This window comes from Terasakiella pusilla DSM 6293 (assembly GCF_000688235.1).
GTDB lineage: Bacteria > Pseudomonadota > Alphaproteobacteria > Rhodospirillales > Terasakiellaceae > Terasakiella > Terasakiella pusilla.
Map to the genome: position 1 here is coordinate 1 of NZ_JHYO01000006.1, position 55,334 is coordinate 55,334.

The window sequence follows — 55,334 nt, forward strand, 5'->3', positions numbered from 1 at the left end:
CCGGGTTCTATCAACCCGCACAAAAAGTTCAAAGGCGAAGCTTACATTCTTACTAAAGAAGAAGGTGGCCGTCACACGCCGTTCTTTGCGAACTATCGTCCGCAGTTCTACTTCCGTACAACTGACGTAACTGGTTCTATCACTCTGCCGGAAGGCACAGAGATGGTTATGCCTGGCGATAACGTAGAGTTCGAAATCGAATTGCTGACACCGATCGCGATGGACGAAGGTCTTCGTTTCGCGATCCGTGAAGGTGGTCGTACAGTTGGTGCGGGCGTTGTGTCCAAGATCCTCGACTAATCGACCTTTTCGGTTAAACGAGAAAGCCTCCTACCTAAGGGTAGGGGGCTTTTTTGTTGGTCAAAGGTGACGCAGGATTCTTGTAAAGGCGACGGGGAAGGTGTTTTGGGTCGTCAATCTGCTTAAATGCTCTCGGACGGTGAAGCGAGAAACGGCAGAACTAAGCGGTCTTTAACGGAGCGTTAAAAAAGAGTCATTTTTCCCTTGCATCACATCGGCTGATCCCATATAAACCCGTCATTCGCTCTTTCACCCCATTTAAGGGGATGAGTACTTCGGCGTTCCATGTTCCCTTAAAAGAATAGGAAATTGTCGAGGTTTTTTTGTTGTCTGGTTTAGGTAATACACTCCTATGGAACACCAAAATATCCGCATTCGTCTGAAGGCATTCGATCATCGCGTACTGGATCAGTCCGCGAAAGAGATCGTAAACACTGCTAAACGGACTGGTGCACAGGTAAAGGGTCCAATCCCGTTACCTACTCGTATTGAGCGTTTCACAATTCTGCGTTCTCCTCACGTAAACAAGAAATCTCGTGAGCAGTTCGAAACGCGGACTCACAAACGTCTTTTAGACATCGTGGATCCGACGCCGCAGACTGTGGATGCGCTTATGAAGCTGGACCTCGCGTCCGGCGTTGATGTTGAAATTAAGCTTTAAAGGATTAGGGCAGATGCGATCTGGTCTCATCGCGCAAAAGTTGGGTATGACCCGTCTTTTTGCTGAAAACGGCAACCATGTTGGCGTCACAGTATTGAAGGTAGATACTCAAGTAGTAGCGCAGCGTACCGAAGACAAGGATGGCTACACGGCTGTGCAGCTCGGATTTGGTAGCGCCAAGGTCAAGAGCGTGAGCAAGCCCATGCGCGGGCACTTCGCCGCTAACAAGGTGGAGCCAAAAGCCAAATTGGCAGAATTCCGCGTGGAACCTGAAGGCCTTATTGAAGTCGGTGCAGAAATTTCTGCTGAGCACTTCGTGGTTGGTCAATTCGTCGACGTGACGGGTACATCAATCGGTAAAGGTTTTGCAGGGGCTATGAAGCGCCACAACTTTGGTGGTCTTCGTGCTTCTCACGGTGTGTCAATCTCACACCGTTCACATGGTTCCACCGGTCAATGTCAGGACCCAGGCCGAGTCTTCAAAGGTAAGAAGATGGCGGGCCATATGGGTGCTGCGCGTGTGACTGTTCAGAACCTCGAAATCGTCGCCACAGATGGCGAGCGTGGTCTTATCATGGTTAAGGGCGGTTTGCCCGGCTCCAAGGGTGGATACGTTTTGGTGAAAGATGCTGTAAAGCGTCCGGCACCTGAAGGTCTTCCATTCCCGGCTGCTGTGAAAGCTACGTCTGCTGCGGAAGCTCCGGCTGAAGCACCAGAGACGACTGAGGAATAAGTGGCATGAAGTGCGACGTAATTAGTCTTGAAAACAAGAAAGTCGGCGATATCGAGCTGGACGATGCCATTTTTGGTGTCGAGCCGCGCGCTGACATTCTTCATCGTGTGGTAAACTGGCAGTTGGCACGCCGCCAAGCTGGTACACACAAAGTTAAAACACGTGGTGAACTCGCCATCGTTAAAACAAAACCGTTCAAGCAAAAGGGTACCGGTAACGCTCGTCAGGGCTTTAAAGGTGTTACTCAGATGCGCGGCGGTGCGACTGTTCATGGTCCTGTTGTTCGTTCTTACGCACACAGCCTGAACAAAAAAGTTCGCAAACTCGGTCTGAAATGTGCTTTGTCTGCAAAAGTTGCTGACGGTGCGTTGATCGTTGTTGACGATGCGAAATTCGATACTGCGAAAACCAAAGATGCTGCACTGAAGCTTAAAGCTTTGGGTTGGACATCTGCCCTGGTGATCGACGGTACCGATGTTGACGCTAACTTCCAGAACGCAATTGCCAACATTCCTGGCATTGACGCTCTGCCGAGCCAAGGCGCCAACGTTTACGATATCCTTCGCGCTGACAAATTGGTTCTGACCAAGGGTGCAGTCGAAAAATTGGTGGAGCGCTTGTCATGACAAAATATCTAGCAAGCAAAATTACCGTTTCTAAAGAACGTGAGTTTGAATTGCTGCGTTCTCCGGTAATCACCGAGAAAGCGACGCTCTTGTCTGAGCACAACCAAGTTACGTTCCGCGTACCGATGGATGCCAATAAGGTTGAAGTCCGTAAAGCGGTAGAAAGCGTATTTGGTGTAAAGGTTACTGCGGTTAATACCATTATCACTAAAGGTAAAACCAAACGTTTCCGTGGCCGCGTTGGTCGTCGTGCCGATGTCAAAAAAGCAATCGTTACACTCGCTGAAGGCGAGTCTATCGACGTGACGACGGGGGTATAAACCATGGCTTTGAAAAAATTCAAACCAACGACTCCGGGCCAACGTAACTTGGTTCTGGTTGATCGTTCCGATCTCTACAAAGGTAAGCCAGTTAAGTCTTTGACTGAAGGCCTGCGTAAGACCGGTGGTCGTAACAACACAGGTCGTATTACATCCCGCCGTATTGGTGGGGGTCATAAGCGTCGTTATCGCTTTATCGACTTCAAACGTAATGCGAAATTTGATGTTCCAGCGACTGTTGAGCGTCTCGAGTACGATCCGAACCGTACAGCCTTTATCGCTCTTATTCGCTACGAAGACGGGGAACTGTCTTACATCCTAGCTCCGCAACGCCTGCAAGCTGGTGACACTGTTGTGTCTGGTCAGCGCGTTGACGTAAAACCTGGTAATGCTATGCCGTTGGCTAACATTCCAGTTGGTACCATTGTTCACAACGTCGAAATGAAGCCTGGTAAAGGTGGTCAGATCGCTCGTTCTGCTGGTACTTACGTTCAACTCGTTGGTAAAGACCAAGGGTACGCTCAGCTTCGTCTCGGCTCAGGTGAAGTTCGCCTGGTTCGTGGTGAGTGCATGGCAACTATCGGCGCTGTATCTAACGCGGATCAGCAAAACGTTAAGCTCGGCAAAGCCGGTCGTAAACGTTGGTTGGGCAAGCGCCCGTCTGTCCGTGGTGTGGCTATGAACCCTGTCGATCACCCGCATGGTGGTGGTGAGGGTCGTACTTCTGGTGGTCGTCATCCGGTGACGCCATGGGGTAAGCCGACCAAAGGTAAGCGCACTCGTAGCAACAAGAAGACGGACGCGTTGATTATGCGCAGCCGTCATAAGAAATAGGAGGCCGGCTCGTGGCTCGTTCCGTATGGAAAGGACCGTTTGTTGACGGCTATCTTCTCTCTAAAGCAGAGAAGGCACGTGAGTCCGGTCGCAATGATGTCATTAAGACATGGTCGCGTCGTTCCACTATTCTGCCGCAATTCGTAGGCCTCACATTTGGCGTCTACAACGGTAATAAATTTATCCCGGTATTGGTGACCGAAGATATGATTGGACACAAGTTTGGTGAATTCTCACCGACTCGTACCTATTATGGTCATGCTGCCGACAAAAAAGCCAAGAGGAAGTAAGTTATGGGTAAGAAAAAGGCAGATCGTCGCCTTGCCGATAACGAGGCAATGGCTCGCGCCAAAATGATCCGTGTCAGCCCACAAAAGCTGAACCTGGTCGCAGCCTCCATCCGTGGCAAAAGCGCTTCTGCAGCGGTTGCTGAATTGACATTTTCCAAGCGTCGCGTCGCTAAAGACGTGAAAGCGATTTTGGAATCTGCAATTGCCAACGCAGAAAACAATCACCAGCTTGACGTTGACAACTTGTTTGTCGCTGAAGCTTCAGTAGGTCGCGCTATGGTTATGAAACGCTGGCGTCCACGTGCTCGTGGTCGTGTTGGCAAGATCATGAAACCATGGAGCAACATGCGCATCATTCTTCGTGAACGTGAGGAGACAGCATAATGGGTCAGAAAGTAAACCCGATTGGGCTTCGCCTCGGGATCAACCGTACATGGGAATCCCGTTGGTACGCTGACAAAGGCGATTATGCTACGAAGCTTCACCAAGATTTGGAACTGCGCGAGTACATCAAAAAAGAACTCGCTCAGGCCGGTGTTGCTAAAGTCGTCATCGAACGTCCTGCTAAACGTGCGCGTATTACCATTCACACGGCTCGTCCGGGCGTGATCATTGGTAAAAAAGGTGCAGACATTGAGAAGCTTCGCCTGAAGCTTTCTAAAATGACTGGCAACGACGTTCGCTTGAATATCGTCGAAATCCGCAAGCCGGAACTGGACGCACAACTCGTAGCTGACGGCATTGCCCAGCAGCTTGAGCGTCGTGTTTCTTTCCGTCGTGCAATGAAGCGCTCTGTTCAATCAGCTATGCGTCTTGGCGCACTCGGTATTCGTATCAACTGCTCCGGCCGTTTGGGTGGTGCTGAGATCGCGCGTACTGAATGGTATCGTGAAGGTCGTGTTCCGCTGCACACACTTCGTGCACACGTGGATTACGGGACTTCTACAGGTCACACGACTTATGGTGCGTGTGGCGTGAAGGTCTGGATCTTCAAAGGCGAGATCATGGCACACGATCCGATGGCTGTTGAAAACCTTGCGTCTGATGCGCAAGCAACACGCTAAGGAGTAGATAGTCATGTTATTGCCAAAACGTACCAAGTTCCGCAAAATGCATAAAGGCCGTATCAAGGGCAATGCAAAAGGCGGTTCTTCATTGAACTTTGGAGCTTACGGCTTGAAGGCGTTGTCTCCAGAGCGCGTAACGTCTCGTCAAATCGAAGCGGCCCGTCGAGCCATGACCCGTCACATGAAACGTGCTGGTCGTGTCTGGATCCGCATCTTCCCTGACGTTCCTGTTTCCAAAAAACCTGCTGAAGTCCGTATGGGTAAAGGTAAAGGTTCTGTGGAATTCTGGGCGTGTAAAGTGAAGCCGGGTCGTATCATGTTTGAGATCGACGGTGTTCCGCAAGATGTTGCTCGTCGTGCCATGGAATTGGCCGCAGCAAAATTGCCGGTTCGCACACGCTTCGTAACCCGTCTGGGTGAAGGAGAATAAGAATGAACGCTGCAGAAATCCGTTCCAAAAGCTCTGACGAGCTGAAGGATGAGCTGCTGAAATTGCGTAAGGAAGCGTTTAACTTGCGCTTCCAGCAAGCCAGCGGTCAATTGGAAAACACAGCACGTGTCCGTCAAGTGCGTCGCGATATCGCGCGTATCAAGACGGTCATCGCAGAAAAAGCCTAAGGAGATTTTTTAATGCCTAAGCGTATACTCCAAGGCGTTGTTGTTAGCGACAAACAGGAAAAGACCGTTGTAGTGAAAGTTGAGCGCCGCTTTATGCACCCGCTCTACAAGAAATTCATTAAACGTTCTAAAAAGTATGCCGCGCACGACGAGAACAATCAGTTCAAAATTGGTGACCTGGTGAAAATTCAGGAAACTAAGCCGATTTCCAAGAATAAATCTTGGGAAGTACTGACAGAGGAAGCCTAAGCGGGCTTCCTCGCTGTCGTGACAGTGAGAAAATTTTTGATAAGTCTTGACTGTGGATGCTTAAACCATTAGGTATCCACACCTTGACTTCAAAAGTTTAACTTGAATGTCTTAAATGGGGGAGCATAAGTTTTTATGCTTCCTCGCTTTCGTGACCAGAATCTAGATTAAAGGATGATTCTATGATTCAGATGCAAACCAACCTGGAAGTGGCAGATAACTCTGGCGCACGCCGGGTGCAGTGCATCAAGGTTCTCGGTGGTTCAAAACGCCGGTGGGCTTCTGTAGGCGACGTTATCGTTGTCTCCGTTAAAGAAGCTATACCGCGCGGTCGTGTGAAAAAAGGTGACGTGCATCGCGCCGTTATCGTTCGCACTTCCAAGGACATCCGTCGCCCTGATGGCTCTGTAATCCGTTTCGATAAGAACGCTGCTGTTTTGATTAACAAAAACGGCGAACCTATCGGCACACGTATCTTCGGCCCGGTTACACGTGAACTTCGCGCTCGTAACTACATGAAGATTGTCTCCCTCGCTCCGGAGGTTCTCTAACATGGCTGCCAAGATTAAAAAGGGCGATAGCGTTATCGTTCTGACCGGTAAAGACAAGGGCAAGACTGGTGAAGTCCTCAGCGTTAAACCTGCTGAAGCCAAAGCTGTTGTTCAAGGCATCAATTTGGTTAAACGCCATACGAAGCCGACCCAATTCCAAGCCGGCGGTATCGTCGAAAAAGAAGCCGCAATTGCGATCTCTAACATCGCGGTTGTCGATCCTAAAGAAGGCAAAGCGACTCGCGTTGGCTTCAAAACTCTCGAAGACGGCAAGAAGGTTCGCTACGCGAAACTTTCTGGCGAAGTCATCGACAGCTAAGGGATAGGATCAAATGGCTCGTCTTAAAGAAGTATATAACTCTACCATCCGTCCTGCGATGCAAGAAGAATTCAGCTACGAGAATGAAATGCAAATTCCGAAGCTGGAAAAAATTGTGATCAACATGGGTGTTGGTGAAGCTGCGGCCGATAAGAAAAAAATCGATGCAGCGGTTTCTGAACTGGAAGCAATTACAGGTCAGAAAGCAGTTAAAACTAAAGCGAAAAAATCTATCGCGGGCTTCAAGCTTCGTGAAGAACAGATTGTCGGCTGTAAGGTTACGCTTCGTCGTACCCAAATGTTCGAATTTCTGGATCGCTTGGTGAACATTGCACTGCCGCGCGTTCGTGATTTTCGCGGTCTGAACGGCAAATCTTTCGATGGTCGTGGCAACTACGCCATGGGTATCAAAGAGCAAATCGTATTCCCGGAGATCGACTACGACCAAGTAGACGCGATCCGTGGTATGGACATCGTAATCTGCACAACGGCTAAAACGGATGAAGAAGCAAAATCTTTGCTTGCTAAGTTCGACCTGCCGTTCGCGAAGTAATCGATAGAAGGAAATTTAGTTATGGCTAAAGCAAGTGCTGTCGAAAAAAACAAACGTCGCGAGCGTAAGGTAGCCCAATACGCTAAAAAACGCGCAGAACTCAAAGCAATCATCAAGAACCGTGACCTGCCAGGCGAAGATCGTATGGCTGCACAGTTCAAGCTGAACGCTATGCCGCGCGATGCGTCTAAGAGCCGCATTCGTTTGCGTTGTGAAGTCACTGGTCGTCCCCGTGGTAACTACCGTAAGTTCAAGATGTGCCGGATTAAATTCCGCGACTTGGCTTCCATCGGTAGCCTGCCTGGCGTCGTCAAGTCGAGCTGGTAAGGAGATACGATAATGTCTATGTCAGATCCCTTAGGGGATATGCTGACCCGTATCCGTAACGGTCAACAAGCTAACAAAAGCGCAGTAAATGCGCCTGCGTCCAAGCTGCGTGCGAACGTTCTGGAAGTATTGAAACGGGAAGGTTACATTCGTGGTTTCGAAAAAGTTACTGGTGATTCAGGCTTTGACGAACTGCGTATTGAGCTGAAATACTTTGATGGCAAACCTGTCATCTCTAAAATCAAGCGTGTGTCTACACCGGGTCGCCGTGTGTATTCTGGCGTGAACGATTTGCCGAAGGTCTTTAACGGCCTGGGTATTTCTATTTTGACCACACCTCGCGGTGTCATGTCTGATGCAGAAGCTCGCGACGCCAATGTTGGCGGCGAAGTCCTCTGCACGGTATTCTAAGGGAGCATACAATGTCACGTATTGGTAAGCACCCTGTTGAAGTTCCTTCAGGCGTTACTGTTACCGTTAACGGTCAAGAAGTTATTGCCAAAGGTAAACTTGGCGAGTTGACATTCGTTGTAATGGATGAAGTTGTCGTCACTCTTGACGATGGTAAAGTCACAGTTGCACCGAAGAACGATACTCGTCGTGCCCGTCAAATGTGGGCGACAGCCCGCACACGTATCAACAATCTGGTCGTTGGTGTGAGCGAAGGTTACAAAAAAGAATTGGAAATCACAGGCGTTGGTTATCGTGCCGCCGTCAAGGGGTCCAATCTTGAATTGCAACTTGGTTTCTCCCATGACGTAATCGTGCCGATTCCGTCTGACCTGCAGATTGCTTGTCCTTCACAGACAGAGATCACGATCTCTGGCGCGGATAAACAGAAGGTCGGTCAGATCGCTGCTGAAATCCGTGATTTTCGTCCGCCTGAGCCTTATAAAGGTAAAGGTGTACGTTACAAGGGTGAGTACATCCTTCGTAAGGAAGGGAAGAAGAAGTAATGTTAAGTTCAAAACAACTTCAGGACCGTCGCGCTCGTCGTGTACGTTTCCAAATCCGCAAACGCGCTACTGGTCGTCCGCGTTTGTCGGTTTTCCGTTCCAGCAAGCACATTTATGCACAAGTCATCGATGACGCTAACGGTGTTACTTTGGTTGCTGCATCTTCCATCGAGAAGGATCTCAAAGGAAGCTTGAAAACTGGTGCTGACGTAGACGCCGCTGCCAAAGTAGGTGCTTTGGTTGCTGAGCGTGCTGTGAAAGCCGGTATCAAGGATGTCGTCTTCGATCGTGGTGGCTACCGCTATCATGGGCGTGTGAAAGCTTTGGCTGACGCAGCTCGTGAAGCTGGTCTGTCGTTCTAAAGGAAGAGTGAGATATGGCACGTAATCCAAAAGAAAACACTCGCGGTAAAGGCCGTGGCAAAGAGAAGGTACAGGAAGCTGATTCCGACCTGATCGATAAGCTCGTCGGCATTAACCGCGTCGCCAAGGTGGTCAAAGGTGGCCGTCGGTTCTCGTTTGCCGCTATGGTCGTTGTAGGTGACGGTCGTGGTCGTGTCGGTTTCGGCACGGGTAAGGCACGTGAAGTTCCGGAAGCCATCCGTAAGGCTACTGATCAAGCTAAACGTAACATGATCCGCGTTCCGCTTCGCGAAGGTCGTACGCTTCACCATGATGTGAAGGGTCACTACGGCGCAGGTAAAGTTATCCTGCGTGCTGCACCAGCAGGTACCGGCGTTATCGCTGGTGGCCCGATGCGTGCAGTCTTCGACGCAATGGGCGTACAAGACGTTGTTGCGAAGTCTCAGGGCACACAAAACCCGAACAACATGATTAAAGCGACTTTCGATGCGCTGCAGAATTCGTTCTCTCCGCGTTCCATCGCCTCCAAGCGTGGGAAGAAAGTTGGTGAAATCGTTGCACGTCGGGACTCAGGTGCGGCTGCTCAAGCTGCTGCAAAGGAGTAATGTGACATGGCTACGAAAAAAACCGTTAAAGTGCAACAGATCGGAAGCCCGATCGGTCGCAAAAAAGATCAGCGCGCAACTTTGGTTGGCCTGGGTTTGAACAAAATTAACCGTGTTTCTGAACTGGAAGATACTCCTTCTGTTCGTGGCATGATTAGTAAAGTTCAGCATCTCGTGCAGATCGTGGAGTAGGGTGTGGGTTTCCACACCTTCCTCTCTTTCGATTTTGTTCGAGAAACTTTAAAGGATTTGAAACATGAAACTCAATGAGCTTCGTGACAATGATGGCGCTAGAAAGTCTCGCATGCGCGTGGGCCGTGGTATGGCTTCAGGCAAAGGCAAGACTTCCGGTCGCGGTCAAAAAGGTCAAAAGGCCCGTAACACAGTTGCGGTTGGCTTTGAAGGCGGTCAAATGCCTTTGTATCGACGCCTGCCGAAGCGTGGCTTCACCAACAACTTCCGTCAGGAATTTGCTGTTGTGAACGTCGGACGCATTCAAAAAGCGATCGATGCTGGTAAAATCAATGCTGGTGAAACACTGAACGTTGATGCACTTAAGGCCGCTGGTCTGGTGAACGATGTTAAAGATGGCGTTCGTCTTCTTAATAAAGGTGAAATCACTACTAAGGTTACGGTTGAAGTCAATAGTGCTTCTTCTGCTGCTGTTGCGGCTGTCGAAAAGGCAGGCGGTTCAGTGACAGTTGACGCTGCTGAGTAAAACCTAAACTTCGATTTCGGACCAAAGTAAGTCCAGGGGACCGTTATGGCATCTGCCGCAGAACAATTAGCTTCTAACATGAACTTCGGTGCTCTCGCGAAAGCGGAAGAACTGAAAAAGCGTATCTGGTTCACGTTAGGGGCGTTGATCGTATATCGCATTGGCGCTTACATTCCTATTCCGGGTATTGACCCTGTTATTCTGCGTGATCTTTTCGCGCAGAATACCGGGGGCATCCTGGGGATGTTCGATATGTTTGCCGGTGGCGCATTGGGTCGTATGACCATTTTTGCGCTTAACATTATGCCCTACATTTCGGCTTCCATTATCATGCAGCTGGGGACGGCGATTTCGCCTTCACTGGAAGCGATGAAAAAGGAAGGTGAACAAGGGCGCAAGAAGATCACGCAATATACCCGTTATCTGACGGTTCTTATTGCAACCTTACAAGCTTACGGTATTGCCGTTGGTTTGGAGGGGATGTCCTCCAGTGCCGGAAGCGCTGTTATTGATCCGGGATACTTCTTCCGGGCCGCTACGGTGATTACGCTGGTCGGTGGTACGATCTTCCTGATGTGGCTGGGTGAGCAAATCACGGCTCGTGGTATCGGAAACGGAATTTCCCTCATCATCTTTGCAGGTATTGTGGCCAACTTGCCATCAGCACTTGCAGGGACACTGGAACTCGGTCGTACAGGCGCTTTGTCTGTTCTGTTGATCGTCTTCTTGCTGGTGATGAGTGTGGCTGTTATCATGTTCATCGTTTACGTTGAGCGTGCGCAGCGCAAAGTGGTTATTCAGTATCCGAAACGTCAGCGCGGTAACAAGGTATACGGGGGCGAAGCTTCCCATATGCCTCTGAAAATTAACACGTCCGGTGTTATTCCGCCGATCTTTGCCAGCTCTCTCTTGCTGTTGCCAACAACTGTGATCTCCATGACCGCAGGGCAGGGGCCAGAGTGGTTGCAAACCGTTGCAGCGTGGTTGGGTCGTGGTCAGCCTTTATATATCGGCTTGTACCTCAGCTTGATCGTATTCTTCGCATTCTTCTACACGTCGGTTGTTTTCAACCCACAAGAGACTGCGGAAAACCTGCGTAAGAATGGTGGATATGTTCCGGGGATTCGACCTGGTAAGAACACAGCCGCTTATCTGGATAAGATTACAACACGTTTGACAGTCATCGGTGCAGCTTATCTGTCTGCTGTCTGTCTACTGCCTGAACTGTTGATCTCGAAATGGCAAGTGCCGTTCTACTTCGGTGGGACAAGTTTGCTGATCGTCGTCACAGTAACCATGGATACGGTAGGTCAAGTGCATTCGCATCTTTTGGCTCACCAGTATGAAGGTCTGATTAAGAAGTCCAAACTTAGGGGGAAAAGAGGATGAAACTAATCTTGTTAGGGGCACCGGGTGCCGGTAAAGGGACCCAAGCCAAACGTCTTGAAGAAGCTTATGGTATTGTTCAGCTCTCAACAGGTGACATGCTGCGCGCGGAAGTCGCAAGCGGTAGTGACATCGGTAAAGAACTGAAAGCAGTGATGGAAGCAGGTAATCTGGTGACAGACGACCTTATCATCTCCATGATTGCAAGCCGAGTGGAGCAGGACGACTGCAAGAAAGGTTATATCCTCGACGGTTTCCCACGTACAACAGCCCAGGCTGAAGCTCTCGACAAAATGCTCGAGGACAAAGGCCAAAAGCTGGATGAAGTCATCGAGATGGTTGTCGACGAAGACGCACTTGTTGAGCGAATTACAGGTCGTTACACCTGCGCCGATTGCGGTCAAGGGTATCACGACTCGTTCCAGAAACCTGCGAAAGAAGGTGTCTGCGACAAGTGCGGTTCCGGCGAGTTTAGCCGTCGCGCTGATGATAACGAAGAAACTGTAAGATCCCGTTTGGTTTCTTATCGCGAACAAACAGCTCCGATTGCTGAACACTACAAAGCAAAAGGAATGTTGAAGACAGTCGATGGCATGGCTGACATTGACGAAGTAACAAACCAACTCAAGAAGATCTTGGGTTAGTATTTAGTTGAACTAAAGGGTTGACAGAATCTTAACGGTTTCTATAATCCCGGCCCTTGGCTCAGGGTAAGAGAATTTATCTTACCTTTATTAATTTAGGTGTGAGGAGAACCGCTTTGGCGCGTATTGCAGGTGTGAACATCCCGACTCAAAAACGAGTTGTGGTTGCACTTACATATATTCACGGAATTGGCCCGGCGAAGTCTCGCGAGATTTGCGAGAAAGTAGGCATTCCGTCTGAGAAGCGTGTAAACGAACTGTCTGATGAAGACGTAGTTAAAGTTCGTGAAACGATCGACAACGACTACACGGTAGAAGGTGACCTTCGTCGTGAAGTTGCTATGAACATTAAACGACTGCTGGACTTGAAAAGCTACCGCGGCCTACGTCACCGGAAAGGTCTTCCGGTTCGAGGTCAACGTACCAAGTGTAACGCTCGTACCCGCAAAGGACCTGCTCGTCCGATTGCTGGTAAGAAGAAATAATTCAGCTAGGACAGTTTAATTATGGCAAAAGCTACAGCACAACGTACCAAAAAACGTGAGCGTAAGAATATCGTTTCCGGTATTGCGCACGTTAACGCTACGTTTAACAACACAATCATCACCATTGCTGATGCACAAGGTAATGCAATTTCTTGGTCTTCTGCAGGTGCACAAGGTTTCAAAGGCTCTCGTAAGTCTACACCTTATGCTGCGCAGATTGCTGCTGAAGATGCAGGCAAAAAGGCGATGGAACACGGCATGAAAACTCTCGAAGTTTTGGTTAAAGGTCCAGGTTCTGGGCGTGAATCAGCTTTGCGTGCTTTGAACGCCGTAGGTTTCACAATTACTTCTATTAAAGATGTGACACCTATCCCGCACAACGGTTGCCGTCCGCGCAAACGTCGTCGCGTTTAATTTGCCTGTCCAACAGGTTCTTCTTATGCCAATAACCGGTACCGATTTTGGGGTATCGGTTTTTGGCTTAGATGGGCCTCCGTTCGGATTCGCTGTTTTTTTTATACTTGTGTGAGGTCAGGGTTGTGATTCAAAAGAATTGGCAAGAACTCATCAAACCGTCCAAGTTAGAAGTGAAGTCCGGTGAAGATAATGGTCGTACGGCTGTTATTGTCGCTGAACCGCTTGAACGTGGTTTCGGTCTGACTCTTGGTAACGCCATCCGTCGTGTGTTGCTGTCATCGCTGCAAGGTGCAGCAGTAACCGCTATCCAAATTGATGGTGTTTTGCACGAGTTTTCGTCTGTACCGGGTGTCCGTGAAGACGTAACTGATATTGTTCTTAACGTTAAGAACATTGCGCTACGCTGTGAAAGCGAAGGCGTAAAGAAGATGCATCTTGAGGCAACTGGTCCAGGCGCAGTGACTGCAGGCATGATTGATTGCCCCGCTGATCTGGAAGTCATGGACCCGGATCTTGTGATCTGCCATCTGGATGCCGATGCCAAGCTGAGCATTGAATTCACTGTTGACACGGGTAAGGGCTATGTCCCGGCTGTTCAAAACCGTCAGGAAGATTCTCCGATCGGTTTGATCCCTGTTGATGCGATCTTCTCTCCGGTGAAGAAAGTGTCTTACAAGGTGGACAACACACGTGTTGGCCGCGTTACCGACTATGATAAGCTGTCTTTGACAGTGACCACAGACGGTTCCGTGACCCCGGAAGACGCTGTTGCGTTGGCAGGTCGTATCCTGCAAGACCAACTGCAACTCTTCATTAACTTCGAAGAGCCTGAAGTGGCTCTGCCGGAGAAGAAAGAAGATGACCTTCCGTTCAACAAGAACCTCCTGCGTAAAGTGGACGAGCTGGAACTTTCCGTTCGTTCTGCAAACTGTCTCAAGAACGACAACATTATCTACATTGGTGATCTGGTTCAGAAAACCGAAGCTGAAATGTTGCGTACGCCGAACTTCGGTCGTAAGTCCCTGAACGAGATCAAAGAAGTGCTCTCTGGTATGGAACTTTCACTGGGTATGGATGTGGACGGTTGGCCGCCGGAAAATATCGAAGATTTGGCAAAGCGTCTCGAAGATCCTTTCTAATCTGAAAGTCGCGTTACTTGCCCGGATCAATGTGATCCATCCTTTTCGTGCCTACCCTTTCTTTTGGATTGAAGGAAGGGTGCGGCGAGAAGATTTACTTATCGCTTCCGCTACTGGCGGAACGAGATAAATAGGAGATACCGTCATGCGTCACCGTTTAGCTGGTCGCAAACTTAACCGTACTAAATCACACCGCCGCGCTTTGTTTGCGAACATGGCGGTTGCTCTGTTGACACACGAGCAAATCAAAACCACTTTGCCAAAAGCCAAGGATCTTCGTCGCATCGCTGACAAGATGATCACACTCGGCAAACGTGGCGATCTGCACGCACGTCGTCAAGCTTTGGCTGAACTGCGCGATGAAGCAGCAGTTAAGAAACTGTTTGAAGTTCTGGGTCCGCGTTACGCAGACCGTCCGGGTGGTTACACTCGCGTTCTTAAAGCTGGTTTCCGTCATGGCGACGCCGCTCCGATGGCTGTCATCGAGCTGGTAGAGCGCGATGTTGATGCCAAAGGTGCTGCAGATAAAGCTCGCGTTGAAGCAGAACGTGAAGCTGCTGAAGCAATGGAAAGCGCTGCTGTATAAGCAGGTTTCCTCACCGAATAAAAAGGCGACTACTTTCGGGTAGTCGCCTTTTTTGTGTCTAATGACTAGGGGTTAGGGCTGGGGGGTACAGCATTTTTGGTAAGCGGCGGGCGTGAGACGGTAGGCACGCTTAAACCAACGACCCAAATGACTTTGGTCGGAGAAACAGAGGCTATGGGCAACAGCATTTGCGCTGCGACCTTGGGCAAGGAGTGTACGGGCGCGGGCAAGGCGTGTGCGCACCAAATATAGGTGAGGTGTCACGCCAAAAGCGGTTTTAAAAGCCCGATTGATTTGAAAACGGTCATAGCCGAATTCGTCTGCAATATCCTGCACCACAATATCCGTTTCCAAGTGGTCATTTAAATAGTCACGGATCCGGTAGGCAAGGTGATGGCCGTTTGGAGCGTAGCGCTTTTGGCGCCAGGCCATGTGATGCGTCAAATTATGGATCATATGATCCAGGCACCCTTCTTGAACGATTTTTGGGTCCCCGAGATGTTTGGCGAGAAAGGCGGAGGAGGTGGCCGCAGCTAAGCGCTTGTCGGTGGAGAGGGTGCGGCTGAAGGTGAGCTCGAAATGGTCGGGCCTGGCCTCAAATAGCTGTGATATTTGGTGTGTGAGCCAGTCTTTGGGGATATAGAGGCTGCGATAGGTGAAACCTTCTTCACAGGGCGCGCGGCCATCGTGCAGGTCGCCCGGTTCCAGCAAAAAGCATCCGCCTTGTAGGGAGGTATGGGTTTGATGGCGGCAATCAAATTGCTGCACGCCGGTTTCTGTAAATCCGATGACATATGTTTCATGCCAATGCGGATCGTAAGCTCGCCCTTTAAAGTGGGCGTGCTGGGTTTCGATACCGGTCTCAGAATCGTGCTTGAGCTGTAGCCAGTTTTGGTGAGTTGGTGCAGTCATTCACCTATCAAATGACGTTTTTTAGAGGAAGTCTAGAAGATTTGTGAACTTTCTTTGATAGCCAATGTGCTGAAAGTTGGCGACAGTGTGGGACTATGTTGGAAATGGAGAATGAAATGTTTGCTGAAAAAACAAACCTGCTGAATGAAGCCGAGAGTTTGGCCGATTACTGGTCACCGCGCGTTGTGGGAGAGGTTAATGATCAATATGTGAAGGTCGCCAAGCTGAAAGGGGAATTTGTTTGGCATCAACATGACGAAGAAGACGAGCTGTTTTACATTTTACGCGGAACGTTGGAGATGGCTTATCGTGATAAAACCGTGGTCCTGCGCGAAGGGGATATGCATGTGGTTGCCCGCGGGGTGCAACATAATCCGCGCGCCGAGGACGAGTGCCTGATTGCCCTGATCGAAACCAAGACCACCCTACATACCGGGGATGTGGTGACAGAAAAAACGCGGAGTCTGGATGAGCAATTGACAGGTTAGCGACATAGGGGGAGGGGACGTCTAATCTGAATTGGACGCCCCCCCTTCAAAATGATATGAACAAGACTATATATTTTACCCCCTTTATAAAAATAGTTTGCGAGTTCAGATCATATGTTCCTTAGAGTTTTGGTTGCTGCCGCGTTAATCTCAACATCGGTGCAGGCCGATATCAAAACCGTACCGTCGTCGCAGGCGGAAATAAAGCTGTCTTACGCGCCTTTGGTGAAAGAGGCCGCACCCGCGGTGGTTAATATTTATACGTCCAAGACTGTGCGAACACGCAGTATTTCCCCACTTTTTAATGATCCGTTCTTCCGTCGCTTCTTTGGCGATGCGTTTCGCGGAGTCCCGCAAGGGGGAGAGAAAAAACGGGTCCAAAATTCCCTTGGTTCGGGTGTGATTGTTAAGGGCAACGGGGTTGTTATTACCAACCATCATGTGATCGAAGGCGCAGATGACATTAAAGTTGTCCTGAATGACCGACGGGAGTTTGAAGCCAAATTGTTGGGGTCTGACGAGCGCACGGACCTTGCGATCCTTCAAATCGATACGGAAGGTGCGATCTTGCCATCCTTGAGCCTTGGGGATTCCGATGAGGTGGAGGTCGGTGATCTGGTGCTGGCAATCGGGAACCCGTTCGGGGTGGGACAAACCGTGACCAGTGGCATCGTGTCCGCGCTTGCGCGTACACAGGTCGGGATCACCGATTATAGCTTTTTCATCCAGACTGATGCTGCGATTAACCCCGGTAACTCGGGTGGGGCGTTGGTGGATATGCATGGCAACCTGATCGGGGTGAACTCGGCGATTTATTCTAAAGGGGGCGGGTCCAACGGGATCGGCTTTGCCATTCCGGCGAATATGGTCAAGTCCGTTCTATCCGGTGTCAGCCAAAGTGGGAAAGTTGTGCGCCCGTGGTTGGGGGCAAGTGGCAAGGCTATGACGCAGGATCTGGCCTCCAGCTTCAAGATGAAACGACCGACGGGGGTGTTGATTGAAATGATCTACCCTGATGGTCCGGCAGATCAGGCTGGTCTTCAACGCGGCGATATCATTTTGAAGATGGACGGCTACGAGATCAACGACCCGCAAGCCCTTCGCTTCCGTCTGGCGACCAAGCCGCTGGGGGAAAAGATGGTGATGGACGTGTTACGTCGTGGCAAAAATGTCAATGTTGATTTTATCGCAACGGCGCCGTTTGAAAAGCCTGCACGGGAAGAAACCAAGCTGAATGGCTTCCATCCGTTCGACGGTTCCGTGATCGTTAACCTGTCGCCAGCTTATAATGATGAACAAGGCTGGGATACCATGTTGCGTGGGGTGGCAATTGAAAAAATCCGTCGTGGAAGTACAGCCCATCGTTTGGGTTTTAGACCGGGCGATGTGATTACCGGGGTAAATGGGATCGAGGTCGCCTCTGTCCGTGATCTGCTGCGTGTCCTGAATGATTATAAGGGGTACAAAGGCGACTGGCGCATCGGTATTGTGCGTAATGGTAAACGACAAGAGTTAAGATTCCGCGGATGAGTTCCCTTTTTGAAGATCAGGCGCCACGCCCCCTTGCAGACAGTTTGCGCCCTCATAGTCTGAGCGAGGTGATCGGTCAGGATCATTTACTGGCCGAAGATTGTCCCATCGGGCGAATGGTCAAAAACGGCGGGCGCTTGACTTCCATGATCCTGTGGGGACCACCGGGGTGTGGCAAGACGACCATTGCCCGCTTGCTTGCGGATCAGACGGATTTGTACTTTGAACCTTTGTCGGCGATTTTCTCCGGTGTTGCGGACTTGAAGAAGGTCTTTAAGGATGCGAAGGCCAGACGGGAAGGCGGGCAGGGGACCTTGTTGTTTATCGACGAGATCCACCGCTTTAACCGTGCCCAACAGGATGGCTTTTTGCCGTTTGTGGAAGATGGCACCGTGGTCCTTGTCGGCGCGACCACCGAAAATCCCTCCTTTGAGCTAAACGCCGCGTTAATGTCGCGCTGTCGGGTGATGGTGCTCAACCGGTTATCGGATGAGGCATTGGACGGTTTGCTTGGTCGTGCTGAAGCGTTGAAGCAGCGGCCCTTACCGGTGGATACGGATGCACGCGCAGCCCTGCGCGCCATGGCGGACGGGGACGGACGTTATCTGCTGAATATGGTGGAAGCTGTCTATGAAATCCCGGACGGGCAGGTGTTGGATAGCGCAAGCCTAAGTCAGGTCGTTCAAAAACGCATGCCGCTCTATGATAAATCGCAAGAAGGGCACTATAACCTGATCTCGGCTTTTCAGAAATCCCTGCGCGGCAGTGATGCGGATGCGGCGCTTTATTGGTTTGCCCGCATGCTAGATGGTGGGGAAGACCCGAAATATATCGCCAGACGGTTGTTGATCACGTCTGTGGAAGATGTGGGCACGGCTGATCCGAATGCCATGACACAAGCATTACAGGCCTGGGAAAGTTATGAGCGTTTGGGCAGTCCGCAAGGGGAATATGCCTTGGCACAAGCCGTGGTCTATGTGGCAACGGCGCCTAAGTCCAACGCGTCTTACATGGCTTATAAAGCGGCGCGCGATGCGGCAAAACGCACAGGTTCGGTGATGCCGCCGAAACATATTTTAAATGCCCCGACCAAGATGATGAAAGACATCGGCTATGGTGAGGGCTATCAGTATGATCATGATGCTGAGGACGGCTTTTCCGGTCAGGATTTCTTCCCCGAAGAATTGGGGCGGGTGCCGTTTTACCAACCCAAAGAGCGTGGGTTTGAACGTGAACTGTCCAAACGCCAAGCTTATTGGGCCAAATTGCGTAAAGAGAAAAACGGTTAGTTTTTCGCGTCTTTGATCATTTCTTTCAGTTCGCGTAGCTCGTCACGCAGATTAACAATTTCGATACGCAGGTTTTCACGCTCGCCATGGGCTGTGGCTTCAGCTTCGCTGGCTTCGGCACTATGTTGGCTTTGCATGGCATCCACGATCACACCGATAAACAGGTTGATGACTGCAAAGCTGGTGATCAAGATGAAGGGGACAAAGAACATCCAGGCTTCTGGGTGGACGTCCATCACCGGGCGCACAATGCCCATAGACCAGCTTTCCAGTGTCATGATCTGGAACAGGGTATACATGGAGGAGCCAATATCGCCAAACCATTGAGAGAAGGTTTGTGAATAGAAATTGGTTGCAAGGACGGCGGAGACATAAAAGATCAGGGTAATCAAGCCGATGATCGAGAACATGCCCGGAATGGCGGTGATCAAAGCCTGAATAACCGAGCGCATTTGGGGAACCACGGACATCAGGCGTAAGACCCGCAAAATCCGCAAGGAACGCAGGACTGACAAGCTGCCGGATGCGGGAACAAGCGCAATACCGACGATCAGGAAATCAAAGATATTCCAGCCATCTTTAAAAAAGCCAAAGCCGCGCCCGTAGAGTTTCAGGAGAATTTCTACGACGAAAATGCCGAGGGCCAACTTGTCCAGAGTAAGCAGGACCGGACCATAGCTATCCATTAGGGAAGTGGAGGTTTCCAGCCCCAGTGTGATTGCATTGATGATAATAACGGCGGTGATGAAGTATTGGACGTTGCGGCTTTCAATCCATGTCAGAAGAGACGTGCGCAGGCTCATGTTGTGGTTTCCAAAAGAAGAGTGAATATCTAGAAGTAATAGTCTTATCGGGGCATTTCTTCAAGGTGTTCCGAGAGGTGATGTTTATCCGTGTTGCCTCTTGATTTGACGATCATCAATCCAAAGATGAAAAAGGAAGGACCGTATACCTTTTGTGATAATATAGAAGAGGCCACGAATGCAGAGACGCTGGAGTATTTTGTTTTTTCTGATCCTTTTCACACTCCCTCAGATTGGATACAGTCGGGAGAAAGTCAGGGTTGTGAGTTTGGAATGGCCGCCATATACGGGGGAGCGGTTGCCAGAACAGGGGACTTCTATCAAACTCATTCGACAGGCTTTTGACGCGGCGGGCTTAGAGCTGGAGATAACATTTGAGCCGTGGAACCGGGCCTTGTTTTCTTTTCACTCCGGTGAGTTTGATGCGGTCGCACCAGTCTATTCAAGCCGGGGAAAGGAAAGTTCTTGTTTGATTTCCAAGCCTTTTCAGGTCAGTCCCCTTGGATTTATCGTTTTAAAACCAAACGAATATAAGTGGTCTAAGCTCGAGGATCTGGCAGAATTTCATATTGGCATCGTAAATGGGTATTCCAATACGTGGGCGTTTGATGAGTTGGTTGCGCGTAAAGTGTTGACGGTCGACGTTGCAAATGATGATCGGACGAATATTTTAAAGGTTGCCTGGATGCGTATACCGCTGGCGATTATGGACCGGAATGTTTTTCAATATCTGATGGCGCATGACAAGCGTTTAAAATCAGCGGCGAATGACGTGGGCTTCAATCCGCAAATTTTAGGAGAACAAGAATTGTTCCTGTGCTTTCAACCGACACAAAAAGGGGCTCGGTTAAAGGCGTTGTTTGACGAACAGGTAACAAAACTCTTTAAGTAAGTGAGTGTTTAAGAGTAAATTCATCAGCATGTCAGTTACAACACTCATATATGTCGCCTTGGGCGGCGCAATCGGGGCGGTTGGGCGTTTTGCCATTGTCTCGGCGATTGGGCATTGGACTCATATTGTGGGGTCCGGTTTTCCTTTAGGGACCATGGTGGTGAATATTGTGGGCTCTTTCATGCTTGGCGTGCTGGTGGAATTATCGGCGCTGACATGGTCGCCCAGTCCGGAAATTCGGGTCATGTTGGTTGTTGGGATGTTGGGGGCGTTTACGACCTTTTCGACCTTCTCTCTGGATATTGTGACCTTGGGGACACGGGGAGAATGGGTGCAGTTAGCCTTTTATATGGGGTTATCTGTTGCATTGTCGGTCGTGGCACTCTATATGGGCATGCAATCCATCAAAGCTATCTTGCCATAAGGAACAAGCGCTATGTCCGCTGTGAAAAATATTACCGTCAGCACCGAGGATGATGATATCCGTTTGGACCGTTGGTTTAAACGCCATTATCCCGAACTGTCTTACGGGCGTCTGGAAAAGTTGCTGCGTAAAGGACAAGTGCGTTTGGATGGCAAGCGGGTTAAGTCCAAGGATCGCATTGCTGCCGGACAGGTTGTGCGTGTTCCACCGTTTGGTGATGATGGCGGCATACGCCCGATTGAGAAAAAAGAAGATGAGCATTTGAGCGAGTATGAGATTGAGGAAGTACGTTCCTGGGTTCTCTATCGTGATGAGGATGTTATTGTCATCAATAAGCCTGCGGGCCTGCCCACACAGGGCGGCACGGGCATCAAACGTCATCTTGACGGATTGCTGCACGCTTTGAAATTTGAAAAGACAGAAAAGCCAAAACTGTGCCATCGACTGGATAAAGATACATCCGGTGTTCTTTTGTTAGCACGTAGCGCAAATGTTGCCGCGCAGATGACCAAGGCGTTTAAGACCAAAGCAGCGCGCAAGCTGTATTGGGCGCTGACCGTCAAAGTTCCCAGCCCGAAAGACGGTAAAGTCTTTCAGCCGATCGCCAAACACCGCGGCTATAATGGGGAACGTATGGTGATTGATGCCGATGAAGGGCAGGATGCGCGTTCTCTGTATCGCACGATTGAAAGCACGGGTAATGTGGCTGCCTGGGTTGCCCTAGAACCACGCACGGGTCGTACCCACCAATTGCGCGTTCATTGTGCGTATCTTAAAACCCCTATTCAGGGGGATGGCAAGTATGGTGGACAGGAAGCGTATCTGACGGGGGATGGCGTGTCTAAAAAGATGCACCTGCACGCGCGTCGTCTTCAAATCCCTTCACCGGATGGGGTTGGTGTCATTGACGTCACCGCCCCGATGCCGGATCATATGCTCAAGTCTTGGGACTTCTTTGGTTTTGACGTGGATCAGGAAGATGCGGACGAGCTGTTTGATCTGACACAAAAAGTCACGGCGACCTACAAACGTCACGACTAAGGTTCAGGCGTAAATATCTAAACGATTTTGACTGAGGAGTGTATCGGCATAGGGGATTGCCCCCGGTGCGGTGTAATTCGCCCTCAGTTTCTCTTCCAGCAGGGCAGAGACACTGTTGGGGTCGCTATTGTCTGTTGTGCGGGTTTTATCCTGGCTGGCATCATAAGTCTGCACAGACCTTTCCCCGCCATCGGCATAGCTGGTTGTTGTCGTCACCCAGCCGCGTTGGGAGACACTGGTTGTAACCTCCACCACTTCCGAACTGACTTGTGCCGTTGTGCTGTCTTCGATGGTCCTATTGCCGCCTTGAGGGGCCGCGCGTGGGGCATTAATCTCTTGTTCAACTTCGTCGAGGGCGGTTCGCAGGCTGTTGGCTTCCCGTTCTGTCAGCAGGCCGCGTTGGACGTCGGTTGAGATTTGATCATCAATGGCTTGTCGAATACGGACAGGGTCGGCAAGGGCGGGATCGCCCGCGCGAACTGGTGCGGCCGTTCTCTCTAGGCTGCGGGTCTGATTTGGCGACAGGGACAATCGATCCGCCCTCGATAAAAGGGGGGATTGCGGTGTGCTAAACAGGGTGGTGCCTATCGCGTCGAGTGCCATAACCCTAACAAGACCTATTCCATCATTAAACTTGTAAAACCCGTTGGGCCTTACGTTTGTTCGGATATCCCGTTACCAAGATTCTTCTTGAATAGACTTTGGGGGTAAACGCCCGTTTCTACGGCGTGCTCACGATTATACCGTTTTTTCCTGAAAAAATCCAGTGGGCAGCGTTTCTGTCCGCTCCGTCACGGTGACACTGTCGACTTTTGCTGCGCTTGGACCATCCCAGCAGCGTTTGGTCAATTCGTCCACATTACCTGCTTGACCGCTGACAAGGGCTTCGACGCTACCATCAAGGCGATTGCGGACCCATCCGTTGAGGCCAAGACTTTCTGCTGTCTCGCGGGTCCATGCACGATACCAGACGCCCTGAACGCGCCCAGTGATTTTTAGATGTACTGTTTTCATAAAAAAAAGTGGGGTTCCTGTTGAAAGAACCCCACTTTAATGATGATAATCGCTGTCGATCAAGCTCTGTTTTGCATAAAGTTGGCAAACTTCTTATCGGTTGATCCGATATGTTTTTGCCACAGGCTGGCCAACAGGCCGATCAGTTCAACAGAAGCATATTCGCTGGGGGCACTGATGTAATCTTCGTAAGATTTTTCAACGCGTTTGACGAATTCTGCATGTTCTACCTTATGGGCGTCAAGGTCGGGATAGTTGACCCCCGCCATCACTTGTTCTTCTTCTGCAAAATGCTGGACGGTATAGTCTTTCAGCTCTCGATACATGCCCGATACGACATCAGATTCCTTGCTGCCTTTGATCGCTGTGTAGAGAGAGTTGATCCGTTGCAGCATTTCTTTGTGATCGGCATCGACCCTTTCGTTGCCGCAGGACAATTCGTCGGACCATGAGAACAGGGTTTGTTCGTCCACATCTTCCAACTGAACCTGCTTGAGGAAGCGAGAGACTTGCTCGCGCAGGGTATTAGATTCAGTTTCAAGGTTGTCGGACGTTTGCAGCAGAACTTTTGCAGACTGATCCACAGACTCAGCAGATCGTTGCACCTGAAGGATAGAGTTTGAAACCTCCTGTGTACCCGCAGAAGCCTGATCCACGTTCATGGCAATTTCCTGCGTTGCTGCGCCTTGTTGCTCAACGGCTGACGCAATCATGGAGGAAATATGGTTGATCTCCCCAATGACGCCGGTGATGGAGTGAATGGCCTCGACCGAGCGATCCGTGGAGCCTTGAATCTCAGAGATTTGCTTGGTGATATCTTCTGTGGCGCGGGTTGTCTGGTTGGCGAGGTTTTTCACTTCACTTGCAACAACCGCAAACCCTTTCCCAGCTTCACCTGCACGCGCGGCCTCGATGGTTGCGTTGAGGGCCAGCAGGTTGGTTTTTTCTGCGATATCGCTGATCAGGTTCACAATTTCACCAATTTGCGAGACGGATGCCGCCAGTTCGCCCATCTGTGTAGAGGTCGTCTGGGACTGTTCCACCGCGCGGTTGGTGACTTGGGACGCCTGATTAACCTGACGGCTAATCTCCCCGATGGAGCTGGAGAGTTCTTCTGCCGCAGCCGCAACGGTTTGGACGTTGGATGTATCTTCTTCCGCTGCACTGGCAACAGTGGTGGCCTGAAGTTTGGTTTCTTCAGATTGGCTGGATACATCGTTGGAGGCGGTGCGCACAGATGAATCTGCCGCGTTTAAGCCGTCCAGAACATTGATCATGGTGACTTCAAATTCGCGAATATAGCTGTTGATCAGTTCGCGTTGTTGATCCTTGATTTCCTGATCGCGTTTTTGTGCGCGGGTCAGTTCTTCCGTTTTGATCATGTTTTCTTTAAAGATCTGGACCGCACTTGCCATAGAGCCGATTTCATCGCCCCGGCCTTGTCCGGCAATTTCTGTCTTTAAATCCCCAGAGGCGAGTGACGACATGTTGTTTGTCATGGTCAGCAGCGGAACTGAGATATCGCGACCAATAAAGAAGGACACAACAAAAACGACAAAAATCACCAAGGCGACAACAGCGCCCAGAACAAGAATTTGATTGAAGAACGCTGTATCGACGTCATCAATATAAATGCCTGATCCGATGGCCCATTGCCAAGGTGCATAGCCTTTGACAAAGGAGATCTTTTGAACGGGTTTGTCAAAGCCTGCTTTGGGCCAGTGATAACCGACAAAGCCTTCTCCTGTTTTCCCGGCTTCTGCGAGAAGCTTGAACAAGGGAACACCATTCGGGTCCGTAGTACTGGAAAGATCTTTGCCATTCAGTTGAGGTTGGATGGGATGCATCAATGTGATCGCATCAAAATCGATGATAAACAGGTATTCTTCCCCGTCGTAACGCATCGCTTCTAACGATTGCATCGCTAGTTTTTTTGCTTCCTCGACAGGAAGTTGGCCTTGTTCAGCCCGTTTGGCAAGGTCTTCAACGACACTGTAGGCCGTTTCGACGATGTGTTTGGTTTTGATTTCCCGGTCTTCCATCATAGCTGAGCGGAATTGTTGCAGACTGATGCCGACAAGCACGATAATCCCTGCAAATGCCACGACCGAGAGCATCAGAATTTTTTTAGATATTGATATATTGTGTAGTGACATACTTTTTATTCCCCCTCCATATGCCTTAGGCAGATACCTAACATGAATTACGCCTGTTGCCATACGAGTAATGACTAGAAGTTGACCAGTTTTTTTTGGTTCTTACGTATAGTTACTTAAAGATAGGGTATATGTAGTTGTCTAAGTAATCAATCTTTCACAAAAAAAAAGGGCGGCGAAAATAAATTCACCACCCTTTTTAACAAGCCCTGTTAAAACTTGCGTTATGCGTCGTCTGTCTGGAACTCGATGATCTTTTCATCAACGGACAGGCTGGAACCGGCAGATGTGTGAACTTTCTTGATCACGACATCTTTTTCAGCCCGCATGATGTTTTCCATTTTCATGGCTTCGATCACGCAGAGTTCTTCACCGGCTTTGACTTCTTGACCTTCTTCAACCGCAACGGACAGCAATAGGCCCGGCATCGGTGACAGCAGGAAGGCAGACAGGTCTGGCGGTGCTTTAAACGGCATCAGTTCGTTCAAGGCAGCCTGCGTTTGACTCAGAACCTTAACCGTTGCCTGTGCACCGGCATGGAACAGGTCATAACCAACCGCGCGACGATCAACCTGAACGCACATTTCGTGACCGTTGATGTCCGCAAAGAATAATGGCTCCCCAAACGTCCATTCAGAACGGATGTGCAGGGTGGTGCCATCGATCTTGACGTCATAACCGTCCGTCTCGTTTGGTGTCACAGTGGCGTTGAATTTTTCATCGTTGTAGAGCACAACCCAGTCATCATTGATGGTGCGACCGCGACCACCTTCCATCTGACCGGAGATCATGACTTCACGCTCTGTTTCCATACGCTTCATAAAGCAGGCAACCGCGACCAGTTGTTTCGGGTCTTTTTGCGGCACCATGGAGGCATCAAACCCGTCCGGATATTCTTCCGCGATGAAGTTTGTTGTCAGATTACCATCGATGAAGCGCTGCTTGGACATAACCGCGTTCAGGAAGCTGATGTTATGGCCCACGCCGCGGATATAATATTCATCCAATGCCTGACGCATGTTGGCAGTGGCTTCTTCACGATCTTTCCCGTAGGTGATCAACTTGGCGATCATCGGGTCATAGAACATGGAGATTTCGCCGCCTTCATAGACGCCTGTGTCTACACGAACGGTGTCGCTTTCGACAGGCGGGCGGTATTTGGTCAAACGACCTGTGGACGGCAGGAAGTTACGGAACGGGTCTTCCGCATAAATCCGTGATTCCATCGCCCAGCCGTTGATCTTGACGTCTTCTTGCTTGATAGACAGTTCCTGACCATCGGCAACGCGGATCATTTCTTCAACCAGATCAACGCCGGTAATCAGTTCTGTAACCGGGTGTTCCACCTGCAAGCGGGTGTTCATTTCCAGGAAGTAGAAGTTACGGTTTTTATCAACGATAAATTCCACAGTCCCTGCTGAACGGTAGTTTACGGCTTTTGCAAGTGCGACCGCCTGCTCACCCATAGACTTACGCGTGGCTTCGTCAAGGAACGGGGAAGGGGCTTCCTCGATGACCTTTTGGTGACGACGCTGGATCGAACATTCACGCTCGGCGAGGTAAATCGCATTACCGTGTGTATCGGCCAAAACCTGAATTTCGATGTGGCGCGGCTCTTCAATGAATTTTTCAATGAAGACGCGATCATCACCGAAAGATGATTTCGCTTCAGAGGTTGCCCGTTCAAAGCCGTCACGACATTCTTCTTCGTTATGGGCAACGCGCATGCCTTTACCACCACCACCGGCGGAGGCTTTCAGCATGACTGGGTAGCCGATCTCTGCCGCAATCTCGACCGCATGGTTGGTATCGCGCACAACGTCGGTGTAGCCCGGAACGGTGCTCACACCCGCTTTTTGAGCCAGCTTTTTGGACTCGATTTTGTCCCCCATCGCCTGAATAGCAAGCTTTTCAGGCCCGATGAAGGCGATACCCTCTTTTTCCAACGCATCAAAGAACGACGCGTTTTCTGACAGGAAGCCGTAGCCCGGATGCACAGCTTGTGCGCCGGTTTGTTTGATGGCGGCCAAAATGTTGTCCATGACCAGATAGGACTGGTTACTTTGTGCCGGACCGATATGAACGGCTTCGTCCGCCATTTGGACGTGAAGGGCGTCTTTATCGGCTTCGGAATAGACCGCAACGGTCTTGATGCCCATTTTACGGGCCGATTTAATTACGCGACAAGCAATCTCACCGCGGTTTGCAATCAGGATTTTATCGAACATGTGTCCGTTTCCTTATCTTAAGCGAAAACAAATTGATGAAGAGGCGGGACTTAAAGCGGGATGTTCCCATGCTTACGTGCCGGGTTCTTCAGCTCTTTGTTTTTCAGCATTGCGAGAGATTGACAGATACGACGACGCGTGCCGTGCGGCATGATCACATCATCAATGAAACCACGTGCACCAGCCTTGAACGGGTTGGTGAAGTTGGTTGCGTATTCGTCTGTACGTTTCTGGATTTTTTCAGCATCGCCAATGTCAGAACGGAAGATAATTTCTACCGCACCTTTGGCGCCCATAACCGCGATTTCCGCAGACGGCCATGCAAAGTTGACGTCCCCGCGCAGGTGCTTGGAGCTCATAACGTCATACGCGCCGCCGTAGGCTTTACGCGTGATGACAGTCACTTTCGGGACGGTTGCTTCAGCAAAAGCGTACAGCAGTTTCGCGCCATGTGTAATGATGCCGTTATATTCCTGATCGGTCCCCGGCATGAAGCCCGGTACGTCAACAAATGTGACCAGCGGAATGTTGAATGCATCACAGAAGCGCACAAAACGTGCCGCTTTAATGGAGCTATCAATATCCAAACAACCTGCCAAGACCATCGGCTGGTTGGCAACGAAACCAACGGTCTGACCGTTCATGCGACCAAAGCCGATGATGATGTTTTTGGCAAATTCCGGCATAACTTCAAAGAAATCGCCTTCATCAACGACTTTGTGGATTAATTCCAGCATGTCGTAAGGCTTGTTGGCGTTGTCCGGTACCAATGTGTCCAAAGACATATCATCACGGTCAGCCGGATCAGTTGTCGGGCGAACCGGTGCTTGTTCTTTGTTGTTGCTCGGCAGGAAGTCTACGAAGTCGCGCAGCTTCAACAGCGCTTCGACATCGTTTTCAAACGCGAGGTGAGCCACACCGGATTTGGTGGTGTGGGTGATGGCACCGCCGAGTTGTTCTTGTGTCACTTCTTCGTGTGTCACGGTTTTTACAACGTCAGGACCGGTTACAAACATGAAGGAGGTATCTTTAACCATGAAGATAAAGTCTGTCATGGCCGGGGAGTAAACCGCACCACCTGCGCACGGGCCCATGATCATGGAGATCTGCGGGATCACACCGGAAGCTTCCACGTTGCGTTGGAAAACGTCAGCGTAGCCACCAAGGGACGCGATGCCTTCCTGAATACGTGCACCACCTGAATCGTTCAGGCCGATACATGGGGCGCCAACTTTCATCGCCTGATCCATGATCTTGCAGATTTTTTCTGCATGCGTTTCAGACAGGGAGCCACCATAAACGGTGAAATCCTGGGAGAAAACGAAAACAAGACGACCATTGACCGTCCCGTAACCTGTAACCACGCCATCCCCGGGCGTGTGATCGTTTTCCATACCGAAGTCTGTGCAACGGTGTTCAACAAACATATCCCACTCTTCGAAGGTGCCTTCGTCCAAGAACAGGTCAATTCTTTCGCGGGCTGTCAGCTTTCCCTTTTTATGCTGAGAATCAATACGGCGCTGACCACCGCCAAGACGCGCCTTCGCGCGCTTTTCTTCCAGCATTTCGATAATGTCGTGCATCTATATATGTCCCCTTTGCCCGTTTGGGCCGTCGATATATGCGGAAGACTGATGACTTCCTGATTGTGTTGATACCATAATCCATAAACACGCGCTAGAAAAAATGCGCACTCTGATACCGAATTACCGATTTAAAGTGACTCTAATGTTTAAGTCTTTGATTTTAAAGAAGGGGTAGGTCGTTTTTCTAGGTCTGTATGAATGTTGATTGGCGAAGACAGGTCGTGAATTAAAATTCAGAAATTCACCCTCTGCGGGAATCGAAAAAAGGTGAGCATTAGTCAGGCAGCCTGCAACGTCATCGCGCACCTGTTGCGCGAGAAGTGGGAGAAGTCGTTGAATTGCTTCAACCGATAATGCCGCAACGGGTGCGGCATGACGGGATGGGAAGTGAGCGGCTGTTATCTTTGAGGGATAGTTTACGATAGCTGCTCGTTAATGCGCTCTCCCAGGAGTTTACCGCTTATTGTGAGGTGAACTAATTTCTCGCGTCCATTTGATGGGTTAGGTTTACGCTCTACTAGGTCAAGTTCCTCAAGGTAATTTAGTTGTTTGCCGATAGTTGACTTTGTTTCGTTTAAGCGTCGCGCGTAGTGTTGCGGTGTTAACTCAGGGTCCGTGAGCACATCTAAGAAAACGTAAACAGGTTTTAAGGGAATGGTCTTACGGGATGAAGAGAGCGATATAAATTCACCGAGGATAGTTTGTAGGTTCCGGTATTTCATGGGATGTTGTTTCCTTTTATTGATTTTTTGCTAAGTCGCGACGAAAAAAGCCGCAGGTGTGGCCCACGGCTTTTCTATTCACAAATTCTTTGAACGCAGATCAGCCTTTGAGCAGGTTGATCCATGTGCTGACGGCGTCGAGGTCTTGGCGGATGGCTTGGCGGCGGTCTGCCGCTTCCCAGTCTTCGCCCCATTGTTCGATCTGGTAGGTTTCGTCCACTTGGGAGTCTTCAAAGGCGCGCGCGCTGTCGATGTGGTTTTGCACAAGGGCAAGACCGAGCACGAGAGAGCCTGTGCAGTGGGTGGCGCTGGACAGGCCGGCAAGTTCCCAATCATTGAAGCTGTCTACGGTTTTGGTGAATGTGTCGATGGTTTCTGCCGGTTGTTGCACATGCAGGATACCGGTTTGGGCTTTTAGTTCTACACCATAGGCGTCTTTGACCCAGTTCAGGTGGGGCGTCCAAGCTTGTGCCTGACGTTCCGCCAGTTCGAGGGGGTCATCTGTCCAATAACAGATCAGATCGGTTTCGGCATATTTGGCGATTTGTTCCACGACACCGGTGCGCAACTGACCGATCCGGTCAACAGCCGTTGAGGCCAGACCCATCATGGGCATGGTCAGGGGCTGGATATGTTCTTTTTGAACGTCCCATTCTTCTGCCAGTTTTTCAGCCAAGGGCTTGGTGGGCAGCAAGAGGGAGCGTTTTGCCGGACTTTTAAGGGCGCGACCATCAAGGGTGACGCTGTAGCCGTCGCTGTCTTGTTCAATATCGACTTTTTTATAAAAGCGCTTGAGTGCTGCTGAAGGGTCCATGGTTCTTCCTAACAGGGCGCCCACCCCGACAGATGCCGGGGTGGGACGTTGTACAAAGTTTGGACCTTACTTATCCTTGCCGAGCATATTTAGCAACCCGCCAATTGGATTGGAGGATTTTTCTTGCTGTTTTTGCTCGGTTCCACCGGATGTTTCTTTCGGCGGTGCTTTTTTGCCAAGGGCAGTGTCACAAGGGGCGCTGTCAGCCATCATTTTGTCTGTCAGGCCACTTGCCAGTAGCGAAATGCCACCGGTTGCAATGGCAGCGCCAATGCCCATAGCGGCTTTGGCGGCACCCATAGCGTCAACACCAATACCCGGTGCGGACAAGGGACCACGGACACGGACCATGCTGGCAAGACCACTGGCATTGATGCCAAGGTCTGCTGCATCGCCACGTGGTTCCGGTTTGATGCCGATATCGAGTTGCTCTTTCCCCAAATGGATGACACCGGAGCTGGTGACGTTCATTTTATCGGTTTGAACAGCGATCTGACGATCATAATCGGCCACACCGTTGTCAAAGTTCAGGTTCACGACCATACAGGCCAGTGGGGTGTAGTCCTGTTTTTTCGCAAACGGGTTGAGCGTGTTTGTCAATTCTGTCACCAGATCGCTACCGATCAGGTTGACATATTTGGAATTGATCTTGCCTTCGCCCACGTTCAACAGCGTTTGCCCATTAAGAGACGCCATCAGTTCTGCAACTGATTTGCCTTGGGCTTTAAGTTTGATACGTGTCTGGGTCTTGGCGCCATCAATCAGGTCGGTGATACCGTTTTGCTTCAAGCTATCGCCCAAGCCAAGGTCTTTACCCGTCAGGTCGATATCGAGGTTTGCCGGTAAGCGGCTGCCATCAAAGTTGATGTGACCGCTAAAGGTGCCACCCCCCATGCCAAAACCGTGTTCCCCCGTCATCTTACCGCCTTTCAGCGAGATCACGTCGGACACGTTGGTCAGGGCAAAGTCACCCAAGATGAAGTCTTTGGCTTTGTAGGAAACATCGGCATTGACCGCTTTCAAGCCATCGACGGGCAGGGGGCTGGACGGGAAGATTTTGTCGCCTTTTTTCGCTTCTGCCTTCGGGGCCTCTTCCGCTTTTTCGTCACTTTGCGGCAGAACTTCCATGAGAGAGAAACGGTTAGAAGCGAGATCGACTTTTACATAAGGTGTTTTGTTGGCGAGGTTGACGGTGACGTCACCGCTGATGTCACTTTCAGCGATTTTCACACTCAGGCCAGCCAATTTGTAGCTGTCTTTGCTGTCAGAAACCGTTGCCGCCATTTCAAACGGGCCGACTTTGCCAACTTCGGTGCCGGCAAGTTCTGCCAGACGGGCGATGTTGTCACTTTTAGCGCTCAAGGCAAGGTTCAGGCCTTTACCAAGAAGCGGTTGTTTGATCTGGCCGGTAATTTTAGCTTCTGTCCCAACAGCACTGAGGGCAAGGTCCACATCAACCGCGCTGCCTTCCATCAGGGCCTGAGGTGTGCCGAGCTGACCACTAAGTTCAACCACATGATCGTTGAACGCGCCTTTGAACAACAGGTTCAACGGCTCGTCAATATCCGCGGCAGAGGCTTGCATCTCGTCGATAACGATAGAGGTGTCTTCGCCTTTTTGACCATCACGGAAAATGAATTTGGCTTTCTCGATACGGATTTTGTTAATGGCGGGCAGGGTGGTTGCGCCGGAAGAAGCTGTTTCTTCTTTCGCGGTGCTTGGTGTACCCATCACCCAGTTGCCTTTGCCGGACTTATCCGTTTCCAAAAGGATATCCGGTTTGATCAGGATAATTTCTGAAATATGGATTTCCCCGAACAGAAGCGGGATCAATTGCATCTCAGCGGCGAAGCTGTCAACTTTGACCATATGCGGACTGCTGCCCCATTTGGCGTTGGACAGGCTGACGCCATCAACGCGGACTTTCGGGCTGAGGGAGATGTCAAGGTTCAGGTCCCCTGCGATGACAAGGTCACGGCCTGTCGCCGCTTTGGCCTGTTTGGCGATCTCGCCTTTATATTGGTTGAAATCCATCTGGCTGAGGATGGCAACGCCTGCCACCACAACGCCAACGATGACGACAAAAAGGCCGCCGACTATTAGCTTTATGCGCCCCATATTCTAATTCTCCATTGCTTTTTTTATGGCTTGGTTGAGTTCGCTGTACTCATGGACGACGCACACCGCGCCCGCGTCCATTAATTCGTCCGGTTCATGATACCCCCATGCCACGCCAATGGATTTTACATTTGCGTTACTGGCCATGTGGATGTCGTATGTTGTGTCACCAATTACAATTGCATTTTGCGCGTTTACGCCCGTTTCATCCAGTGCTTTTTCCACCATTTCCGGGTGGGGTTTACCCATGGCGCGACATGCCGTTTGCAATGTCACGAATCGTTTTTCCAGATTATGGGTTTCCAGCGTCGGGATCAACCCGCGCATTGCTTTTCCTGTCGCAACCCCTAGTAACCAGCCGTCAGCTTCCAGTGCATTGAGGGCTTCAACTGTACCGGGGAAAAGGGGCTCTTCTACTTCGTCGTTTAGGCGCATGCTTCGAAAGTGGGTGCGATAACATTCCGCCATTTCATTGCAGATGGATTGTGTTCGCCCCTCAAACAAATTTGTCATAGCAATTTCAAGGGGAAGACCGACGACTCGACGGATGGAGTCGCGGGTTAATTTGTCGAGTCCATAGGTTTCGCAGGTCAGGTCCATGGCTTTGATGATGGAATGCTGACTATCGACTAAAGTGCCATCACAATCGAAAATCGCCAGTTGTAAAGGGGTCTCGGTGCTCAAGGGGCTCTCCACTGAAAAGGGAAATGGAAGTTTTATAAATATTTAGCTTGCACTTGTGGGCAGGCGACACAATCATTTTAATTGTCTAATGCTTTTAGGCTTCTACAAATGTAGATAGTTTGCAAGTGCGAAGACCACAACATAAAAAATAAGTTTATTCAAAGAGCTTGTAGGGTACGAAGCTAGATTTTTTTATAGATTGAACCACGCCGATTATACGTTAGTTTGATCTTTATACGTAAAACGTTAGGGCAAGTTAGGAGACTAATTCATGAAATTTTTGAAAACAGCAGTGGCACTGAGCGCTTTACCGCTTTTAGCAGCTTGTGCATCCAACTGGGATGTTGATGGCGCTAAAATGGCACCAAACGATGGTAGCGCTTTCCAGAAAGAACTTCAAAGCGAGTACGCACGTTTGGCGGGTCTGGAGCGTGACGAGGGTGACTGGCGCGATGCACGTCGTTTCGTCAGCAAAGCACGCGCTGCGACAATGGGTGATGTTGAGCCGCAAATGGTTGCGGATCGTAATATCCCAGAAGACAAAGTTGCTGAAATGGAAGACGCACGCGCTAAACTGATGGCTGCTTTTGCGGCTGGCGGTAAAGATGCAACACCGAATGCAGCAGCACGCGCTCAAGCAGGCTTTGATTGCTGGATGCAGGAACAGGAAGAAAACTTCCAGCCTGAAGACATCGAAGCGTGTAAAAAATACTTCATGGCAGGTTTGGATGACATGGGCATGAAGCCGATGGCAGCGCCAAAAATGGATGACGTTGTTGTGTATTTCAACTTCGACAGCACAGAGCTGACTGACGAAGCGAAAGCTAAGTTGGTTAAAGCGTCCATGATGGGGCGTGGTGCAAACGCGTTGATGGTGAACGGTCATACGGACACTAAAGGGAACGCATCTTACAACGAATCTCTTGCACTTTCTCGTGCTCAGGCGGTTTCTGAGTTCTTGAAAGCACATGGTATCGCAGCTAAGTCGATCCGTGTTGGTGCAAGCGGCGAGCAAATGAATGCGGTTGCTACAGGTGACGAGGTTGAAGAAGCTCGTAACCGTCGTGTGACAGTCGAATTCAAATAAGATAGAGTCTATCTTTAAGAAAAAAGGCGGTGCCCGTTGGGTTCCGCCTTTTTTTGTTGTCCGATTAATCTTCGCTGATCAGAGAATCGTGCTCGTCGTCAAAGACTGCGTCAAAACAGGTCATGAGCAGGCTATCCACTTCCTGCATGGTGATCCAGACACCAAGGTCTTGCAGGCTGGTGACGCCGTGTTCTGTGATGCCGCAGGGCACGATGCCTTCAAAATGGGATAGGTCAGGTTCTACGTTGATCGAAATACCGTGAAAAGTGACCCATTTGCGTACCCGTACACCAATAGCGCCGATTTTATCTTCTCGCCCCATGCCGCGATCCACCCAGATGCCGACTCGGCCGTCGCGACGTTCGCCGGTGATGTTAAAGGTCGCAAGGGTCTGGATGACCCATTCTTCAAGGTTATGAACAAATTTTCGGATGTCGCGGCCCCGTTTTGCAAGGTCTAGCATGACATAAGCAATGCGTTGGCCCGGTCCATGGTAGGTATATTGCCCCCCGCGTCCGGCGTCATAAACAGGAAAACGCTCCGGGTCGATCAGGTCTTTTCGGTTCGCGCTGGTTCCGGCTGTATATAAAGGGGGGTGTTCCAGTAGCCAAATGCATTCTTTTGCTGTTCCGGCGCGTATTTCGCTAACCCTTTGCTCCATAAAGGAAAGTGCTTCTTCGTACGGAATTTCTTCGTCGCTGAAACGCCATTCGACGTCATTTCTTATCATTGATGTAAATTTTTTATCATTCATGTCTTGATCTATCTGACGAGTTTGTTTATACCCACGCCCACACAAGATGTTTCGCGGTTCGACACCTCATACACCGTCAGGACATCTTTTGCCACACATTATGCGGTCGTGGCGGAATTGGTAGACGCGCAACGTTGAGGTCGTTGTTCTTTAACCGGAGTGGAAGTTCGAGTCTTCTCGACCGCACCATAAAAAACCTGCTTCACCTAGAAGCGGGTTTTTTTGTGTCTGTGTTTCTCTGGTGCAATATACGTAAATATTCATAGGTATGTGGTCCAAACGCTCTCAGTTTACGTACTGACAGTTAAGGGCGAATACTTAGTCAGCAGGTTATCTCTTTAAGTGATTGTTTGAAAAGAGGTACAACAGCGGACCGAGCTATTTTGCTTTGCAATTTATTTATAAAAAATATTCAGAATCCGAGGAACATTATGGTTAATCTATTTCGCTCTCGCTCCGGCGGACGAAGCGGCGCGGGCGTCTCTGACGTTCTCGCTGCGCTCGACAAGTCCATGGCTGTTATTGAATTTAGTCTGGACGGCACGATCTTAAATGCGAATGAAAACTTCCTGAAATTGATGGGGTATAGTTTGCAGGAAGTGCAAGGGCAGCATCACCGTATGTTCGCCGAAGAGGAATTTGCCCAAAGTAACGAGTATCGTGAGTTCTGGAAGTCCCTAAATCAAGGTATTTACCAAGCAGGTCAGTATAAGCGGATTGCAAAAGGCGGCAAAGATGTCTGGATTGAGGCGTCCTATAACCCTGTGTTGAACAAACGGGGGAAGCCATACAAAGTCATTAAGTTTGCGACGGACATTACTGGAAAGATTCAGGAACTTATCGAGCGCAAGGGCATTGTGCGTGCGATTGACCGTGCGCAGGCTGTGATCGAGTTTGAACTGGATGGCACGATTGTTGACGCCAATGACAACTTCTTGAAGGTGATGGGCTATCGTCTTGAGGAAATTAAAGGGCAGCATCACCGTATTTTTACTGACGCTGCCTTTGCCTCTAGTCAGGAATATAAAGAATTCTGGGCAGCACTGCGACGTGGTGAGTTTCAGGCCGGGCAATACCGGCGATTGGCGAAAGGCGGGCGGGAAGTTTGGATTGAAGCTTCTTATAACCCGATTATTGATCTGGATGGCAAACCGACGAAGGTGATTAAGTTTGCAACGGATTTGACGCCGCGAAAGCAGGAGAACGCGAAGCTGGCAGATGATTTTGAGCAAAATGTTCAGTCGCTTGTGCAGGTCGTGGCCAGTTCTGCCACACAGATGCAGGGGGTCTCACAAGCCTTGGCCTCTACATCAGATAATGCTCGTCAATTGTCCGGTTCTGTGGCGACGGCCACGGATAAGCTGGGGGTGTCAGTGGATGAGATTTCGTCTCAGGTGACACAGGCCGGTACAATTGTACGTGCGGCAGTTGAAGAAGCACATCGAACTGAAGAATTGGTTGCCGGCCTTGTAAAAGCCGCTAGTCAGATTGGAGAAGTGACCTCCCTGATTTCCGGTATTGCAGAGCAGACCAACCTGTTAGCCTTGAACGCGACCATTGAGGCCGCGCGGGCAGGGGAAGCTGGTAAAGGGTTTGCGGTTGTCGCGGGCGAGGTCAAGAACCTTGCGCAACAAACCGCACGGGCGACTGAAGAGATTACCAACCAGATTAAAGATGTTCAGAACGTGAGTGACACGACAGCAACAGCTATTCGCAAAATTACCGATGTGATTGCCAGCGTGAGCGAAATCAGCAGCACAATCAGTCACGCGGTTGATGATCAGGCGGTCTCCACACAGGAAGTTGCAAGCAGTATCGAGGGCGTGCAATCTGCAGCGCAGGAAACCGGTGAAACCGCCGGAAGTATGCTGGAAGTGGCAAGCGATCTATCTGAACGCTCATACGAATTGCAAAATCAGGTCGACATATTTTTGAAAAATGTACGCTCCATGTAGGGTCCATATTTAGGTAGGATGGCTTATCCTTTGGTATGAGAGTGCGATTCTGGTTTGGCAAAGGCCTTTAAAAATGGTATCTACGCCTTCCATAGTATGTAAGAATACTCACGGATCATCGCCTATTGAATGGAGAACAAATGATACGCAAGCTTTTATGTGTGTTTTCTGTTTGTGCGGCAGTAACTGTCGTTTGCTCGTCGTCTGAGGCGGGCACTAAGAAATCGTATTTGCCACCGCTTCCTTATGAGACGTACTTTGCCAAGTATCGTGCAGATCGGGCTGTGCTGAAGTTTAATGACTTCTCCGGCAAGATTAATGCAAAGCGGATTAAGAAGTTGTTGCGGTCTGGCCGTGTGCTGGGGGATCGTGTGCTGCTGGATAATAATCTGGCGGTCTATTTTCCTGAAGGCTATATCGTTTCTTCGACGATGAGACTGGATCAGTTCCGTCCCAAAAAAGGGATTTCAGCCAAGACAATCAAGTCAACGGCGGACATTGAGGTGAACCCCGACTACGCGTTGGTGGATTTAATGGATGAACATCTTGGCGAAGTCTGCGCAGAAATTACAACCACCGATCAGGTTAAAGCCAGTGTGCGTAAAAGTCGCGACGGTATCTTGTCGTTGGTGAAACAGACGTCTGGACGGTTTGATTATCTGGTGGGGGAACAGAGCGAAGCCTTTGAAATTACAAGTGCTCTCAAGCCATCTTACCTGACAACAGATCATGAAATTCAACGCGCTTTATCCAAGTGCATCTAAAGCTTACCCCCATCCAAATAGAACTTAAGATTTATAAGGAGGGGGTAAGAAGTTTTTTCAGGGGCATAAAGAAGCCATAAAAGGCATAAAAAGTCGCTTGCCAGCAGCCATTTACAGCCCTAACCTTCATTCCAGTAGCGCACGATTTATTGAGTTATAAAGAAGGTTTATAATCATGGCTAAGAGATACATGTCCCCCCTCGCGGTTTTGATGTCCGCAACAGTACTGGCCGGTTGTTCCAATCTGCCGAACTCGTTGGATCACGGCGGAAACCCGTTTACACAGCCTTTCAATTACGAAAAAGCACAGAACATCCAAGTGCAAGGCAATGATTTCAAATCTGCCTTGATTCGGGAATATCAGGCCCTTTCTACAAAAGAAGGCGTGGTCTGGTCCGATTGGTTCGATTCTGACTTCTTTGCCCGTAAAGCCATCAAGATCAGTGAAAGCGATGGGATCATCGGTCCGGAAGACCCAGCTAACTGGCGTTATTCCGAAGAAGAACTGGTTCAGTTTGCACAGCCGCGTCAAGATCTGTTGGCTGCTTTGAACGAAGGCGTTGGGGATTTCCCCCTTGAAGCTGCGAAAGCACAAGCCAGCTTTGATTGCTGGGTAGAAGAGCAGGAGGAAGGTTGGCAGAATGATGAGATTGCCAAGTGTAAGCAGCAATTTGATGCCGCACTTGCAAAACTTCAGAATGTGATCGTCACCAAACCGCAAGCGACAGAGCCGCTGGATATGGCGAAGCTGTATACAGTGTTCTTTGACTTCGACTCCGCTGTGATCACACCGGTTGGTCAGCAGGTGCTGCAAGCACTGGTGGAAGATTGGGGTAAAGAAACGGCGGCGTTTGAGCTGATCGGTCACACCGATTCCGCTGGTTCACGTACCTACAACGAACGTTTGTCCAAACGTCGTGCGGAGGCTGTAAAGTCCTTTGTTGCGAGTCTGGAAGTGCCGGAAGGCAAGATGACGACACAGGGTGTTGGCGAAAGCGCCCTGGCTGTGCAGACCGAAGATGGTGTGCGTGAAGCCAAAAACAGACGTGTTGTCATTAAAGTTAAACAATAGACTTTGTGACCTGACGTTTTTTAGCCCCAAAGGTCTTCCTTTGGGGCTTTTTCTATTGTGCTTTCTGAACAGAAAGTTATTGTTGTCAAAGGAAACGTCCTTTCCTGTACCTACACGATCAGCAAAAGAAAAAAGACGGTAAGTGCGGGACCAAAAATGCTTCGTAAGGGAAGCATGAAACCAATAACGATGTAAAAATCGCTGTCTGAATGTATGGGCAGATGCCCAGCCGCAAAAAAGGGACGAATGCATGGCTGATGAAGAAAAGAAAAACACTGAAGCGAAATTCCGTGAAGGGGCGCTGGATTATCACCGCCATCCGGTGCCGGGTAAGATCAGTGTAAACGCGACCAAGCCGCTTGCAAACCAACGGGATTTGGCATTGGCCTATTCACCGGGTGTTGCATTTGCCTGTGAAGAAATTGTTCGTGATGCAAAAGAAGCGGCCAGCCTGACCGCACGGGGCAACCTGGTTGGGGTGATCTCCAACGGGACCGCTGTTTTGGGGTTAGGGGCGATCGGCCCGCTGGCCTCTAAGCCGGTGATGGAAGGCAAGGGCGTTCTCTTTAAGAAGTTTGCCGATATCGATGTGTTTGATATCGAGATTGAAGAACGCGATCCTGAAAAACTGGTCGATATTATCGCCGCGCTGGAACCCACTTTCGGGGGGATTAACCTTGAAGATATCAAGGCACCAGAATGTTTTTATGTGGAACGCGAACTGAAAGAGCGATGTAATATTCCGGTCTTTCATGATGACCAGCACGGCACAGCGATCATCGTCGGTGCTGCGATCAAAAATGCGCTGCGCATCATCGGTAAAGATATCAAAAAAGTGAAGCTGGTTGCCTCAGGTGCTGGTGCGGCGGCGTTGTCCTGCCTCAATGTTTTGAAGCATATGGGCTTGCCGCGCGAAAACATCACCGTCTGCGACATCGTTGGCGTGGTCTATAAAGGCCGCACAGAAGAGATGGACGAGTATAAAGCGGTCTTTGCTGCGGATACGGAACATCGCACACTCGGTGAAGCGATCGAAGGCGCAGACATCTTCCTTGGTCTATCTGCACCGGGCGTGTTGAAGCAGGATATGGTTGCCAAGATGGCGAACCAGCCGATCATCTTCGCCCTTGCGAACCCTGAGCCGGAAATTCGCCCTGAGCTTGCGAAAGAAGTGCGCCCTGATTGTATTATGGCAACGGGTCGATCTGACTATCCGAACCAGGTAAACAACGTTTTGTGTTTCCCGTATATCTTCCGTGGTGCGCTGGATGTGGGGGCAACAACCATTAACGCGGAAATGAAGATGGCCTGCGTTGAAGCCTTGGCTGACCTCGCTTTGGCAGAAGCGGATGAGCGCGTGACCAAAGCCTATGGGGAAGAGAGCCTGTGCTTCGGGCCGGAATATCTGATCCCGAAACCGTTTGATCCGCGCCTGATCCTCAATGTGACACTGGCCGTTGCGAAAGCGGCAATGGATAGTGGCGTTGCTACGCGCCCGATTGATGACTTGCGCGCCTATCGGGAACGTTTGTCCCAGTTCGTCTATCGTTCTGGCATGATGATGAAGCCTGTCTTTGAACAGGCAAAACGGAACCCAAAAAAGGTTGTCTATGCGGAAGGCGAAGACGATCGCGTCCTGCGTGCTGTTCAAATCGTTGTGGATGACGGTATCGCCATCCCGATCCTGATCGGTCGTCGTGAAGTGATCGAACGGAAAATCCAGACCCTTGGCTTGCGCCTTGTCGCGGATAAAGATTTCGAGATCGTTGAGATCATGCGTGATTACCGCTTGCATAGCTATGCGGATTATTATCATCGTTTGATGGGCCGTCGCGGGGTCTCCCCGACAGCGGCGTTAAGTCTGGTGCGCACCCGTGCGACCATTCTGGCATCCCTGATGGTACGCCGTGGGGAAGCTGATGCGGTTGTCTGCGGGACATCGGGCCGTTACGGCAAACATCTGGAACAGTTGGAAGGTGTGATCGGTCTGCGCGACGGGCAATCCGTGCTGGCCGCCATGAACCTTGTGATCATGGAAAAAGACACCCTGTTTATGTGTGACACTTATGTCAACTACGACCCAACGGCGGAACAGTTGGCGGAGATCACCTTGATGGCAGCGGAAGAAGTGCGCCGTTTCGGGATCAAGCCGAAGGTTGCTTTGTTGTGTCATTCCAACTTTGGCAACCGTGATAGCGTTTCATCCTTCAAGATGCGCCGCGTGCGTGAGCTGGTGTTGGAACGTGAGCCTGATCTGGAAATTGAAGGTGAGATGCATTCTGATGCGGCTTTGTCCGAACAGCTTCGTAACAATATCTTCCCAAATTCACGCTTGCGGGGATCGGCTAACTTGTTGATTATGCCGAACCTTGATGCCGCAAACATTGCTTATAACCTTGTGAAGATGACAGCGGACGGCCTACCGGTTGGTCCATTGTTGTTAGGGGCTGCCAAGCCTGCGCATATCCTGACGCCGTCCGCGACGGTTCGTGCGATTGTGAACGTCAGTGCCGTGGCTGTGGTGGACGCCCAAATTCACGCTGGCCAACCGGAGTAAAAGAAACGTGACTGAGAAGCCTGAAACGCAAATGGAAGAAGACAACACCGTTCAGCCCGATGTAGAAATCGAGGAAGGGGACGCGTTTGGTCTGGGGGAAGAACATCTCTCCCAGCTTCAAGAACATTTGCGTGAAGGCGACGAGGTTGCTGTCAAAGAACTGTTTGGTGACCTGCATTACGCGGATGCCGCGGATATTCTGCAACAGCTGAAATCCGAGGACCGCACGCAGGTCTACCAAATCGTCGGTGAAGACTTTGACCCGGATATCATCTCCGAACTGGATGGTGATATTCTGGAAGAGGTCGTGGAGGAAATGGGCGCCAGTCAGGTGGCTCAGGCCCTCATCGAAATGGACAGCGATGACGCGCTGACCGTTATCGAAGAACTGGATGAAGAAGATCAGAAAGAGGTACTGGACGCCCTGCCGTTAGGGGAACGTTCCATTATCCTTGAAGGTCTATCCTTCCCTGAGGATTCCGCCGGTCGTTTGATGCAGCGTGATCTGGTGACCGTTCCGGCTTTCTGGACGGTTGGGGAGACGCTGGATTACCTGCGCAGTGACGTGGATCTACCCGATGATTTTTATGAAATTTTTGTGGTGGACCCGAAGTTCAACCCGTTGGGGACGGTGCAGCTTAGCAAACTGATGCGCAGCAAGCGTCCGGTGCGCATCGGTAATCTGATGGAAGAACAATTGACGACTATTCCGGTCGAAACCGATCAGGAAGAAGTGGCTTTCATCTTTAGGGACCGTGATTTGGTTTCGGCCCCCGTTGTCGATGAAGATGCGCGCCTATTGGGTGTGATCACCGTCGATGACGTCTTGGACGTTATCGATGAAGAACATGAAGAAGACATTATGCGCATGGGCGGGGTGACGCAGGCAGAGTTCTATAGTTCTGCGCTGGATGCTGCCAAGTCGCGGATCTGGTGGCTGGTCGTTAATTTGGGGACGGCGATTTTAGCGTCACTGGTGATCGGCATGTTTAGTGCGACGATTGAACAGTTGGTCGCCCTTGCCGTCTTGATGCCGATTGTCGCGTCCATGGGCGGGAATGCGGGGACACAAACCCTGACCATCGCCGTGCGCGCCATTGCCATGAACGAATTGACACCTGCCAACGCCATCAGGGTTGTCGGCAAAGAAGTGTTGGTGGGGACGGTGAACGGTATTATCTTCGCTGTGCTTATTGGTCTGGCAACCTGGGCGTGGTTTAGTGATCCAGCGTTGGCTGGTGTGATCGCGGCAGCGATGGTCGTCAATATGATTGTGGCCGGGCTTGCAGGGGCGTTGATCCCGGTTGCGTTGGACCGTTTTGGGGCGGATCCTGCGATTTCATCCTCCGTGTTTTTGACAACTGTGACGGATGTTGTCGGTTTCTTTGCCTTTTTGGGGCTAGCAGCACTGTTGCTGCTTTGAGAAAAGCGACAGAGTGTGGAAAGAAAATGCTTTACGTTTACGTAAAGGTAAATTAATCTGGCCGCGTTATGAGTGAACAAAAGAAAACCACATTCAGTATTACAGATCTTTCCAAAGAGTTTGATATAACAACGCGGACGATCCGGTTTTACGAAGATAAAGGGCTGATCTCACCTGAACGGGAAGGTCAGCGTCGTATTTATTCCCAACGTGACCGTGTGCGTTTGCGCTTGATTATGCGTGGCAAACGCCTTGGGTTTGCCTTGTCGGAAATTCAGGAATTGATCGATCTTTATGATACGGATCGTTCTGAAGTGATGCAGCTTCAGGTCTTTTTGGATCGTATCCGCGAGAGACGTGATGCGTTGTCCCAGCAACAACAGGATATCAATGCCATGTTGGGGGAGCTGGAAACGTTGGAAGATCAATGTTCAACATTGCTGGAAAAAAAGCAGGGTTAGAAGTGGGCAGGCTTGGTCCTGCCTTTTCTTAGGGTTTTATGTTAACGTTTACGTAAACGTAAGTTCAGATACAGGCAGGAATTAAAGATGATACAGGCGCACCCAAAATCCATTTTGACACATCGCAGTGTTGTTCAGCAGTGGGAATGTGACCATATGGGCCACCTGAATGTGCGTCACTATATGGCGAAGTTTGATGATGCGGCATGGAATATGTTTGCAGAGCTGGGAATCAACAAAAAGTATTTTGAGGAACGCAACGGTGGTGTTGCGGCTGTTGATCACCATGTGGTCTATAAAAAAGAGATGCTGGCAGGTGATAGTATCTCCATCCACAGCCATTTTGCGATCTTTAGCGGCAAGAAGGTCAAAATGATCCACAAGATGTATGACGCGATTGGCGGTGATCTGGTGGCGGAATGTGAATTGTTTGCCGTCCATATGGATCAGTCTGCGCGTAAGGCATCGGATTTTCCAGAAGACATTACAGCTAAGGCGCTGGTTTTTCTGGCAACAGATGAGTGAGGACGGCGCGATGGCAGAGTTTACACCCAAAGCTGATAATTACATTCAACTTGTGCAGGATGCCTTTGCCAAGCAGGGGTTTATGCAGCATTTGGGCGTGGAGTTGGCGGAGCTTAAGCCGGGGTATTGCGAATTGCATCTCCCCTTTAAGCCGGAATTGGATCAGCACCATGGATATTTTCATGGGGGCGCCATCGGCGCTTTGGCAGATGTGTCTGGCGGGTTTGCTGGGTTTACGCTGTTGCCGGAAGGTCAGGCCATGCTGACGGTGGAATATAAATTGAACATTATTTCCCCCGGTGCGGGGGAGTACCTGAAAGGGGTTGGACGGGTGATCAAGCATGGTCGTACGTTGACGATTACACAGATTGATGTGTATGGAGTGACTGCGGATGGCGAGAAGCACTGCGCCACGGCCATACAGACTCTGATGGCGGTAAAGGCGTAATTAGAGTCTTCGGATTGATGATTTAAATAAAATTTTATGGAATAGACTATCTAAATGTAGAAACAATTGGTATAGCAGCGCATCCCTCGCACTTGAGGGGCGTAGATATCAATTGAGTTGCATATATGACTATTCGTACAAAATTGATCGGCGCCTTTGCGTTGATCCTCGTTTTCCTGAGTGTAAACAGCACATTGTTGCTTGTGAACGTTCAGTCGACCTCATCTTCCTTTGATGAAATTACAGACTCTTCCAAGCAGATTACAGATCAGGTCTTGCCACTGATTACGGTGACGCAGGATTTGAAAGTGAACGTCTTGCAGGTGCAGCAATGGCTGACGGATATATCTGCAACGCGTGGACTGGACGGGCTGAACGATGGCTTCGATGAAGCGCAAGCCAATGCACAGGAATTTCGGGGCAATCTGGATGCTGCAATTCGCCTGACCAAATCTTTAAATAAACCGGAATTGACAGCCGCGTTGCAAGCCATGGGGCAAGCCTTCGACCCATATTACGAAACCGGCAAAAAAATGGCACAGGCCTATATTGCTGAAGGCCCCGAAGGCGGCAATAAGATGATGGGCGACTTTGATGATGTTGCAGCTCGTATTCAAAGTGGTATGGATCAGGTTGCCATACAGGTTAAGCAGTTTGTTGCCGACCGTCTAAGCGCGGGTGAGGCCTTATTGTCTGATAAAAAGGCAGAAAACGCTTTACTGCAAAAAGTTGCCTTGGTGCCGATCATCCTGTCGGCTCTTGTCGGTTTGATGGTCGTTTTGGCGGTGTTGCGTATTTGTCGTAATATTTCGGATATGACGGATGTCATGGCTGATCTGTCGCAAGGGAATCTGGATGTCCTCATTCCGGGGACAGAGCGCAAAGACGAGTTAGGGCATATGGCGGGGGCGGTTGCTATCTTTAAGGAAGAGGCCATTGAAAATAAAAATCTTCATGAAGAAAAGCAACGCCTTGACGAGAACGCCCGTCAACAACGTCAAGATACCATGATGAAGATGGCTGATGAATTGGAAAGTCGTGTGGTCGGCAGCATGAAAGAAATCACGGCAATTTTGATCCAGTTGGAAGACATGTCCGTCCAAATGTCACGGGCTGCGGATACAACCAGTACCAAAAGTCAGGCGGTTTGCGCAGCGTCTGAGCAAACAACGGCAAATATGGAAGCCGTTTCGACATCGGGAACCGAGTTGTCGGCGTCAATTAGCGAAATTTCAAGGCAGGTGTCGCAATCTTCTGAATTGTCAAAAGTGGCGGTCGCGGAAGCGCAAGACACCAACGGGCGTATTGAGGCCTTGGCAAGCGAGGTTGCTCAAATCGACGATATTGTAAAGCTGATTACCGGTATTGCCGAACAAACCAATCTCCTGGCCCTCAACGCGACAATTGAGTCCGCGCGTGCAGGGGAAGCTGGGAAAGGATTTGCGGTTGTTGCCAGTGAAGTGAAAAATCTTGCCCAGCAAACGGCAAAAGCAACCGAACAAATTAGCGGGCAAATTGCTAAAATCCAGTCGGAGACATCAGGCGCAGTCAGTGCCATTGATGGCATTGCTCAAACGATCTCGCGGTTGGATGATTATGGCGCCTCTATTGCTGCGGCGGTGGATCAGCAAAATTCAGCAACCCGCGAAATCTCCCACAATGTCCACGAGGCGGCACGCGGAAATGAGGAAGTGTCCCAGAATATTTCCGGTGTGGCAGAGGCAGCAGAAGATACTGATCAGTTGGCGCATAAAGTCTCTGATTCTGCCAATTTATTGAAAGACGGGAGCCAAAAGCTGCGCAGTTCGGTGCAAGGTTTCTTGGATGATGTGCGTGATGGAACTTCCGGAAATATAAGGTTCTAGACGGATTTAGGCGGAAAAAGTGAGCTTAGGTTTAACCGGCTCACTTTTTTTTACAATTTATAAGTTGACGTTTACGTAAACGTAAAATAGGTTTTCTACAGAATTTAAAACGCATCACAATGCACCGAATAGGGAAATGGGAAAGAGTTATGAGCTTCGTAGAATATCCTTCTTTGAACTTTAATCTGGGTGAAACAGCGGACATGATCCGCGATATGGTTAGCAACTTCGCAAAAGAGGAGATTGCACCGATCGCGGCAAAAACCGATGAGGAAAACGCTTTCCCAAATGAGATGTGGCCACGTTTTGGTGAGCTGGGTTTGTTGGGGATCACGGTTTCTGAAGAATTTGGTGGTGCCGGTATGTCCTATCTGGAACATATCATCGCCATGGAAGAAATCAGCCGCGCTTCTGCCTCCATCGGCTTATCTTATGGCGCACACTCCAACCTGTGCGTAAACCAGATCTATCGCAACGGCAATCAAGCTCAAAAAGAGAAGTACCTGCCGAAGCTGATCTCCGGTGAACATATCGGCTCCCTTGCCATGTCAGAACCAGGCTCGGGCTCCGATGTTGTTTCCATGAAATTGAAAGCCGAGAAAAAGGGTGATCACTATATCCTGAATGGCAACAAGATGTGGATCACCAACGGACCGGACGCGGACACATTGGTTGTCTATGCCAAAACAGATTTGGCAGCAGGCCCAAAAGGGATCACCGCCTTTATCATTGAAAAAGGCTTCAAAGGGTTCTCCACCGCACAAAAGCTGGACAAGCTGGGTATGCGTGGCTCCAACACCTGTGAGCTGGTTTTCCAGGATTGTGAAGTGCCGGAAGAAAATATTCTGGGTGAATTGAACAAAGGCGTTCGTGTCTTGATGTCCGGTCTGGATTACGAACGTGCGGTTCTTGCTGGTGGGCCGACCGGGATTATGCAGGCTTGTATGGATGTTGTTGTCCCCTATATCCATGAGCGTAAGCAGTTCGGTCAGTCCATCGGCGAGTTTCAACTGATCCAAGGCAAGATCGCCGATATGTATTCGACCATGAACGCCTGTAAAGCTTATGTATACGCGGTGGGCGCAGCCTGTTCACGTGGGGAGACAACGCGTAAAGATGCAGCGGGTGTGATCCTGTATGCGGCTGAAAAGGCAACGCAGATGGCCTTGGATGCGATTCAGATTTTGGGTGGCAACGGTTACATCAACGAATATCCGACAGGTCGCCTGTTGCGTGATGCAAAGCTCTATGAAATCGGTGCGGGGACATCTGAAATCCGCCGTATGTTGATCGGTCGCGAGCTGTTTGCTGAAACGAAATAATATAGCGCCCCTGTTTCGGCAGGGGCCTTTTAAAAAAGAATGATTGAGGAAAAGAATATGTCTAACAACGATCCTATCGTCATCGTCGGTTCTGCACGTACGCCCATGGGCGGTATGCAGGGCGCGTTTAATGATCTGACAGCGGCAGAGCTTGGTGGGCAGGCAATTAAGGCGGCTGTTGAGCGTTCTGGCGTAAAGCCGGGCGACGTGGAAGAAGTCATCTTCGGTAACGTCCTTGGCGCAGGTCAAGGTCAAGCGCCAGCACGTCAAGCCACGCTTGGCGGGGGGCTGGAGCTCAAGACGGGTGCAACCACCATCAACAAGATGTGTGGGTCCGGTATGAAGGCCACTATGATGGCACACGATCTGTTGAAGGCTGGCGTCAATGACGTGATGATCTCCGGCGGGATGGAAAGCATGACAAATGCACCGTACCTGTTGCAGAAAGCACGTGGCGGCATGCGTCTAGGCCATGGGGAAGTGAAAGATCACATGTTCCTTGACGGTCTGGAAGATGCTTATGATAAAGGCCGCTTGATGGGGACTTTTGCGGAAGAAACGGCAACTGTCTATCAGTTTACCCGTGAAGAGCAGGACGAATTTGCGATCCGTTCCCTGGCACGTGCCAATGGCGCGATTGCAGACGGGTCTTTTAAAGGCGAGATTGCGCCTGTGACAGTCAAGTCGCGTAAAGGTGAGGTGGTTGTGGACACGGATGAGCAGCCGGGCAAGGCGCTTCCGGACAAAATCCCGACATTGCGCCCAGCCTTTGCCAAGGACGGGACTGTGACGGCCGCGAACTCTTCGTCCATCTCTGACGGGGCGGCGGCCTTGGTTTTGATGCGTGAAAGTGAAGCTGAAAAACGCGGTCTTAAGCCGCTGGCACGTATCCTGGGTCACACGACCCATGCGCAAGAACCAAACCTGTTTACCACAGCTCCTGTCTTCGCCATGAAGGCATTGTTGGATCAAGTGGGTTGGTCCAAAGATGATGTGGACCTGTGGGAGATCAACGAAGCTTTTGCTGTTGTGACCATGGCCGCAATCCGTGATCTTGATCTGGATGCAGAGAAGGTCAATGTTCATGGTGGGGCCTGTGCCTTGGGTCATCCGATTGGCGCAAGTGGTGCCCGTATCATTGTGACTTTGCTCGCTGCACTAGAAAAATACGGCAAGAAAAACGGCGTTGCCTCCCTCTGTATCGGGGGTGGTGAAGCGACCGCAATGGCGTTTGAGCGTATCGTATAATTCAGTACTGACGAAATGGAAATAGAGTCAAACAGATGATTCTGAGTGAAGAACAAACATTGATCCGCGATATGGTGCGTAACTTTGCACAAGATCGCATTGCTCCCAATGCTCGCCAGTGGGAGGCCGATGAGGCCTTCCCAAAGGAGATTTTTGCCGAGATGGCAGAGCTGGGTTTGATGGGGATGGTCGCACCGGCAGAGTATGACGGATCGGACATCGGCTACGTTGGACTTGCACTGGCACTTGAAGAAATTTCAGCTGGAGACGGTGCTTTAAGTACGGTTCTTTCTGTACATAATTCAGTAGGTTATGGTCCAATATTAAAGTTTGGCACGAAAGAGCAAAAAGAGAAATATCTTAAACCAATGGCTTCAGGTGAGCATCTTGGATGTTTTGCTTTAACTGAGCCACACACCGGGTCTGATGCGTCTGCGTTAAAGTGTCGCGCGAAGCGTGATGGGGATCATTATGTCCTCAACGGCACTAAGCAATTTATCACCTCTGGCAAAATTGGCGATACGCTCATTGCATTTGCCGTAACGGATCCGGATGCGGGTGCGAAAGGCATTTCTGCCTTTATCGTGCCGACAGATACACCGGGCTACATTGTCTCCAGCCTTGAACATAAGATGGGGCAAAAGGCATCGGATACGGCGCAGATCGTTTTTGAAGATATGCGTCTTCCGGTTGAAAATTTGTTGGGCGAAGAAGGCATGGGCTACAAGATCGCCCTGTCCAATTTGGAGAGTGGTCGGATCGGGATTGCGTCCCAATGTGTGGGCATGGCCCGTGCGGCACTGGATGCTGCTGTGGATTATGCCAAAGATCGGGAAGCTTTTGGCAAGCCGATTGCGCAACATCAGGCTATTGGCTTTAAATTAGCCGATATGGCCACCCAAATCCATGCCGCCCGTCAGATGGTCATGCACGCAGCCGCTTTGCGCGATGCGGAAATGCCCTGTTTGAAGGAAGCGTCCATGGCAAAAGTCTTTGCGTCTGAAATGGCGGAAAAGGTCTGTTCAGATGCCATCCAGATTTTTGGAGGGTATGGCTATTCATCGGAGTTTCCGGTGGAAAAATACTATCGTGATGTGCGGATTTGCCAAATCTATGAAGGGACCAGCGAGGTGCAAAAAATTGTCATCTCCCGCGCGGTCTTAAATGGTTAATTTGACCATCTGCTAGGTATGTAGTGATTTGTTTTTATTAAGGTAATTCGTTAACGTTTGAGCGTCCTAAAAGTTAGATCTACGGATATTACCTGACGTTCAAATGACCCGATAAAAACGATAGTCTACATATGTAGTTAAAAAAGGTGCTGGGAGAGGGGAATTCCGTTGTCCTTTCCCAGCCTTCGCCAAATGAGGCGCTGGTGTTGTGTTTTTAAACATAACGGTTGAAGCCACAGGCAATTGGCGCAATGATCCATAAAGTCGAAATCAATTCGGCACAGGCAGGGAACGGCAAAAATGTCAGAGAAGATAATCGAATTTTATTTCGAATTTGGCAGTCCGTATGGCTATTTTGCGGCAAACCAGATTGATGAACTGGGCAAGGAATTTGATCGCGAGGTCATTTGGAAGCCCTATATGCTGGGTACAGCCTTTGCCAAGACCGGATCCGTGCCGCTGCGTGAAGTCCCTTTAAAGGGCGAATACTGCATGTATGACTGGGAACGGATCAGCGCCTACACGGGAACACCGTGGGCAGTGCCGGATAAGTTCCCGACCGCTGTTCTCGCGCCGCCACGGGCGTTTTACTGGCTGATGGATCAAGGCAGGACGGACCTTGCCAAGACTTATGCCAAAGCGGCCTATAAAGCTTATTTCGCCGATAAAAGACCTGTCTGGCTGGCAGAGGAAGCGGCGGAAGTCGCCAGCGAATGCGGCATCGATAAACAAGAATTCCTGACAGCGGTGCAGGATGCACACGTTAAATCCAGATTAATTGAAGAAGGCCAAAAAGCGATTGATCGCGGTGTCTTCGGTTCTCCCTACTTCATCGTTGATGGTGAACGTTTTTGGGGGTGGGACCGTTTGCCCATGATCCGTGATTGGCTCCAACAGGGGAAGTGGTCATAAACCATGAGCATTTTAAAAACGTCGATCAACACCCGGTCTGATGAGTTCAAGACCAACGCAGAAGCCATGCAAAAACAAGTGGACGACCTGCGCGAAGTAATTTCCACTGTCAAAAAAGGCGGCGGGACAACAGCGAACGAACGTCACATTCGCCGCGGCAAGTTGCTGGCACGCGAACGGATCCGTCGCTTGCTGGATGTGGGCTCGCCTTTCCTTGAGCTATCCCAGCTTGCAGGGTGGGAGTTGTACCCGGAAGATGGCGTGGTCGCCGCTGGTGGGGTGATCACTGGCATCGGGCGCATTGAAGGTCAGGAATGTATGATCGTGGCAAACGACCCCACCGTTAAAGGCGGGTCTTACTATCCGATCACGGTTAAAAAGCATCTGCGCGCCCAAGAGATCGCGATGCAGAACAATCTGCCCTGTGTGTATCTGGTTGAATCCGGTGGGGCGAACCTGCCGCGTCAAGATGACGTCTTCCCTGATCGTGATCACTTTGGCCGCATCTTCTATAATCAGGCAAATATGTCCGCTCAAAACATCCCGCAGGTCGCGGTGGTGCACGGGTCTTGTACGGCGGGTGGCGCTTACGTGCCTGCCATGTCTGATGAAAGTATCATTGTAAAAGAACAAGGCACCATCTTTTTGGGTGGTCCACCGCTGGTAAAAGCGGCAACGGGTGAAGTTGTCACCGCCGAAGATTTGGGCGGTGCGGATGTGCATTGTAAGGTCTCTGGCGTTGCAGATCATTATGCACAAGATGATGGTCACGCCTTGTCCTTGGCCCGTCAGGTTGTGCGTAACCTCAACCGTGTGAAAAATCCAAACCTCGATATCCGCGAGCCGGAAGAGCCGCTGTATGATGCTAAGGAACTGTATGGCATCATTCCGGCAGATACGAAAAAGCCGTTTGATATCCGTGAAGTGATTGCCCGTATCGTCGATGGATCGCGCTTTGATGAATTTAAAGCACTTTACGGTACGACATTGGTCTGTGGTTTTGCCCATCTTTATGGCTATCCGGTCGGGATTGTGGCGAATAACGGTATCTTATTCTCTGAAAGTGCCCAAAAAGGTGCGCACTTTATTGAACTTTGCGCCCAACGCGGTATTCCGCTGCTGTATTTGCAGAACATCACCGGCTTTATGGTCGGACGTAAGTATGAGTCGGAAGGGATCGCCAAACACGGTGCCAAGATGGTGACGGCTACAGCTTGCGCGAATGTGCCGAAAATCACCTGCGTGATCGGTGGCTCCTTTGGGGCGGGTAACTATGCCATGTGTGGTCGCGGTTATTCCCCGAACTTTATGTTCATGTGGCCGAATTCCCGTATCTCCGTCATGGGGGGGGAACAAGCCGCGGGCGTTCTGTCCACCATCAAACGTGATGGGATGGAACGTAATGGTCAGGAATGGTCGGCTGAAGAGGAAGAAGCCTTCAAAGCCCCGATCCGTGAGAAATATGAAGTCGAAGGCCATCCGTATTATGCCTCCGCCCGTTTGTGGGATGACGGGATCTTTGATCCGGTCGATACCCGCATGATGCTGGGTCTATCCTTGTCTGCCGCCCTGAACAAACAAATCGAGCCGACCAAGTTCGGCGTGTTTAGAATGTAAGGGGGCTAGGGATGTCTGAAACGTCAAGAATTGATATTGATGCACGCGGTGTCGCAACCCTGACCATGACCCGTGCGGAGATGCACAACGCCTTTGATGACGCCATGATCGCGGATTTGACGGCTAAGTTAAAGCAACTGGAAAGTAACGAGGCCGTGCGCGTCGTCGTGCTGGCAGCAGAAGGGAAAAGCTTTTCTGCCGGTGCCGACCTGAATTGGATGAAGCGCATGGCGGCTTATTCCTATGAGGAAAACTTCGCCGATGCCATGGGCCTTGGCGGGTTGCTGGAAACGCTAAACTTCCTCAAAAAGCCGACGATTGCGAAAGTCCAGGGCGCGGCCTTTGGTGGCGGTGTTGGATTGGTTGCGGCCTGTGATATGGCTGTGGGGTCTGAATATGCCAGCTTCTGCCTGTCGGAAGTTAAGCTGGGGCTGATCCCGGCGGTGATTTCACCTTACGTGGTCAATGCCATGGGGCAGCGCGCGTCGCGCCGCTATATGCTGACAGCGGAACGGTTCAAGGCAGATGAAGCCTTGCGCTTTGGCCTGTTGCATGAGGTCGTGAGTGCGGATGAACTGGACGCAGCTGTTGAGCGGCTAATCGAGAACTTGATGATCAATGGTCCGGCGTCTGTCGCAGCCTGTAAGGATTTAATCTTTGCGGTCTACAACCGTCCTGTGGATGCGGATGTGATCAAAGATACTGCCGAACGGATCGCCACTCAACGCGCATCCGTGGAAGGGAAAGAAGGCCTTGGCGCTTTTCTGGAGAAACGAAAACCGTCTTGGGTTAAGGGGAACGAATAATGTTTAGTAAAATCCTGATTGCCAACCGTGGCGAAATCGCTTGCCGCGTGATTAAAACGGCGCGTCGCTTGGGCGTTAAAACCGTGGCGGTCTATTCTGATGCAGATGCAGGCGCCATGCATGTGGCGATGGCGGACGAGGCCTATCACATCGGTGGGGCTGCGGCGGCTGAGAGCTACCTTGATTACAATAAGATCATTGATGTTTGTAAAAAATCCGGTGCCGAAGCGGTCCATCCGGGCTATGGTTTCTTGTCGGAAAATGCGGCCTTTTGTAAGGCGTTGGCAGAAAATGACATTATCTTCATCGGCCCGCCAGTTGGTGCAATTGAAGCCATGGGGTCCAAATCTGCGGCCAAAGCGATTATGGAAAAAGCCGATGTGCCATTGGTGCCGGGCTATCATGGCGATGAACAATCTATCGATCTGATGCGCGCGGAAGCCGAAAAGATGGGCTATCCGGTGATCCTGAAAGCGGCTGCTGGTGGCGGCGGTAAAGGCATGCGGATCGTTTGGAAAGCAGAAGAGATCGAAAGCGCCTATGATGCGGCAAAACGCGAAGCCATGAAAGGCTTTGGCGATGACCATATGTTGATTGAAAAGTACCTGACAAAACCGCGTCACGTGGAAATTCAGGTTTTTGCCGATCAGCATGACAATGTGGTCTATCTGTTTGAACGTGATTGTTCTGTTCAACGTCGTCACCAGAAAGTCTTTGAAGAAGCGCCCGCCCCGCTGATGACCCATGATTTGCGTCATAAAATGGGGGAAGCCGCCTGCAACGCCGCGCGTGCTATCGGGTATGAAGGTGCAGGGACGGTTGAATTCTTGCTGGATGAAGACGGGTCTTTCTACTTCATGGAAATGAATACCCGCTTGCAGGTGGAACATCCGGTCACGGAGATGATCACCGGTGAAGACCTTGTGGAATGGCAGTTGCGTGTGGCGGCTGGTCAGCCCTTGCCGCGCAAGCAGGATGACCTGAGCATCAATGGTCACGCCATCGAAGTGCGTGTGTACGCAGAAGATCCGGACAATGACTTCTTGCCGGCAACGGGGAAACTGACCCATCTGCGTCCGCCGCAGGAAAGTGCCCATGTGCGCATTGATACGGGCGTGCGTGAAGGGGATGAAGTCTCCATTCATTATGATCCGATGATCTCAAAACTGATCGTGTGGGCCAACACCCGTGAAGGGGCATTGCGTCACCTGCGTAAAGCCTTGAACGAATATCAGGTTGTCGGTGTGACGACCAACATTGAGTTTCTGGCGACGGTTGCCGCGCATCCCGCTTTTGTGAACTTTGATGTGGATACGGGCTTTATCGCGCGTCATGAAAATGACTTGTTCCCGGATCGTGAAAATGTGACGGATGATGCGCTTGCCTTGGCTTGTCTGGACGTGTTCCTCAGCCGTGAGGAAGAGGCGCAGGCCGCGGCAGATTGGTCGGGTGATCCGTTCAGCCCATGGAACTCCACCTGTGGGTTCCGCATGAATGATGACAACCATCACGAACTTTATTTCGTTAATAATGAAGACATTATCACGGTGACCTGTCATTATCGCGACGATGGCTTCTTGATGGAATTGCCCAATGATGACGTGCTGGTGCGTGGTGTCCGTGACGCCAACGGTGATCTGTTGGCAGACCTGGGCGGTCGCCGGATGAAAGCAACCGTGGTGCGCCATGGGGAGACTCTGGATATCTTGGTTCATGGTCGTGCCCATGCGCTGAAACTGTTTGACCCACTGGCTGCGGCTGACGGTATGACAGAGGCCAGCGGGTCTTTGACCTCCCCGATGCCGGGGAAAGTGGTGGCTGTGATGGTTGAAAAAGACCAAGCGGTTAGCGAAGGCGATGCGCTGATGATTCTGGAAGCCATGAAGATGGAGCACACGA

63 protein-coding genes and 1 tRNA gene (1 of these 64 running past the window's edge) are annotated in these 55,334 nt (G+C 50.4%); 52 read left to right on the plus strand and 12 right to left on the minus strand.

Annotated elements, in window-relative coordinates; genetic code table 11:
* The 28 genes from Q397_RS21210 to rplQ all read left to right on the plus strand — a co-directional run.
* Positions 1–300, plus strand: a 300-nt coding sequence (locus Q397_RS21210; RefSeq protein WP_038012901.1) for an EF-Tu C-terminal domain-related protein, incomplete at its 5' end; no start/stop codon positions are given.
* Between the two features lie 352 nt (positions 301–652).
* On the plus strand, positions 653–961 hold the full coding sequence (rpsJ, locus tag Q397_RS0105115; protein WP_028878479.1) for a 30S ribosomal protein S10: 309 nt from the start codon (positions 653–655) through the stop codon (positions 959–961).
* Between the two features lie 13 nt (positions 962–974).
* A complete protein-coding gene (rplC, locus tag Q397_RS0105120; protein WP_028878480.1) occupies positions 975–1,694 on the plus strand; it encodes a 50S ribosomal protein L3 in 720 nt (239 codons plus the stop codon).
* 5 nt (positions 1,695–1,699) lie between these two features.
* Entirely contained in the window at positions 1,700–2,320 is a 621-nt protein-coding gene (gene rplD / locus Q397_RS0105125; RefSeq protein ID WP_028878481.1) for a 50S ribosomal protein L4, read from the plus strand.
* Positions 2,317–2,640, plus strand: a complete 324-nt coding sequence (locus tag Q397_RS0105130) for a 50S ribosomal protein L23 (RefSeq protein ID WP_028878482.1) — start codon at positions 2,317–2,319, stop codon at positions 2,638–2,640. The genes rplD and Q397_RS0105130 overlap by 4 nt, the downstream gene beginning before the upstream one ends.
* 3 nt (positions 2,641–2,643) lie before the next feature.
* Positions 2,644–3,474: a 50S ribosomal protein L2 gene (gene rplB, locus Q397_RS0105135; protein ID WP_028878483.1), complete on the plus strand. Its 831-nt coding sequence runs from the start codon at positions 2,644–2,646 to the stop codon at positions 3,472–3,474.
* 11 nt (positions 3,475–3,485) lie between these two features.
* Complete coding sequence (gene rpsS / locus Q397_RS0105140) at positions 3,486–3,764, plus strand: 30S ribosomal protein S19 (protein WP_028878484.1); 279 nt, start codon at positions 3,486–3,488, stop codon at positions 3,762–3,764.
* A 3-nt stretch (positions 3,765–3,767) separates the two neighbouring features.
* Positions 3,768–4,148 (plus strand): 50S ribosomal protein L22, encoded by a 381-nt coding sequence (gene rplV / locus Q397_RS0105145; RefSeq protein ID WP_038012902.1) that lies wholly within the window; start codon positions 3,768–3,770, stop codon positions 4,146–4,148.
* The gene (rpsC, locus tag Q397_RS0105150) at positions 4,148–4,828 is read left to right on the plus strand and encodes a 30S ribosomal protein S3 (RefSeq protein WP_028878486.1); all 681 of its coding nucleotides are present in this window, start codon (positions 4,148–4,150) and stop codon (positions 4,826–4,828) included. Before rplV ends, rpsC begins: the two co-directional genes overlap by 1 nt.
* Positions 4,829–4,841: 13 nt before the next feature.
* Positions 4,842–5,261 carry a 50S ribosomal protein L16 gene (gene rplP / locus Q397_RS0105155; RefSeq protein ID WP_028878487.1) on the plus strand — a complete coding sequence of 140 codons (420 nt, stop codon included), beginning with the start codon at positions 4,842–4,844 and terminating at the stop codon, positions 5,259–5,261.
* Positions 5,262–5,263: 2 nt separating this feature from the next.
* Complete coding sequence (rpmC, locus tag Q397_RS0105160) at positions 5,264–5,449, plus strand: 50S ribosomal protein L29 (RefSeq protein ID WP_028878488.1); 186 nt, start codon at positions 5,264–5,266, stop codon at positions 5,447–5,449.
* A gap of 12 nt (positions 5,450–5,461) precedes the next feature.
* Positions 5,462–5,698, plus strand: coding sequence for a 30S ribosomal protein S17 (gene rpsQ, locus Q397_RS0105165; protein WP_028878489.1), 237 nt, complete (start codon positions 5,462–5,464; stop codon positions 5,696–5,698).
* Between the two features lie 182 nt (positions 5,699–5,880).
* On the plus strand, positions 5,881–6,249 hold the full coding sequence (rplN, locus tag Q397_RS0105170; RefSeq protein ID WP_028878490.1) for a 50S ribosomal protein L14: 369 nt from the start codon (positions 5,881–5,883) through the stop codon (positions 6,247–6,249).
* A 1-nt stretch (position 6,250) separates the two neighbouring features.
* Entirely contained in the window at positions 6,251–6,568 is a 318-nt protein-coding gene (gene rplX, locus Q397_RS0105175) for a 50S ribosomal protein L24 (RefSeq protein WP_028878491.1), read from the plus strand.
* A 13-nt stretch (positions 6,569–6,581) separates the two neighbouring features.
* Positions 6,582–7,121 carry a 50S ribosomal protein L5 gene (rplE, locus tag Q397_RS0105180; RefSeq protein WP_028878492.1) on the plus strand — a complete coding sequence of 180 codons (540 nt, stop codon included), beginning with the start codon at positions 6,582–6,584 and terminating at the stop codon, positions 7,119–7,121.
* Positions 7,122–7,142: 21 nt separating this feature from the next.
* A complete protein-coding gene (gene rpsN / locus Q397_RS0105185) occupies positions 7,143–7,448 on the plus strand; it encodes a 30S ribosomal protein S14 (protein WP_028878493.1) in 306 nt (101 codons plus the stop codon).
* A gap of 12 nt (positions 7,449–7,460) precedes the next feature.
* The gene (gene rpsH, locus Q397_RS0105190) at positions 7,461–7,859 is read left to right on the plus strand and encodes a 30S ribosomal protein S8 (protein WP_028878494.1); all 399 of its coding nucleotides are present in this window, start codon (positions 7,461–7,463) and stop codon (positions 7,857–7,859) included.
* 11 nt (positions 7,860–7,870) lie between these two features.
* Positions 7,871–8,404 carry a 50S ribosomal protein L6 gene (gene rplF, locus Q397_RS0105195; RefSeq protein WP_028878495.1) on the plus strand — a complete coding sequence of 178 codons (534 nt, stop codon included), beginning with the start codon at positions 7,871–7,873 and terminating at the stop codon, positions 8,402–8,404.
* The gene (gene rplR / locus Q397_RS0105200; RefSeq protein WP_028878496.1) at positions 8,404–8,766 is read left to right on the plus strand and encodes a 50S ribosomal protein L18; all 363 of its coding nucleotides are present in this window, start codon (positions 8,404–8,406) and stop codon (positions 8,764–8,766) included. Before rplF ends, rplR begins: the two co-directional genes overlap by 1 nt.
* 14 nt (positions 8,767–8,780) lie before the next feature.
* Positions 8,781–9,371, plus strand: a complete 591-nt coding sequence (gene rpsE / locus Q397_RS0105205; RefSeq protein WP_038012903.1) for a 30S ribosomal protein S5 — start codon at positions 8,781–8,783, stop codon at positions 9,369–9,371.
* 6 nt (positions 9,372–9,377) lie between these two features.
* Positions 9,378–9,563: a 50S ribosomal protein L30 gene (rpmD, locus tag Q397_RS0105210; RefSeq protein WP_028878498.1), complete on the plus strand. Its 186-nt coding sequence runs from the start codon at positions 9,378–9,380 to the stop codon at positions 9,561–9,563.
* A 64-nt stretch (positions 9,564–9,627) separates the two neighbouring features.
* A complete protein-coding gene (gene rplO, locus Q397_RS0105215) occupies positions 9,628–10,089 on the plus strand; it encodes a 50S ribosomal protein L15 (protein ID WP_028878499.1) in 462 nt (153 codons plus the stop codon).
* A 45-nt stretch (positions 10,090–10,134) separates the two neighbouring features.
* Positions 10,135–11,478, plus strand: a complete 1,344-nt coding sequence (gene secY / locus Q397_RS0105220; RefSeq protein ID WP_028878500.1) for a preprotein translocase subunit SecY — start codon at positions 10,135–10,137, stop codon at positions 11,476–11,478.
* Entirely contained in the window at positions 11,475–12,119 is a 645-nt protein-coding gene (locus Q397_RS0105225) for an adenylate kinase (protein ID WP_028878501.1), read from the plus strand. The genes secY and Q397_RS0105225 overlap by 4 nt, the downstream gene beginning before the upstream one ends.
* Positions 12,120–12,235: 116 nt before the next feature.
* Positions 12,236–12,604, plus strand: a complete 369-nt coding sequence (rpsM, locus tag Q397_RS0105230) for a 30S ribosomal protein S13 (protein ID WP_028878502.1) — start codon at positions 12,236–12,238, stop codon at positions 12,602–12,604.
* Between the two features lie 21 nt (positions 12,605–12,625).
* A complete protein-coding gene (rpsK, locus tag Q397_RS0105235) occupies positions 12,626–13,018 on the plus strand; it encodes a 30S ribosomal protein S11 (RefSeq protein ID WP_028878503.1) in 393 nt (130 codons plus the stop codon).
* Positions 13,019–13,143: 125 nt separating this feature from the next.
* Positions 13,144–14,160 carry a DNA-directed RNA polymerase subunit alpha gene (locus tag Q397_RS0105240; protein WP_028878504.1) on the plus strand — a complete coding sequence of 339 codons (1,017 nt, stop codon included), beginning with the start codon at positions 13,144–13,146 and terminating at the stop codon, positions 14,158–14,160.
* A 145-nt stretch (positions 14,161–14,305) separates the two neighbouring features.
* Entirely contained in the window at positions 14,306–14,746 is a 441-nt protein-coding gene (gene rplQ / locus Q397_RS0105245) for a 50S ribosomal protein L17 (protein ID WP_028878505.1), read from the plus strand.
* A gap of 72 nt (positions 14,747–14,818) precedes the next feature.
* Here the strand turns inward: rplQ and Q397_RS0105250 are convergent, their stop codons facing one another.
* On the minus strand, positions 14,819–15,658 hold the full coding sequence (locus Q397_RS0105250; RefSeq protein ID WP_028878506.1) for an AraC family transcriptional regulator: 840 nt from the start codon (positions 15,656–15,658) through the stop codon (positions 14,819–14,821).
* 116 nt (positions 15,659–15,774) lie between these two features.
* On the opposite strand from Q397_RS0105250, the gene Q397_RS0105255 reads away from it, so the two are divergent.
* The 3 genes from Q397_RS0105255 to Q397_RS0105265 all read left to right on the plus strand — a co-directional run bounded on the left by Q397_RS0105255 (position 15,775) and on the right by Q397_RS0105265 (position 18,965).
* The gene (locus Q397_RS0105255; protein WP_028878507.1) at positions 15,775–16,146 is read left to right on the plus strand and encodes a cupin domain-containing protein; all 372 of its coding nucleotides are present in this window, start codon (positions 15,775–15,777) and stop codon (positions 16,144–16,146) included.
* 114 nt (positions 16,147–16,260) lie between these two features.
* On the plus strand, positions 16,261–17,676 hold the full coding sequence (locus Q397_RS0105260) for a DegQ family serine endoprotease (RefSeq protein WP_028878508.1): 1,416 nt from the start codon (positions 16,261–16,263) through the stop codon (positions 17,674–17,676).
* Positions 17,673–18,965: a replication-associated recombination protein A gene (locus Q397_RS0105265; RefSeq protein WP_028878509.1), complete on the plus strand. Its 1,293-nt coding sequence runs from the start codon at positions 17,673–17,675 to the stop codon at positions 18,963–18,965. The genes Q397_RS0105260 and Q397_RS0105265 overlap by 4 nt, the downstream gene beginning before the upstream one ends.
* Here Q397_RS0105265 and Q397_RS0105270 read toward each other — a convergent pair.
* Positions 18,962–19,768, minus strand: a complete 807-nt coding sequence (locus Q397_RS0105270; protein ID WP_028878510.1) for an ion transporter — start codon at positions 19,766–19,768, stop codon at positions 18,962–18,964. The genes Q397_RS0105265 and Q397_RS0105270 overlap by 4 nt on opposite strands.
* A 199-nt stretch (positions 19,769–19,967) precedes the next feature.
* Here Q397_RS0105270 and Q397_RS21215 point away from each other — a divergent pair, with 199 nt between their 5' ends.
* From Q397_RS21215 to Q397_RS21220, 3 genes are read left to right on the plus strand one after another with little or no spacing between them, the layout of a single operon-like run.
* On the plus strand, positions 19,968–20,660 hold the full coding sequence (locus Q397_RS21215; RefSeq protein WP_169737974.1) for a substrate-binding periplasmic protein: 693 nt from the start codon (positions 19,968–19,970) through the stop codon (positions 20,658–20,660).
* A 28-nt stretch (positions 20,661–20,688) separates the two neighbouring features.
* On the plus strand, positions 20,689–21,084 hold the full coding sequence (locus Q397_RS0105280; RefSeq protein WP_028878511.1) for a fluoride efflux transporter FluC: 396 nt from the start codon (positions 20,689–20,691) through the stop codon (positions 21,082–21,084).
* 12 nt (positions 21,085–21,096) lie between these two features.
* The gene (locus Q397_RS21220) at positions 21,097–22,125 is read left to right on the plus strand and encodes an RluA family pseudouridine synthase (RefSeq protein WP_051609738.1); all 1,029 of its coding nucleotides are present in this window, start codon (positions 21,097–21,099) and stop codon (positions 22,123–22,125) included.
* Between the two features lie 3 nt (positions 22,126–22,128).
* On the opposite strand, the gene Q397_RS0105290 is transcribed toward Q397_RS21220, so the two are convergent.
* From Q397_RS0105290 to Q397_RS0105330, 9 genes are all read right to left on the minus strand, one after another.
* Complete coding sequence (locus tag Q397_RS0105290) at positions 22,129–22,728, minus strand: hypothetical protein (protein WP_028878512.1); 600 nt, start codon at positions 22,726–22,728, stop codon at positions 22,129–22,131.
* A 135-nt stretch (positions 22,729–22,863) separates the two neighbouring features.
* Entirely contained in the window at positions 22,864–23,139 is a 276-nt protein-coding gene (locus Q397_RS0105295) for an acylphosphatase (protein WP_028878513.1), read from the minus strand.
* A 59-nt stretch (positions 23,140–23,198) separates the two neighbouring features.
* The gene (locus Q397_RS21225) at positions 23,199–25,295 is read right to left on the minus strand and encodes a bacteriohemerythrin (protein WP_169737975.1); all 2,097 of its coding nucleotides are present in this window, start codon (positions 25,293–25,295) and stop codon (positions 23,199–23,201) included.
* Between the two features lie 224 nt (positions 25,296–25,519).
* Complete coding sequence (gene accC, locus Q397_RS0105305; protein WP_028878514.1) at positions 25,520–27,523, minus strand: acetyl-CoA carboxylase biotin carboxylase subunit; 2,004 nt, start codon at positions 27,521–27,523, stop codon at positions 25,520–25,522.
* Positions 27,524–27,573: 50 nt separating this feature from the next.
* Entirely contained in the window at positions 27,574–29,106 is a 1,533-nt protein-coding gene (locus tag Q397_RS0105310) for an acyl-CoA carboxylase subunit beta (RefSeq protein ID WP_028878515.1), read from the minus strand.
* 419 nt (positions 29,107–29,525) lie between these two features.
* Positions 29,526–29,831, minus strand: coding sequence for a MarR family transcriptional regulator (locus Q397_RS25560; RefSeq protein WP_028878516.1), 306 nt, complete (start codon positions 29,829–29,831; stop codon positions 29,526–29,528).
* 100 nt (positions 29,832–29,931) lie between these two features.
* Positions 29,932–30,645, minus strand: a complete 714-nt coding sequence (locus Q397_RS0105320) for an ATP12 family chaperone protein (protein WP_028878517.1) — start codon at positions 30,643–30,645, stop codon at positions 29,932–29,934.
* Positions 30,646–30,711: 66 nt separating this feature from the next.
* Positions 30,712–32,763, minus strand: coding sequence for an AsmA family protein (locus tag Q397_RS0105325; protein WP_028878518.1), 2,052 nt, complete (start codon positions 32,761–32,763; stop codon positions 30,712–30,714).
* A gap of 3 nt (positions 32,764–32,766) precedes the next feature.
* Positions 32,767–33,447 carry an HAD-IA family hydrolase gene (locus Q397_RS0105330; protein ID WP_038012904.1) on the minus strand — a complete coding sequence of 227 codons (681 nt, stop codon included), beginning with the start codon at positions 33,445–33,447 and terminating at the stop codon, positions 32,767–32,769.
* Positions 33,448–33,718: 271 nt separating this feature from the next.
* On the opposite strand from Q397_RS0105330, the gene Q397_RS0105335 reads away from it, so the two are divergent.
* Positions 33,719–34,534: an OmpA family protein gene (locus Q397_RS0105335; protein WP_028878520.1), complete on the plus strand. Its 816-nt coding sequence runs from the start codon at positions 33,719–33,721 to the stop codon at positions 34,532–34,534.
* Between the two features lie 64 nt (positions 34,535–34,598).
* Here Q397_RS0105335 and lipB read toward each other — a convergent pair whose 3' ends face one another.
* Positions 34,599–35,264: a lipoyl(octanoyl) transferase LipB gene (lipB, locus tag Q397_RS0105340; RefSeq protein ID WP_038012918.1), complete on the minus strand. Its 666-nt coding sequence runs from the start codon at positions 35,262–35,264 to the stop codon at positions 34,599–34,601.
* 126 nt (positions 35,265–35,390) lie between these two features.
* Here lipB and Q397_RS0105345 point away from each other — a divergent pair.
* From Q397_RS0105345 to Q397_RS0105425, 17 genes are all read left to right on the plus strand, one after another.
* Positions 35,391–35,477, plus strand: a tRNA-Leu gene (locus Q397_RS0105345).
* A 242-nt stretch (positions 35,478–35,719) separates the two neighbouring features.
* Positions 35,720–37,243 (plus strand): methyl-accepting chemotaxis protein, encoded by a 1,524-nt coding sequence (locus tag Q397_RS21230; protein WP_240475029.1) that lies wholly within the window; start codon positions 35,720–35,722, stop codon positions 37,241–37,243.
* A 140-nt stretch (positions 37,244–37,383) separates the two neighbouring features.
* The gene (locus tag Q397_RS21235; RefSeq protein ID WP_156950637.1) at positions 37,384–38,007 is read left to right on the plus strand and encodes a hypothetical protein; all 624 of its coding nucleotides are present in this window, start codon (positions 37,384–37,386) and stop codon (positions 38,005–38,007) included.
* 175 nt (positions 38,008–38,182) lie between these two features.
* Positions 38,183–39,079, plus strand: coding sequence for an OmpA family protein (locus Q397_RS0105360; RefSeq protein ID WP_084148951.1), 897 nt, complete (start codon positions 38,183–38,185; stop codon positions 39,077–39,079).
* Between the two features lie 250 nt (positions 39,080–39,329).
* Positions 39,330–41,636, plus strand: coding sequence for an NADP-dependent malic enzyme (locus Q397_RS0105365; RefSeq protein WP_028878523.1), 2,307 nt, complete (start codon positions 39,330–39,332; stop codon positions 41,634–41,636).
* Between the two features lie 7 nt (positions 41,637–41,643).
* Positions 41,644–43,059, plus strand: a complete 1,416-nt coding sequence (mgtE, locus tag Q397_RS0105370) for a magnesium transporter (RefSeq protein ID WP_240475030.1) — start codon at positions 41,644–41,646, stop codon at positions 43,057–43,059.
* A 68-nt stretch (positions 43,060–43,127) separates the two neighbouring features.
* A complete protein-coding gene (locus tag Q397_RS0105375; RefSeq protein ID WP_028878525.1) occupies positions 43,128–43,520 on the plus strand; it encodes a MerR family transcriptional regulator in 393 nt (130 codons plus the stop codon).
* 87 nt (positions 43,521–43,607) lie between these two features.
* Positions 43,608–44,045: an acyl-CoA thioesterase gene (locus Q397_RS0105380; protein WP_028878526.1), complete on the plus strand. Its 438-nt coding sequence runs from the start codon at positions 43,608–43,610 to the stop codon at positions 44,043–44,045.
* A 10-nt stretch (positions 44,046–44,055) separates the two neighbouring features.
* Positions 44,056–44,493: a PaaI family thioesterase gene (locus Q397_RS0105385; RefSeq protein WP_038012905.1), complete on the plus strand. Its 438-nt coding sequence runs from the start codon at positions 44,056–44,058 to the stop codon at positions 44,491–44,493.
* Between the two features lie 125 nt (positions 44,494–44,618).
* Positions 44,619–46,358 (plus strand): methyl-accepting chemotaxis protein, encoded by a 1,740-nt coding sequence (locus Q397_RS21240; protein WP_051609741.1) that lies wholly within the window; start codon positions 44,619–44,621, stop codon positions 46,356–46,358.
* A 149-nt stretch (positions 46,359–46,507) separates the two neighbouring features.
* Entirely contained in the window at positions 46,508–47,680 is a 1,173-nt protein-coding gene (locus Q397_RS0105395; protein WP_028878528.1) for an isovaleryl-CoA dehydrogenase, read from the plus strand.
* 57 nt (positions 47,681–47,737) lie between these two features.
* Positions 47,738–48,928, plus strand: coding sequence for an acetyl-CoA C-acyltransferase (locus Q397_RS0105400; RefSeq protein WP_028878529.1), 1,191 nt, complete (start codon positions 47,738–47,740; stop codon positions 48,926–48,928).
* A gap of 35 nt (positions 48,929–48,963) precedes the next feature.
* A complete protein-coding gene (locus Q397_RS0105405; protein WP_028878530.1) occupies positions 48,964–50,100 on the plus strand; it encodes an acyl-CoA dehydrogenase family protein in 1,137 nt (378 codons plus the stop codon).
* 300 nt (positions 50,101–50,400) lie between these two features.
* Positions 50,401–51,012, plus strand: coding sequence for a 2-hydroxychromene-2-carboxylate isomerase (locus Q397_RS0105410; protein ID WP_028878531.1), 612 nt, complete (start codon positions 50,401–50,403; stop codon positions 51,010–51,012).
* 3 nt (positions 51,013–51,015) lie between these two features.
* Positions 51,016–52,629 carry a carboxyl transferase domain-containing protein gene (locus Q397_RS0105415; protein WP_028878532.1) on the plus strand — a complete coding sequence of 538 codons (1,614 nt, stop codon included), beginning with the start codon at positions 51,016–51,018 and terminating at the stop codon, positions 52,627–52,629.
* Between the two features lie 11 nt (positions 52,630–52,640).
* Positions 52,641–53,435, plus strand: a complete 795-nt coding sequence (locus Q397_RS0105420) for an enoyl-CoA hydratase/isomerase family protein (RefSeq protein ID WP_028878533.1) — start codon at positions 52,641–52,643, stop codon at positions 53,433–53,435.
* On the plus strand, positions 53,435–55,334 hold the 5' portion of the coding sequence (locus Q397_RS0105425; protein ID WP_028878534.1) for an acetyl/propionyl/methylcrotonyl-CoA carboxylase subunit alpha. The gene runs 98 nt beyond the window's last position; only the first 1,900 of its 1,998 coding nucleotides appear in the window; it begins with the start codon at positions 53,435–53,437; its stop codon lies off the right edge, out of view. The genes Q397_RS0105420 and Q397_RS0105425 overlap by 1 nt, the downstream gene beginning before the upstream one ends.

Excerpts from the sequence above, each read along its gene's own strand:
- rpsJ (WP_028878479.1), top strand. The coding sequence starts at position 653 with ATGGAACACCAAAATATCCGCATTCGTCTGAAGGCATTCGATCATCGC.
- rplC (WP_028878480.1), top strand. The coding sequence starts at position 975 with ATGCGATCTGGTCTCATCGCGCAAAAGTTGGGTATGACCCGTCTTTTT.
- rplD (WP_028878481.1), top strand. The coding sequence starts at position 1,700 with ATGAAGTGCGACGTAATTAGTCTTGAAAACAAGAAAGTCGGCGATATC.
- Q397_RS0105130 (WP_028878482.1), top strand. The coding sequence starts at position 2,317 with ATGACAAAATATCTAGCAAGCAAAATTACCGTTTCTAAAGAACGTGAG.
- rplB (WP_028878483.1), top strand. The coding sequence starts at position 2,644 with ATGGCTTTGAAAAAATTCAAACCAACGACTCCGGGCCAACGTAACTTG.
- rplV (WP_038012902.1), top strand. The coding sequence starts at position 3,768 with ATGGGTAAGAAAAAGGCAGATCGTCGCCTTGCCGATAACGAGGCAATG.
- rpsC (WP_028878486.1), top strand. The coding sequence starts at position 4,148 with ATGGGTCAGAAAGTAAACCCGATTGGGCTTCGCCTCGGGATCAACCGT.
- rplP (WP_028878487.1), top strand. The coding sequence starts at position 4,842 with ATGTTATTGCCAAAACGTACCAAGTTCCGCAAAATGCATAAAGGCCGT.
- rpmC (WP_028878488.1), top strand. The coding sequence starts at position 5,264 with ATGAACGCTGCAGAAATCCGTTCCAAAAGCTCTGACGAGCTGAAGGAT.
- rpsQ (WP_028878489.1), top strand. The coding sequence starts at position 5,462 with ATGCCTAAGCGTATACTCCAAGGCGTTGTTGTTAGCGACAAACAGGAA.
- rplN (WP_028878490.1), top strand. The coding sequence starts at position 5,881 with ATGATTCAGATGCAAACCAACCTGGAAGTGGCAGATAACTCTGGCGCA.
- rplX (WP_028878491.1), top strand. The coding sequence starts at position 6,251 with ATGGCTGCCAAGATTAAAAAGGGCGATAGCGTTATCGTTCTGACCGGT.
- rplE (WP_028878492.1), top strand. The coding sequence starts at position 6,582 with ATGGCTCGTCTTAAAGAAGTATATAACTCTACCATCCGTCCTGCGATG.
- rpsN (WP_028878493.1), top strand. The coding sequence starts at position 7,143 with ATGGCTAAAGCAAGTGCTGTCGAAAAAAACAAACGTCGCGAGCGTAAG.
- rpsH (WP_028878494.1), top strand. The coding sequence starts at position 7,461 with ATGTCTATGTCAGATCCCTTAGGGGATATGCTGACCCGTATCCGTAAC.
- rplF (WP_028878495.1), top strand. The coding sequence starts at position 7,871 with ATGTCACGTATTGGTAAGCACCCTGTTGAAGTTCCTTCAGGCGTTACT.
- rplR (WP_028878496.1), top strand. The coding sequence starts at position 8,404 with ATGTTAAGTTCAAAACAACTTCAGGACCGTCGCGCTCGTCGTGTACGT.
- rpsE (WP_038012903.1), top strand. The coding sequence starts at position 8,781 with ATGGCACGTAATCCAAAAGAAAACACTCGCGGTAAAGGCCGTGGCAAA.
- rpmD (WP_028878498.1), top strand. The coding sequence starts at position 9,378 with ATGGCTACGAAAAAAACCGTTAAAGTGCAACAGATCGGAAGCCCGATC.
- rplO (WP_028878499.1), top strand. The coding sequence starts at position 9,628 with ATGAAACTCAATGAGCTTCGTGACAATGATGGCGCTAGAAAGTCTCGC.
- secY (WP_028878500.1), top strand. The coding sequence starts at position 10,135 with ATGGCATCTGCCGCAGAACAATTAGCTTCTAACATGAACTTCGGTGCT.
- Q397_RS0105225 (WP_028878501.1), top strand. The coding sequence starts at position 11,475 with ATGAAACTAATCTTGTTAGGGGCACCGGGTGCCGGTAAAGGGACCCAA.
- rpsK (WP_028878503.1), top strand. The coding sequence starts at position 12,626 with ATGGCAAAAGCTACAGCACAACGTACCAAAAAACGTGAGCGTAAGAAT.
- rplQ (WP_028878505.1), top strand. The coding sequence starts at position 14,306 with ATGCGTCACCGTTTAGCTGGTCGCAAACTTAACCGTACTAAATCACAC.
- Q397_RS0105250 (WP_028878506.1), bottom strand. The coding sequence starts at position 15,658 with ATGACTGCACCAACTCACCAAAACTGGCTACAGCTCAAGCACGATTCT.
- Q397_RS0105255 (WP_028878507.1), top strand. The coding sequence starts at position 15,775 with ATGTTTGCTGAAAAAACAAACCTGCTGAATGAAGCCGAGAGTTTGGCC.
- Q397_RS0105260 (WP_028878508.1), top strand. The coding sequence starts at position 16,261 with ATGTTCCTTAGAGTTTTGGTTGCTGCCGCGTTAATCTCAACATCGGTG.
- Q397_RS0105265 (WP_028878509.1), top strand. The coding sequence starts at position 17,673 with ATGAGTTCCCTTTTTGAAGATCAGGCGCCACGCCCCCTTGCAGACAGT.
- Q397_RS0105270 (WP_028878510.1), bottom strand. The coding sequence starts at position 19,768 with ATGAGCCTGCGCACGTCTCTTCTGACATGGATTGAAAGCCGCAACGTC.
- Q397_RS0105280 (WP_028878511.1), top strand. The coding sequence starts at position 20,689 with ATGTCAGTTACAACACTCATATATGTCGCCTTGGGCGGCGCAATCGGG.
- Q397_RS21220 (WP_051609738.1), top strand. The coding sequence starts at position 21,097 with ATGTCCGCTGTGAAAAATATTACCGTCAGCACCGAGGATGATGATATC.
- Q397_RS0105290 (WP_028878512.1), bottom strand. The coding sequence starts at position 22,728 with ATGGCACTCGACGCGATAGGCACCACCCTGTTTAGCACACCGCAATCC.
- Q397_RS0105295 (WP_028878513.1), bottom strand. The coding sequence starts at position 23,139 with ATGAAAACAGTACATCTAAAAATCACTGGGCGCGTTCAGGGCGTCTGG.
- Q397_RS21225 (WP_169737975.1), bottom strand. The coding sequence starts at position 25,295 with ATGTCACTACACAATATATCAATATCTAAAAAAATTCTGATGCTCTCG.
- accC (WP_028878514.1), bottom strand. The coding sequence starts at position 27,523 with ATGTTCGATAAAATCCTGATTGCAAACCGCGGTGAGATTGCTTGTCGC.
- Q397_RS0105310 (WP_028878515.1), bottom strand. The coding sequence starts at position 29,106 with ATGCACGACATTATCGAAATGCTGGAAGAAAAGCGCGCGAAGGCGCGT.
- Q397_RS25560 (WP_028878516.1), bottom strand. The coding sequence starts at position 29,831 with ATGAAATACCGGAACCTACAAACTATCCTCGGTGAATTTATATCGCTC.
- Q397_RS0105320 (WP_028878517.1), bottom strand. The coding sequence starts at position 30,645 with ATGGACCCTTCAGCAGCACTCAAGCGCTTTTATAAAAAAGTCGATATT.
- Q397_RS0105325 (WP_028878518.1), bottom strand. The coding sequence starts at position 32,763 with ATGGGGCGCATAAAGCTAATAGTCGGCGGCCTTTTTGTCGTCATCGTT.
- Q397_RS0105335 (WP_028878520.1), top strand. The coding sequence starts at position 33,719 with ATGAAATTTTTGAAAACAGCAGTGGCACTGAGCGCTTTACCGCTTTTA.
- lipB (WP_038012918.1), bottom strand. The coding sequence starts at position 35,264 with ATGATAAGAAATGACGTCGAATGGCGTTTCAGCGACGAAGAAATTCCG.
- Q397_RS21230 (WP_240475029.1), top strand. The coding sequence starts at position 35,720 with ATGGTTAATCTATTTCGCTCTCGCTCCGGCGGACGAAGCGGCGCGGGC.
- Q397_RS21235 (WP_156950637.1), top strand. The coding sequence starts at position 37,384 with ATGATACGCAAGCTTTTATGTGTGTTTTCTGTTTGTGCGGCAGTAACT.
- Q397_RS0105360 (WP_084148951.1), top strand. The coding sequence starts at position 38,183 with ATGGCTAAGAGATACATGTCCCCCCTCGCGGTTTTGATGTCCGCAACA.
- Q397_RS0105365 (WP_028878523.1), top strand. The coding sequence starts at position 39,330 with ATGGCTGATGAAGAAAAGAAAAACACTGAAGCGAAATTCCGTGAAGGG.
- Q397_RS0105375 (WP_028878525.1), top strand. The coding sequence starts at position 43,128 with ATGAGTGAACAAAAGAAAACCACATTCAGTATTACAGATCTTTCCAAA.
- Q397_RS0105380 (WP_028878526.1), top strand. The coding sequence starts at position 43,608 with ATGATACAGGCGCACCCAAAATCCATTTTGACACATCGCAGTGTTGTT.
- Q397_RS0105385 (WP_038012905.1), top strand. The coding sequence starts at position 44,056 with ATGGCAGAGTTTACACCCAAAGCTGATAATTACATTCAACTTGTGCAG.
- Q397_RS21240 (WP_051609741.1), top strand. The coding sequence starts at position 44,619 with ATGACTATTCGTACAAAATTGATCGGCGCCTTTGCGTTGATCCTCGTT.
- Q397_RS0105395 (WP_028878528.1), top strand. The coding sequence starts at position 46,508 with ATGAGCTTCGTAGAATATCCTTCTTTGAACTTTAATCTGGGTGAAACA.
- Q397_RS0105400 (WP_028878529.1), top strand. The coding sequence starts at position 47,738 with ATGTCTAACAACGATCCTATCGTCATCGTCGGTTCTGCACGTACGCCC.
- Q397_RS0105405 (WP_028878530.1), top strand. The coding sequence starts at position 48,964 with ATGATTCTGAGTGAAGAACAAACATTGATCCGCGATATGGTGCGTAAC.
- Q397_RS0105410 (WP_028878531.1), top strand. The coding sequence starts at position 50,401 with ATGTCAGAGAAGATAATCGAATTTTATTTCGAATTTGGCAGTCCGTAT.
- Q397_RS0105415 (WP_028878532.1), top strand. The coding sequence starts at position 51,016 with ATGAGCATTTTAAAAACGTCGATCAACACCCGGTCTGATGAGTTCAAG.
- Q397_RS0105420 (WP_028878533.1), top strand. The coding sequence starts at position 52,641 with ATGTCTGAAACGTCAAGAATTGATATTGATGCACGCGGTGTCGCAACC.